This is a genomic window from Pseudomonas azotoformans, assembly GCF_900103345.1.
GTDB classification, from domain to species: Bacteria; Pseudomonadota; Gammaproteobacteria; order Pseudomonadales; family Pseudomonadaceae; genus Aquipseudomonas; species Aquipseudomonas azotoformans.
In genome coordinates this window covers 4,155,683-4,211,586 of record NZ_LT629702.1, presented here as the reverse complement: position 1 = coordinate 4,211,586, position 55,904 = coordinate 4,155,683, and the positions used below count along the sequence as shown (strand labels likewise).

Annotated in this window: 54 protein-coding genes (2 of these 54 running past the window's edge); 23 read left to right on the top strand and 31 right to left on the bottom strand. The window is 61.5% G+C overall.

From position 1 onward, the window contains the following. From dgcA to etfB, 4 genes are all read left to right on the top strand, one after another. Positions 1–799, top strand: partial view of a dimethylglycine demethylation protein DgcA gene (dgcA, locus tag BLR69_RS19130; RefSeq protein WP_071494401.1) — the final stretch only. The gene continues 1,262 nt to the left of window position 1, outside the view; the window shows 799 of its 2,061 coding nt (coding positions 1,263–2,061); the start codon falls outside the window, past its left edge; it ends in the stop codon at positions 797–799. Between the two features lie 156 nt (positions 800–955). Beyond that, positions 956–2,899 (top strand): dimethylglycine demethylation protein DgcB, encoded by a 1,944-nt coding sequence (dgcB, locus tag BLR69_RS19125; protein ID WP_071494400.1) that lies wholly within the window; start codon positions 956–958, stop codon positions 2,897–2,899. Further along, positions 2,899–4,119: an electron transfer flavoprotein subunit alpha gene (etfA, locus tag BLR69_RS19120; protein WP_071494399.1), complete on the top strand. Its 1,221-nt coding sequence runs from the start codon at positions 2,899–2,901 to the stop codon at positions 4,117–4,119. The genes dgcB and etfA overlap by 1 nt, the downstream gene beginning before the upstream one ends. A 10-nt stretch (positions 4,120–4,129) precedes the next feature. Further along, positions 4,130–4,900: an electron transfer flavoprotein subunit beta gene (gene etfB / locus BLR69_RS19115; protein ID WP_071494398.1), complete on the top strand. Its 771-nt coding sequence runs from the start codon at positions 4,130–4,132 to the stop codon at positions 4,898–4,900. Here etfB and BLR69_RS19110 read toward each other — a convergent pair. The 13 genes from BLR69_RS19110 to BLR69_RS19050 form a co-directional block, all read right to left on the bottom strand. Next, entirely contained in the window at positions 4,897–6,849 is a 1,953-nt protein-coding gene (locus BLR69_RS19110) for a secretin N-terminal domain-containing protein (protein ID WP_071494397.1), read from the bottom strand. The genes etfB and BLR69_RS19110 overlap by 4 nt on opposite strands. Before the next feature lie 18 nt (positions 6,850–6,867). Further along, a complete protein-coding gene (locus BLR69_RS19105; RefSeq protein ID WP_071494396.1) occupies positions 6,868–7,356 on the bottom strand; it encodes a hypothetical protein in 489 nt (162 codons plus the stop codon). Next, complete coding sequence (locus tag BLR69_RS19100; RefSeq protein WP_071494395.1) at positions 7,353–7,889, bottom strand: hypothetical protein; 537 nt, start codon at positions 7,887–7,889, stop codon at positions 7,353–7,355. Before BLR69_RS19100 ends, BLR69_RS19105 begins: the two co-directional genes overlap by 4 nt. A 6-nt stretch (positions 7,890–7,895) precedes the next feature. Beyond that, entirely contained in the window at positions 7,896–8,450 is a 555-nt protein-coding gene (locus tag BLR69_RS19095) for a hypothetical protein (RefSeq protein WP_071494394.1), read from the bottom strand. Further along, complete coding sequence (locus tag BLR69_RS19090) at positions 8,447–9,175, bottom strand: hypothetical protein (RefSeq protein ID WP_232000925.1); 729 nt, start codon at positions 9,173–9,175, stop codon at positions 8,447–8,449. Before BLR69_RS19090 ends, BLR69_RS19095 begins: the two co-directional genes overlap by 4 nt. Further along, positions 9,156–10,793, bottom strand: a complete 1,638-nt coding sequence (locus BLR69_RS19085) for a GspE/PulE family protein (RefSeq protein ID WP_071494392.1) — start codon at positions 10,791–10,793, stop codon at positions 9,156–9,158. The genes BLR69_RS19090 and BLR69_RS19085 overlap by 20 nt, the downstream gene beginning before the upstream one ends. Positions 10,794–10,797: 4 nt before the next feature. Further along, on the bottom strand, positions 10,798–11,982 hold the full coding sequence (locus BLR69_RS19080) for a type II secretion system F family protein (RefSeq protein ID WP_071494391.1): 1,185 nt from the start codon (positions 11,980–11,982) through the stop codon (positions 10,798–10,800). Beyond that, positions 11,979–12,443 carry a transglycosylase SLT domain-containing protein gene (locus BLR69_RS19075; RefSeq protein ID WP_071494390.1) on the bottom strand — a complete coding sequence of 155 codons (465 nt, stop codon included), beginning with the start codon at positions 12,441–12,443 and terminating at the stop codon, positions 11,979–11,981. The genes BLR69_RS19080 and BLR69_RS19075 overlap by 4 nt, the downstream gene beginning before the upstream one ends. A 1-nt stretch (position 12,444) precedes the next feature. After that, positions 12,445–12,876 carry a type II secretion system major pseudopilin GspG gene (gspG, locus tag BLR69_RS19070; protein ID WP_071494389.1) on the bottom strand — a complete coding sequence of 144 codons (432 nt, stop codon included), beginning with the start codon at positions 12,874–12,876 and terminating at the stop codon, positions 12,445–12,447. A 261-nt stretch (positions 12,877–13,137) separates the two neighbouring features. After that, positions 13,138–14,625, bottom strand: coding sequence for a lytic polysaccharide monooxygenase (locus BLR69_RS19065; RefSeq protein ID WP_071494386.1), 1,488 nt, complete (start codon positions 14,623–14,625; stop codon positions 13,138–13,140). Positions 14,626–14,699: 74 nt separating this feature from the next. Then, positions 14,700–15,206 (bottom strand): type II secretion system protein, encoded by a 507-nt coding sequence (locus tag BLR69_RS19060; RefSeq protein WP_172832134.1) that lies wholly within the window; start codon positions 15,204–15,206, stop codon positions 14,700–14,702. Continuing rightward, on the bottom strand, positions 15,193–15,573 hold the full coding sequence (locus BLR69_RS19055) for a type II secretion system protein (RefSeq protein WP_071494385.1): 381 nt from the start codon (positions 15,571–15,573) through the stop codon (positions 15,193–15,195). Before BLR69_RS19055 ends, BLR69_RS19060 begins: the two co-directional genes overlap by 14 nt. After that, positions 15,548–16,042, bottom strand: a complete 495-nt coding sequence (locus BLR69_RS19050; protein ID WP_071494384.1) for a type II secretion system protein — start codon at positions 16,040–16,042, stop codon at positions 15,548–15,550. Before BLR69_RS19050 ends, BLR69_RS19055 begins: the two co-directional genes overlap by 26 nt. A gap of 1,082 nt (positions 16,043–17,124) precedes the next feature. On the opposite strand from BLR69_RS19050, the gene BLR69_RS19045 reads away from it, so the two are divergent. After that, a complete protein-coding gene (locus BLR69_RS19045) occupies positions 17,125–17,907 on the top strand; it encodes a hypothetical protein (RefSeq protein WP_071494383.1) in 783 nt (260 codons plus the stop codon). Between the two features lie 60 nt (positions 17,908–17,967). After that, positions 17,968–18,747, top strand: coding sequence for a hypothetical protein (locus tag BLR69_RS19040; RefSeq protein ID WP_071494382.1), 780 nt, complete (start codon positions 17,968–17,970; stop codon positions 18,745–18,747). 125 nt (positions 18,748–18,872) lie between these two features. On the opposite strand, the gene gbcA is transcribed toward BLR69_RS19040, so the two are convergent. Beyond that, positions 18,873–20,168, bottom strand: a complete 1,296-nt coding sequence (gene gbcA, locus BLR69_RS19035; RefSeq protein WP_071494381.1) for a glycine-betaine demethylase subunit GbcA — start codon at positions 20,166–20,168, stop codon at positions 18,873–18,875. A gap of 281 nt (positions 20,169–20,449) precedes the next feature. Here gbcA and gbcB point away from each other — a divergent pair, with 281 nt between their 5' ends. Continuing rightward, positions 20,450–21,550, top strand: a complete 1,101-nt coding sequence (gene gbcB / locus BLR69_RS19025) for a glycine-betaine demethylase subunit GbcB (protein ID WP_071494380.1) — start codon at positions 20,450–20,452, stop codon at positions 21,548–21,550. Between the two features lie 119 nt (positions 21,551–21,669). Here the strand turns inward: gbcB and BLR69_RS19020 are convergent, their stop codons facing one another. The 3 genes from BLR69_RS19020 to BLR69_RS19010 all read right to left on the bottom strand — a co-directional run bounded on the left by BLR69_RS19020 (position 21,670) and on the right by BLR69_RS19010 (position 23,718). Then, a complete protein-coding gene (locus BLR69_RS19020) occupies positions 21,670–22,203 on the bottom strand; it encodes an REP-associated tyrosine transposase (protein WP_071494379.1) in 534 nt (177 codons plus the stop codon). A 100-nt stretch (positions 22,204–22,303) separates the two neighbouring features. After that, positions 22,304–22,501, bottom strand: coding sequence for a hypothetical protein (locus BLR69_RS19015; RefSeq protein ID WP_071494378.1), 198 nt, complete (start codon positions 22,499–22,501; stop codon positions 22,304–22,306). A 176-nt stretch (positions 22,502–22,677) separates the two neighbouring features. Then, entirely contained in the window at positions 22,678–23,718 is a 1,041-nt protein-coding gene (locus tag BLR69_RS19010; RefSeq protein WP_071494377.1) for a threonine aldolase family protein, read from the bottom strand. Between the two features lie 90 nt (positions 23,719–23,808). Here BLR69_RS19010 and BLR69_RS19005 point away from each other — a divergent pair, with 90 nt between their 5' ends. The 8 genes from BLR69_RS19005 (at position 23,809) to fdhA (ending at position 33,759) form a co-directional block, all read left to right on the top strand. Next, a complete protein-coding gene (locus tag BLR69_RS19005) occupies positions 23,809–24,537 on the top strand; it encodes a TraX family protein (protein WP_071494376.1) in 729 nt (242 codons plus the stop codon). 237 nt (positions 24,538–24,774) lie between these two features. Continuing rightward, entirely contained in the window at positions 24,775–26,028 is a 1,254-nt protein-coding gene (gene glyA, locus BLR69_RS19000; RefSeq protein WP_071494375.1) for a serine hydroxymethyltransferase, read from the top strand. A 22-nt stretch (positions 26,029–26,050) separates the two neighbouring features. Next, positions 26,051–27,301, top strand: a complete 1,251-nt coding sequence (locus BLR69_RS18995; RefSeq protein ID WP_010207084.1) for a sarcosine oxidase subunit beta — start codon at positions 26,051–26,053, stop codon at positions 27,299–27,301. Between the two features lie 15 nt (positions 27,302–27,316). Further along, positions 27,317–27,619, top strand: coding sequence for a sarcosine oxidase subunit delta (locus BLR69_RS18990; RefSeq protein ID WP_017738445.1), 303 nt, complete (start codon positions 27,317–27,319; stop codon positions 27,617–27,619). Next, entirely contained in the window at positions 27,616–30,633 is a 3,018-nt protein-coding gene (locus BLR69_RS18985; RefSeq protein WP_071494374.1) for a sarcosine oxidase subunit alpha, read from the top strand. Before BLR69_RS18990 ends, BLR69_RS18985 begins: the two co-directional genes overlap by 4 nt. A gap of 131 nt (positions 30,634–30,764) precedes the next feature. Next, positions 30,765–31,397, top strand: a complete 633-nt coding sequence (locus tag BLR69_RS18980) for a sarcosine oxidase subunit gamma (RefSeq protein ID WP_071494373.1) — start codon at positions 30,765–30,767, stop codon at positions 31,395–31,397. Between the two features lie 123 nt (positions 31,398–31,520). Then, entirely contained in the window at positions 31,521–32,378 is an 858-nt protein-coding gene (purU, locus tag BLR69_RS18970) for a formyltetrahydrofolate deformylase (protein ID WP_005792124.1), read from the top strand. Between the two features lie 181 nt (positions 32,379–32,559). After that, entirely contained in the window at positions 32,560–33,759 is a 1,200-nt protein-coding gene (gene fdhA / locus BLR69_RS18965; RefSeq protein ID WP_016972852.1) for a formaldehyde dehydrogenase, glutathione-independent, read from the top strand. Positions 33,760–33,850: 91 nt separating this feature from the next. On the opposite strand, the gene BLR69_RS18960 is transcribed toward fdhA, so the two are convergent. After that, complete coding sequence (locus BLR69_RS18960; protein ID WP_071494372.1) at positions 33,851–34,528, bottom strand: anti-sigma factor; 678 nt, start codon at positions 34,526–34,528, stop codon at positions 33,851–33,853. After that, positions 34,525–35,151: a sigma-70 family RNA polymerase sigma factor gene (locus BLR69_RS18955; protein WP_083365816.1), complete on the bottom strand. Its 627-nt coding sequence runs from the start codon at positions 35,149–35,151 to the stop codon at positions 34,525–34,527. The genes BLR69_RS18960 and BLR69_RS18955 overlap by 4 nt, the downstream gene beginning before the upstream one ends. 151 nt (positions 35,152–35,302) lie before the next feature. Here BLR69_RS18955 and BLR69_RS18950 point away from each other — a divergent pair, with 151 nt between their 5' ends. Next, positions 35,303–35,875: a DUF2780 domain-containing protein gene (locus BLR69_RS18950; RefSeq protein WP_071494371.1), complete on the top strand. Its 573-nt coding sequence runs from the start codon at positions 35,303–35,305 to the stop codon at positions 35,873–35,875. A gap of 169 nt (positions 35,876–36,044) precedes the next feature. After that, positions 36,045–36,557, top strand: a complete 513-nt coding sequence (locus BLR69_RS18945) for a hypothetical protein (RefSeq protein ID WP_071494370.1) — start codon at positions 36,045–36,047, stop codon at positions 36,555–36,557. On the opposite strand, the gene BLR69_RS18940 is transcribed toward BLR69_RS18945, so the two are convergent. Further along, positions 36,539–37,417 carry an acyltransferase gene (locus tag BLR69_RS18940; RefSeq protein WP_071494369.1) on the bottom strand — a complete coding sequence of 293 codons (879 nt, stop codon included), beginning with the start codon at positions 37,415–37,417 and terminating at the stop codon, positions 36,539–36,541. The genes BLR69_RS18945 and BLR69_RS18940 overlap by 19 nt on opposite strands. Before the next feature lie 173 nt (positions 37,418–37,590). Here BLR69_RS18940 and rloA2 point away from each other — a divergent pair, with 173 nt between their 5' ends. Genes rloA2 through creD form a run of 4 tightly spaced genes read left to right on the top strand, consistent with a single transcriptional unit; the run spans position 37,591 to position 41,634 of the window. Continuing rightward, on the top strand, positions 37,591–38,091 hold the full coding sequence (rloA2, locus tag BLR69_RS18935; RefSeq protein ID WP_071494368.1) for a retropepsin-like aspartic peptidase RloA2: 501 nt from the start codon (positions 37,591–37,593) through the stop codon (positions 38,089–38,091). Positions 38,092–38,100: 9 nt separating this feature from the next. Then, on the top strand, positions 38,101–38,769 hold the full coding sequence (gene creB / locus BLR69_RS18930) for a two-component system response regulator CreB (protein WP_071494367.1): 669 nt from the start codon (positions 38,101–38,103) through the stop codon (positions 38,767–38,769). Further along, the gene (gene creC, locus BLR69_RS18925) at positions 38,769–40,208 is read left to right on the top strand and encodes a two-component system sensor histidine kinase CreC (protein WP_071494366.1); all 1,440 of its coding nucleotides are present in this window, start codon (positions 38,769–38,771) and stop codon (positions 40,206–40,208) included. Before creB ends, creC begins: the two co-directional genes overlap by 1 nt. A gap of 52 nt (positions 40,209–40,260) precedes the next feature. Next, the gene (gene creD / locus BLR69_RS18920; protein ID WP_071494365.1) at positions 40,261–41,634 is read left to right on the top strand and encodes a cell envelope integrity protein CreD; all 1,374 of its coding nucleotides are present in this window, start codon (positions 40,261–40,263) and stop codon (positions 41,632–41,634) included. A gap of 174 nt (positions 41,635–41,808) precedes the next feature. On the opposite strand, the gene BLR69_RS18915 is transcribed toward creD, so the two are convergent. From BLR69_RS18915 to BLR69_RS18885, 8 genes are all read right to left on the bottom strand, one after another. Continuing rightward, positions 41,809–42,438, bottom strand: coding sequence for a glutathione S-transferase family protein (locus tag BLR69_RS18915; RefSeq protein ID WP_071494364.1), 630 nt, complete (start codon positions 42,436–42,438; stop codon positions 41,809–41,811). 34 nt (positions 42,439–42,472) lie between these two features. After that, positions 42,473–42,649, bottom strand: a complete 177-nt coding sequence (locus tag BLR69_RS30965) for a DUF4175 domain-containing protein (RefSeq protein ID WP_139222450.1) — start codon at positions 42,647–42,649, stop codon at positions 42,473–42,475. Continuing rightward, positions 42,646–43,740 (bottom strand): PepSY-associated TM helix domain-containing protein, encoded by a 1,095-nt coding sequence (locus tag BLR69_RS18910; RefSeq protein ID WP_071494363.1) that lies wholly within the window; start codon positions 43,738–43,740, stop codon positions 42,646–42,648. The genes BLR69_RS30965 and BLR69_RS18910 overlap by 4 nt, the downstream gene beginning before the upstream one ends. A gap of 63 nt (positions 43,741–43,803) precedes the next feature. Beyond that, positions 43,804–46,233: a TonB-dependent siderophore receptor gene (locus BLR69_RS18905; protein ID WP_071494362.1), complete on the bottom strand. Its 2,430-nt coding sequence runs from the start codon at positions 46,231–46,233 to the stop codon at positions 43,804–43,806. Between the two features lie 227 nt (positions 46,234–46,460). Beyond that, positions 46,461–47,429, bottom strand: coding sequence for a FecR domain-containing protein (locus tag BLR69_RS18900; RefSeq protein WP_071494361.1), 969 nt, complete (start codon positions 47,427–47,429; stop codon positions 46,461–46,463). Then, on the bottom strand, positions 47,426–47,944 hold the full coding sequence (locus BLR69_RS18895; protein ID WP_071494360.1) for an RNA polymerase sigma factor: 519 nt from the start codon (positions 47,942–47,944) through the stop codon (positions 47,426–47,428). The genes BLR69_RS18900 and BLR69_RS18895 overlap by 4 nt, the downstream gene beginning before the upstream one ends. A gap of 144 nt (positions 47,945–48,088) precedes the next feature. Then, positions 48,089–48,796: a 3'-5' exonuclease gene (locus BLR69_RS18890; RefSeq protein WP_071494359.1), complete on the bottom strand. Its 708-nt coding sequence runs from the start codon at positions 48,794–48,796 to the stop codon at positions 48,089–48,091. Then, the gene (locus tag BLR69_RS18885) at positions 48,793–50,715 is read right to left on the bottom strand and encodes a putative nucleotidyltransferase substrate binding domain-containing protein (protein ID WP_172832133.1); all 1,923 of its coding nucleotides are present in this window, start codon (positions 50,713–50,715) and stop codon (positions 48,793–48,795) included. Before BLR69_RS18885 ends, BLR69_RS18890 begins: the two co-directional genes overlap by 4 nt. 246 nt (positions 50,716–50,961) lie before the next feature. Between BLR69_RS18885 and BLR69_RS18880 the strand changes: the two genes are divergently transcribed. Then, a complete protein-coding gene (locus tag BLR69_RS18880) occupies positions 50,962–51,408 on the top strand; it encodes a response regulator (RefSeq protein WP_058426679.1) in 447 nt (148 codons plus the stop codon). A gap of 160 nt (positions 51,409–51,568) precedes the next feature. On the opposite strand, the gene BLR69_RS18875 is transcribed toward BLR69_RS18880, so the two are convergent. Further along, positions 51,569–53,746 carry a malate synthase G gene (locus BLR69_RS18875; RefSeq protein ID WP_071494357.1) on the bottom strand — a complete coding sequence of 726 codons (2,178 nt, stop codon included), beginning with the start codon at positions 53,744–53,746 and terminating at the stop codon, positions 51,569–51,571. A 364-nt stretch (positions 53,747–54,110) separates the two neighbouring features. Between BLR69_RS18875 and BLR69_RS18870 the strand changes: the two genes are divergently transcribed. Further along, on the top strand, positions 54,111–54,623 hold the full coding sequence (locus BLR69_RS18870; RefSeq protein ID WP_071494356.1) for a glycine cleavage system protein R: 513 nt from the start codon (positions 54,111–54,113) through the stop codon (positions 54,621–54,623). Positions 54,624–54,846: 223 nt separating this feature from the next. On the opposite strand, the gene rarD is transcribed toward BLR69_RS18870, so the two are convergent. Both rarD and BLR69_RS18860 read right to left on the bottom strand, forming a co-directional pair. After that, positions 54,847–55,731: an EamA family transporter RarD gene (gene rarD / locus BLR69_RS18865; RefSeq protein WP_071494355.1), complete on the bottom strand. Its 885-nt coding sequence runs from the start codon at positions 55,729–55,731 to the stop codon at positions 54,847–54,849. Positions 55,732–55,786: 55 nt separating this feature from the next. Further along, positions 55,787–55,904: the 3' portion of a serine/threonine protein kinase gene (locus BLR69_RS18860; RefSeq protein ID WP_071494354.1), read on the bottom strand. The gene runs 857 nt beyond the window's last position; only the last 118 of its 975 coding nucleotides appear in the window; its start codon lies off the right edge, out of view — the gene reads right to left on this strand; it ends in the stop codon at positions 55,787–55,789.

Genomic DNA, 55,904 nt, shown 5'->3' with positions numbered 1-55,904 from the left:
GAAAGAATTTATCGGTGGGCAGATCACCACCGCTTCGAAAGCGCCACAGCGCGACCAGATCGCCGGCATTACGCGCTGGTTCCAGTTGGAACTGGCACGCCTGAAAGTCGACCTGCGCCTGGGCGTGGCGGCGGATGCCGACACCATCCTGGACCTGCGTCCCGATGTGGTGGTGCTGGCGGTGGGCGGGCACCCGAATGTGGAGCAGAACGAACACTGGGGCGCCGCTGAAGGCTTGGTGGTGAGCAGCTGGGACGTGCTCGACGGCAAGGTGGCACCCGGCAAAAACGTGCTGGTGTACGACACCATCTGCGAATTCACCGGTATGTCGGTGGCGGATTTCCTGGCGGACAAAGGCAGCCAGGTCGAGATCGTCACCGACGACATCAAGCCGGGCGTGGCCATCGGCGGTACGTCGTTCCCGACCTACTACCGCAGCATGTACCCCAAGGAAGTGATCATGACCGGCGACATGATGCTGGAAAAGGTCTACCGCGAGGGCGACAAGCTGGTGGCGGTGCTGGAGAACGAATACACCGGCGCCAAAGAGGAGCGGGTGGTCGATCAGGTGGTGGTAGAGAACGGCGTGCGTCCGGACGAAGCCATCTACTACGCGCTCAAGGAAGGCTCGCGCAACAAGGGCCAGATCGACGTCGAAGCCTTGTTCGCGATCAAGCCGCAGCCGTGCCTGAGCGAATCGGGCGATGGGTACTTGCTGTTCCGCATCGGTGACTGTGTGGCGCAGCGTAATACCCACGCTGCGATCTACGACGCCCTGCGCCTCTGCAAAGACTTTTGATGAGGTGAACGCGGTCAAATGTGGGAGGGGGCTTGCCCCCGATGGCTTGGTGTCAGTTGATACAGCTGTAGCTGACCCACTGCCATCGGGGGCAAGCCCCCTCCCACATTAAGGCCGGTTTCACAGTAGACCTGTGCGGTCTGTGGGAGCTTCACCATGTTGAACACCTTGCTGCCTATTCTCTTGTTTACCGCCCTGGGCCTAGCCGTCCTCGGCGCCCTGCGCCGGGTGAACATGTGGCGCCGTGGCCGCGCGTCCAAGGTCGACCTGCTGGGCGGCCTGCTGGCCATGCCCAAGCGCTACATGGTCGACCTGCACCACGTGGTCGCCCGTGACAAGTACATCGCCAATACCCACGTCGCCACCGCGCTGGGCTTTGTGCTGTCGGCCTTGCTGGCGATCCTGGTCCACGGTTTCGGCCTGCACAACCGTATCCTCGGCTACGCCTTGCTGCTGGCCTCGGTGCTGATGTTTGTTGGTGCCACCTTCGTCTATCTGCGTCGGCGCAACCCGCCGTCGCGCCTGTCGAAAGGCCCGTGGATGCGCCTGCCGAAAAGCCTGATGGCGTTCTCGGTGAGTTTCTTTCTGGTGACGCTGCCGGTGGCCGGGATCCTGCCGGCGGACTTCGGCGGCTGGCTGCTCGCTGCGTTGCTCGGCGTGGGTGTGTTGTGGGGTGTGTCCGAAATGTTCTTCGGCATGACCTGGGGCGGCCCGATGAAACACGCCTTCGCCGGTGCCCTGCACCTGGCCTGGCACCGCCGCGCCGAACGTTTTGGCGGTGGCCGTTCCACCGGTTTGAAACCCCTGGACCTCAGCGACAAAACCGCGCCGCTGGGTGTGGAAAAGCCCAAGGATTTCACCTGGAACCAACTGCTCGGTTTCGATGCCTGCGTGCAATGCGGCAAGTGCGAAGCCGCGTGCCCGGCGTTCGCCGCCGGCCAGCCGCTGAACCCGAAAAAGCTGATCCAGGACATGGTGGTCGGCCTGGCCGGCGGCACCGATGCCAAGTTCGCCGGCAGCCCGTATCCGGGCAAACCCGTGGGCGAACACAGCGGCAACCCGCACCAGCCGATCGTCAACGGCCTGGTGGACGCCGAGACCCTGTGGTCGTGCACCACCTGCCGCGCCTGCGTGGAGGAGTGCCCGATGATGATCGAACACGTAGACGCGATCGTCGACATGCGTCGCCACCTCACCCTGGAAAAGGGCGCCACGCCGAACAAGGGCGCCGAAGTCCTGGAAAACCTGATCGCCACCGACAACCCTGGCGGCTTCGCGCCGGGTGGTCGCCTGAACTGGGCGGCGGATTTGAACCTGCCTTTGCTCAGCGAAAAAGGCAGTGCCGAGGTGCTGTTCTGGGTCGGTGATGGCGCGTTCGACATGCGCAACCAACGCACCTTGCGCGCCTTCGTCAAAGTGCTGAAAGCGGCCAAGGTCGACTTCGCTGTGCTCGGCCTGGAGGAGCGCGACAGCGGCGACGTCGCCCGGCGCCTGGGCGATGAAGCGACCTTCCAACTGCTGGCCTCGCGCAATATCCAGACCCTGGCCAAGTACAGCTTCAAGCGCATCGTCACCTGCGACCCGCACAGCTTCCATGTGCTGAAAAACGAGTACGGCGCCTTCAACGGCAACTACCTGGTGCAGCACCACAGCACCTTCATGGCGGAGTTGATCGGTGAGGGCGCGTTGAACCTGGGGCAGCACAAAGGTAACAGCGTGACCTATCACGACCCTTGTTATCTCGGCCGCTACAACGGCGAATACGAGGCGCCGCGCCAAGTGCTGCGTGCGCTGGGTATCGAGGTCAAGGAGATGCAACGCTCGGGCTTCCGTTCACGCTGCTGCGGTGGTGGTGGCGGGGCGCCGATCACTGACATTCCCGGCAAGCAACGTATCCCCGATATGCGCATGGAGGACATCCGCGAAACCGGGGCCGAACTGGTGGCCGTGGGTTGCCCGCAATGCACCGCGATGCTGGAGGGCGTGGTCGAGCCGCGCCCACTGATCAAGGACATCGCCGAGCTGGTGGCCGACGCATTGCTGGAAGACGCTGCACCGGCCAAAGCCCCACTCAAGCGTGAACCTGCGGAGGTGCACTGATGAGCGACATTATCCGCCGCGACCCACGGGCCGAATGGATCGCCCGCAACCGCCTGCATCCGCTGCATGCGGCAATGCAACCGGTGCAGCACAGCTGGATGGGGCCCAACGGCGTCATCCGCAAGAACGTGCACGGCGTCGGTTTTATCGGCCCCAACGGCATCAAGCGTATCGACCGCAGCGGCGCCCAGCAGGGCGGCGCGGCCAAGCGTACGGCCGCGGTGGAAGTGCAATTGCCGCTGCATCAGATTGCAGCCCCCGCGTTCTACATCAACGTGGTGCCGGACATGGTCGGCGGCCGCCTGAGCAGTCACGACCGCGACCTGCTCGGCCTGGCCCGGCAACTGGCCGGCAGCGACGGCGCGGTGCTGGCGGTGGTGTTCGGTGAGCACAAGGAAAGTGCGTTCGCCACCGCTGGCGTCGACCGTTTGCTGGTGCTGGAAGGCCACGCATTCGACGGTTATTCACCGGAGCAACGCGTCCAGGGCCTGAGGGCTGTGGATAACCAGTTCAACCCGCGGCACTGGCTGCTGCCGGACAGCCGCAGCGGCGGTGGCGAGTTGGGTCGGCGTTTTGCCGCCAGCCTCAAGGAGCGCCCGGCCACGCGGGTGTGGCAGATCAAGGGCGACGAGTGCATCGGCCGCGCCGGTGCCGGCCAGGAGGACTTGGCCCGGCCACTGCCGCGCCTGATCCTGGCGGCTGCCGAATGTGCCGACCCGGTCAGTGAGACCCGTCACGAAGTGTTGCCCGTGGAGTTATCCACAGCTCTGGCGCGCAGCCTGCCACGCATCGAAGACCTTGGCGCGGTGGCGGTGGACCCGGCGGCGATTCCGATGGCCGAGGCGGAGTTCATTTTCTCCGGCGGCAACGGCGTGAAGGACTGGGCGCTGTTCCACCAGACCGCCGCCGCCCTGGGCGCCACCGAAGGCGCCTCGCGGGTGGCGGTGGACGATGGATTCATGGCGCGCGATCGCCAGGTCGGCGCCAGCGGCACCTGGGTCACGGCGCGGGTCTACGTGGCCGTGGGTATTTCCGGGGCGATCCAGCACCTGCAAGGCATCGGTGCCTGCGACAAGGTGGTGGCGATCAACCTCGACCCGGGTTGCGACATGATCAAGCGTGCCGACCTGTCGGTGATCGGCGAAAGCGCCGCGATTCTGCAAGCCTTGATCGTTGCGGTCGAGGCCTACCGTAACGGCGCCAAGCGCGATGCAGCTTAAGGATATGGCCATGAACACAAATGTAATCAGCCTGGTGTCCATCGGCGCCCACCCTACCTCCGGGCGCCCGCGCCGTGCCGAGCAGGATGCGCGTGCCGTGGAACTGGGCCTGCAAATGGCGGGGGATAAGTTGCAGGTGCTGCACGCCGGCAACATCGCCGAACCGACCTTGCGCAGCTACCTGGGCATGGGCCTGCCGCAATTGCATGTGCTGGAGCAACCGGCGGGCAGCGATGCGTTGCCGGTGCTCAGTGAGTACCTGCGCGATGCGGGCGCCCAAGTGGTACTCGCCGGCAGCCAGGCCGAAACCGGTGAAGGCTCGGGCATGCTGCCGTTCCTGCTGGCCGAGCAACTGGGCTGGCCGCTGATCGTCGGGCTGGCGCAGGTGGAGTCCATCGACGGTGGCGTGGCCCATGTGCTACAAGCCTTGCCCCGTGGTCAGCGGCGGCGCTTGAAGGTGCGCTTGCCGTTCCTGGCGACGGTGGATAACGCTGCGCCCAAGCCACGGCAAAGCGCCTACGGCCCGGCGCAGCGCGGGGAGTTGGCGGCACATGAAGTTCAGATTGAAGAGGATGAGCTGTTCAACGCGGCGGTGTTGCAGCCGGCCAAGCCACGGCCCAAGCGCCTCAAGGTGATCAAGGCCAAGAGCGGCGCCGACCGCATGAAAGCCGCCACGGCCAAGGCCAGCGGTGGCGGTGGGCAAGTGCTCAAGGGCCTGAGCGCCGAAGAGGGCGCCCTGGCCATTCTCAAATTGCTGGTTGAGGAAGGCGTGGTGCGCTAACTGCCCGTTGGCGGGGTTGCCTGCGCGGGGGGCTGAACGGGTTTGGGGACCAGCTCCGGCAACGTCAACGGCGGCGGCAAGGGTTGCCAGGTCGCATCCGGTTGTTGCATCGGCGGTGGTAAGGGTGGAATCGCGTCGCCGCTGCCGGTGGACTTGAGCACCATGTTGCTCGTGGTATCGCGCAGGATCATGCCCTCGGTCGAACTGCGTGCCTCGGTGCCACTGTGGAAGGTGCTGATCTGTGAGATTGGCAGATCCAGGTTGCGTTCGATCCGGGGCGTCAGCAGCAGGATGATCTCGGTTTTCTGCTGGGTGTTCTGGTTGGTGCCGAACAGTTTGTTGCCGAGCCATGGGATTTTGCTGAGCAACGGCAAACCCGAGCCTTCGTCGATGTCAGCCGTACGGATCAACCCCGAGACCACCTGGGTTTCGTTGTTGCGTGCGGTGAGCAGGGTTTTGGTGGAGCGTGAGCCGAGCTCGAACATCGGCGGCGTGGAGTCAGTGCCGGGGATGCGCTTGGTGATATGGCTCATCTCCACATTCAGTTCCAGGTTCACCTCTTCGCTGAGGCTGATGATGGGTTTGACGGTGATCAGCAACCCCACGTCCTGGTAGGACACCGAGGCAGTGGTGATGGTGTTGGCGGTGGTGGATGTCACGATGGGAACCTTGTCACCAATCTTGACCTCGGCTTCCTCACGGTTGCGCACCCGGACCCTGGGGTTGGCCAGGGTGACCGTGTTGCCGCTGCGCTGCAGCATGTTGATGCGTGCCGAGGTGCTGGCGGAATCGAGCAGGATGTTATCGCCGTTGATCCCGCGTAGTGCGCTGATGGGGGTACCCACCAGGCCGGCAGGGACGTTGCTCAGGTTACCTACCGACAGGCCGATGCCCTCAGGGTACTGGATACCCAGGTTCAGCTCGTCCGCCAGGCTGACCTCCAGCACCTGAATGTCGATGGTCACCTCCGACTGCGCGATATCAATGGCTTCCACCAGTTTTTCCACCGCGCTCAGGGTGTCCAGCCCATCGCGCACAATCACCGCATTCAGCCGTTCATCCACCAGCACCTCCTTGGGCTTGAGGGTCTGTTTGATCTCGGCGGCGACCACCTTGGCGTCGCCATGGCTGAGATAGAACGTGCGTACGGCCAGCTCGCGGTATTCGCGCTCTTTGTCCGGCCGCCGGGGGTAGACGAGGATGGTGTTGTTGTTGAGGATTTTCTTTTCCAGCCCCTGGGTCGTCAGCAGCAGGTTCAGTGCATCTTCGGCGGTGGTGCGGCTGGCGGTCATGCTGGCCGAGGCACTGGGGTTGACGTCCTTGTCGATGACAAAGTTGACCCCCGACAAGCGTGCGATGGTTTCGAAAATCGTCGTCAGGCTTTGTGAGCTGAACTCCAGGCTCAAGGGCTTGCGCATGGCATCCGACAGGTTGGCGCTCAAATAGTCGGCGCTGACCAGTTCGCGGGTCAGCGCGTTGCGAAAGTCCAGGGCTTCTCGGTAATTGGGTTTCTGGGCGATGATCTGACGCACCAGGTTCAGCGCTTCCACCGGGTTGCTGCGCTTCATTTCGTAGGCCCGCGCCAGTTGCGGGCGCAGGTGTTTCATGGCCTGGATGCTCTGGATTTCCTGGCGTGCGCCCAGGTTGCTGGGGTCATATTTGAGGATGGTTTCCAGGGCGCGGATGGCGGCGGCGTCATCACCGCGCATCAATGCGGTGCTGGCTTCGCGGCTGTATTGGGCGACCAGCAGTTCCAGCTTGCTGAACTGGGCGGTACGCAGTTGGATATCGTCGGGATCTTCCTTGGCTTCGGCTTGCAGTACCTCCACCGAACGCACGATATCGCCTTTCTGGCGCAGTTCATCACTCTCCTTGATCGCCCGCTGGGTTTCGCAGCCGCTTGTCAGCAGTAGCACCAGGCCCAGGGGAATCAGCGTACGCGTGGTCATGGTCCTGCCCTTCCCGAGTCAGTGTTTGTCCAGGCGCAAGGTGCTGGCCTGTTTGAGCGGCATGTAGGTCAGCACCACGGTGGTGTCGGTGAGTCTGTCCAGGCGGTAGTGGGCGTCGAGCATCTTGCCCGGCACGATCCGCCCTGGCACCGAGCAGCGGTTGCACAGGGTGTACTGGCGGCCATTGCCGCTGAGCACGACGATTTTCGCCTGGTGCTCGTAGCGCCATTGCGCACTGACGGTGAAGGGCAGCGGCGGCGCCTTGGGGGGCGAGGTGTCCACCGGTGTCGGCGGCGGTGTTGGGGTCCATGTCTGGTTGGGGAATAAGTCCACCGTCTCGACCGACACCTCTGTGGCGGGCACCGGTAGCGGCTCTGTGACGGCCGGTCTGGGGCTCGCAGGCGCTGGGGTGTGCCCGGTACTCTCGGGTGTGTCCTGCCAGAACAGCCAGGCGCAACCGATCAGGGTCAGCAACAGCAATGCACGCAAATACAGCGGCAGCTTCATTCCTCCACCCCCAGCAAGCTCAGTTTGAGGCTGATGGTCAGCAGGCCGCTGGTGATTTCCTTGCGCTCCAGAGTCAGGTTTTCAATGCGCACCGCCGGTTCGCGGGCCACCTGCGCCAACGTATCGCGCAGCAGTTGGTAGGGGCCGGTGAGGGGGATCTCGACGTCCAGGCGTTGCAGCCCGGTGTCGCCCGGCGCGGAATAGGCCAGGGTGGTTTGCGCGATGATGAAGCCGCGTTGAGTGAACAGGCCCAGCAGGTGTTCCAGGCGTGGCGCGAAGTCTTCGGCGCTGGGCATTTTTTCGACCACCGCCGGCTCGGTCACTTGAACGTCCTGGGGCTGTTCGGCAATACCGGCTTGCAGTTCAGCGCGTCGCTGGTTGTCGGCGACGTTTGCCGGATGAATCACCGCCCCTTCGATCAGCAACGCCGCCGCCATCATCCCCAGTGCCAACAGCCCCCAGAAACCCAGCTGCTGCTGCCATTGCATCAGGTGCCAGCGCAGGCGTGGCAGGTGGCGGGTGAGGGTGTCCATCGGCGCTTACCCTCCGCTCACGGTGAGTTTGACCTGAACCGGATGCTGCGGGTCGTTGGCCTTGAGTGCGCTTTGTTGCAGGCTCACGTGCACCCCAGGTTGGGCCTGGAGGCGTTCGGCAAAGCGAAAGGCATCCCCCAGTTGCCGGGTTTCCAGATCCAGGTGCAGCACGTTGGCCTGGGTGTTGACCTCCACGCGTGTCAGGGCGATTTCAGCGGACCAGGCCCGCGCCACGGCGTCCATCAAGGGGAATGGGGTGGACGTTTGCCGGGCGAAGGCCGCCACCTGTTGTTTTTGTCGGGGTGACAGGCGAATGGCCGCCTGGATCAATTGTTCCTGGCGGCGGGTCAGCTGGATGAATTGCTGTTCCAATGCGTCGGTCTGCTGTTGCTGGTGCTCCATGCGCTGCCAGTGCTGCCAGGTGCCGACCACGAGCACCGCAGTAACCAGCCACAACAGTGCCACCAGGGGGCGGTGAGCAGCGTTGGGGTGCTGGAAATCAACCCTGGGCGCCTGGGGCCTGCGCCTGTGCTGCCAGGTGGCGGCGAGTCTGGCTTTCATGGGGGACTTGCCTCCAGCCATGGATGCAGGGGGCCCAAGCGGTTTTCCGTCAAGGTGTTGGCCGCCACCACCACCGTAGCGGGGGCATGCTGTTCAACCAGCAGGTCTGCGGTGAACAGGTTGTCCCTCAAGGCGCTGTCGGGGTGGGTGGGGATGACGCACACCTGGTCGATCACGCCGTGTTGGCGGTAGAGGCAACTCAGGCTGTCTGCTTCGGGAACTGCCAATACGCAATCGTCGGGCAAGCGCTGCCAATACTGCTGGGCGACCGAGGTCAGCAAGGGCGTGCAGTTGACCAGAGGCAAGCGGTGCAGCTTGAACAGCTCGCGCACGTCGTGCAGCAATTCCCGTGAGGTCGCCACCGCCAGGCGTCGCTGGCCGAACCGGCTGCTGGCGACCTGGATGTGCCAGTGTTCGGCGTCCAGGCCTGCCTGTTGGCTGAACGTGGCTTCGGCGAAACCCTGCCAGTCGGCCTGGCTGTACAGGCCGTCTTGCCACGCCAGCACCAGGTAGTGCACGTGGGAAAATCCGAGGAGCACCGTGGCGCGGTCCAAGAAACGCAAACGGCCACGGGGTGCTTGCTCCAGCAAGGCCGCGCAGGCACTCAATGGCTCGCCCGCTTGCTCGGCACGCCACACAGTTGCACCGCGCCAACGTGGGCGGGCAGCCCAGACGGCACCGCTGCTGTGCAGCCACACCACATGCTCAATAAAGGGAAATGACACGGTGGATCTCCTTGAGCGTGGTGTCGCCTTGTGCGGCGTGGGCCAGTGCGATCTCGCGGATGAACACGTGGCCGGCTTCGCGCGCCAGTTCGCGCAGGGTGGACGCCGAGCTGCGCTGGAGCAGGCCTTCCTTGATGCTGTCGGTCAGGGTCAGCACTTCCGCCAGGGCGAGCCGGCCGCGATAGCCGGTATAGCGACAGGCCTCACAGCCTTTACCCACACGGTAGTGGCCCTGCTTGAGTTGCGTGTCGGGCAGGTGGGCGAGCCTGGCGATCTGCGGGTCGGGCTGGGTGTCCTCGCCGCAATCCGCGCAGACACGCCGCACCAAGCGTTGGGCGACCACCCCGTTGAGCGCTTCGACAACGCTGTGGGTGTCCACCTCCATGTGCCTGAAACGTTCCAGGACACTGAAGGGGTCGTTGGCGTGCAGCGACGTGAACACGCGGTGCCCGGTCAACGCCGCTTGTACGGCAATACTCGCCGTTTCACCGTCGCGGATTTCCCCGACCAGAATCGTGTCCGGGTCATGGCGCAAAATGGAACGCAGGCCGCGGGCGAACGTCAGGCCTTTTTTGTCGTTGACCGGTATTTGTGTCACCCCGGCCAACTCATATTCCACCGGGTCTTCGATCGTGATGATTTTCTGCTCCCCGGTGTTGAGCTCTGACAGGGCGGCGTACAGGGTGGTGGATTTGCCGCTGCCCGTCGGCCCGGTGACGACCAGCATCCCGTAGGGCTCACTGGCCAGGTCGCGAATGCGTGCGATGGTGTCGGGGGCCAGCCCGAGGTTGACCAGGCTCAGGGAGTCGCCCCGCTGGGACTTGTCGAGGATGCGCAGTACCGCATTTTCGCCATGGATGCTGGGCATGATCGATACGCGAAAATCTACCTCGCGCCCCTGGATCTTCATCTTGAATCGCCCGTCCTGGGGCACGCGGCGTTCGCCGATGTCCAGTTCCGACAAGACCTTGATCCGCGACAGCGCCTGCTCGGCCTGGTCCAGCCCAGTCGCCTGGCCCACCTGCTGCAGCACACCGTCGATGCGGTACTTGATCACCAGCCCTTGGGGGGTGGTTTCCACATGGATATCGCTGGCACGGCTTTGCAGGGCGTCGAACAGCATGGAGTTGACCAGCCGCACCACCGGGTTGTCGTCGCGGGCGATGCTGCTCAGGGATATTTCCTGGGCGGTCTGGCTGACGCGGGCGTTTTCGTCGTCCTCGCCAAACGGTTGCATCACCCGTTGGCTGGCTTCGGCCAGGGCCAGTTGGGCCTTGACCGCGCCGGGCAGGCTCATGGCCAGGGGCAGCTGGCGCAAGGTCCTGGACGATTGCAGCCAGTACCGGCTGGCCAAGGTGAACGGGTCCCCCAGTACCAGATACGCCTGGCCTTGGTAGTCCATCGGCAGCACGTTGCGGGTCAACGCCTGGGGCAGTGCGAGCAGGTCGAAGCGCCAGTGTTCAATGAGGTTGTCTGGCGCTATTGCCTGCAGGCCCAGGGGGTGGGCGATGATGCTCAACTGGTCGGGCGCCTTGTCCAGCAGGTCCTGCAGGTAATCGGCCAGGGGCATGCCGCGTTTGGCTACCAGCGCTTGCCATTTCTGTGTCAGCTCGCTCATCGCATTACCCCTGGATAGAACCCGCCAACTCGAAAATCGGCATGTACAACATGAACACGATCAGCCCGATCAACCCGCCCACTACCAGCATCAGCAGCGGTTCGAAGACCTTGCTGAACAGCTCGATGGCGCGCTCCAGCGCTTCATCGTGAAACTGCGCGATGCGCTCGCACATGGCGGCCAGCTCGCCGCTCTGCTCGCCGACCCGCAGCAGGCGTTCGGCCACGGCGGTGGTCAGCTGATGGCGGGCCAGTGAGGTGGACAGCGGCTGGCCCGCCTGGATATCGGTCATGGCATGGCGCAAGTCCGCTTGACGCTCGGGCGGCAGCAGGGCACCGGACAATTCCACCGCCGTGACCACCGGCATCCCGCCCATCAGCAACATCCCGGCGGTGCGATAGAACCGCGCGAGGATGAACAGGGTGCGCTGGGCGCCCAGGCTGGGGATTTTCCAGAACAGGTTGGCGGCGCGGCGCTTGAACCCGGCACTGCGAAACAGCAGGATCAGCGCGACGATCGCCAGTACCAGGCCAATCAGCAGCTCCATGCCGCGCGTGTCCACCAGTGCCCCCCACCACACCATGAACCGCGCCGTGGCCGGTAAATCGGCGACCGCATCGAACACCGAGGCGAAACGCGGTATCACGAAAAACAGCAGGAACAACAGGATGATCGCACCGACGCTGAGCACCACCAGCGGGTACATCAGGGCGCCGCTGACACGCTTTTTCACCGTCTCCAGATGCGCTTCGAAATGGTGATAACGGCGCAAGGCCACGGCCAATTGGCCGCTGTGTTCCGAGGACGCCACGGTGGCGATCAGCAGTGCAGGAAAGGTCTGCGGCTTGAGCTGCATGGCCTTGGACAATGAGTTGCCTTCGTACATCGAGGCGAGCAGGTCGCTCATGACCTGGCGGTTGATGCCAGGTGGCGCCTTGTCCCGCAGGGTTTCCACGGCTTCCACCAGCACCAGGCCGGCGTCCAGCAGCACCACCAGTTCCTGGATAAACAGGCCCAGGGCGAATCTGGCGCGGCGGCCGGGTAACCTGAGTTGGCGCCGCGCCTTGAGCGAGATGACCTGGGCGCCGTCGGCCAGCAGTTGCTGGCGTGCCTGGGCGAGATCCAGCGCTTGCACGCGCAGGGTCTGCAAATGGCCGTCGCGGAGGATGCGGGCGTCAATGTCGATCATGGCGTCTGCCTTGCCAGTTGCTGGCGCTGTTGCAGCAACTCGCCGTAGTAGCGCCAGACCGCCAGCGCATAACGGGCGCGGCGCTGGTCCCGGCTGGGTTTTGCTCCCGCGTTGTAGGCGCCCACCGCTTGCCAGCCGTAGCCCTTTTCTTGAATGAACCCGGCCAGAATCCACGCGCCCACCATCACGCTGGTGCAGGGCTGGGTCATCAGGTGCTGTTCGGTGATGCCGAATCGGGCGAGGGCGGGCAAGTGGCGGCTGTTGATCTGCATCAGGCCGATGTCCTGGCTGCCGTCGTCGTTGATATTGCGTGCGCGGGGGTTGAGGTTGGATTCGACCTTGGCGATGGCGTACAGCAACAGCGGATCGACGTGATAACGGCTGGCCGCCAACTGCCAACAGTCGGCCTGGGCGGTGCCCACGAGGCACAGCAAGGTCAGGGCGATCCGCAGCGTGTACATGTCAGAGTCCATAGACGATGTCAGCGTAGGTGTTTACACCGCCGGCCTTGCCATCGCGGCCCAGCGAGATGATCTCGGCATCGTTGGGCGGGGTGCCGGGGTTCTTGAAAATGTACGGGTTGCCCCAGGGGTCTGGCGGCAGCGTTTTCATATACGGCCCCTGCCAGTTCGCTGCGTTGGCGGGGCGGGTAGTGAGGGCGTTGAGGCCGAGGGCTTCGTCGGGGTAGTTGCCGTTATCCAGGCGGTACTGGTTCAAGGCATCCGCGATGGACTTCATCTGGCCCTGGGCGGTCTGGACTTTGGCCAGTTCCAGGCGGTCGAACATCTTGGGGCCGACGTAGCCGGCGAGCAGGGCGATGATCAGCAGGACGACGAGCAGCTCCAGCAGGGTGAAGCCGCGTTGGGGACTGTGGATAAGTATGGGCGCGCGCATGGGGATACCCTGTTGGGAGTGCCAAGGTACGGCGGTTGTGTATGACTCTCCCGGCCCGCTGGTTGAGCGGGCACCGCCGGTAGGACTTCGTAGTGTGTTTGCCTGATGGTTTTGGAACTATCGAATTGAATTAACTATAGCGTTGGCAACTAACAGGTGCTCAATAGGCGTTATAACGTTTAGCTCTTGTGTTTAATCGGTATTTGAATAGTGTCTGATAAAAGAGCGCCGCATTACTGCAGCGCTCATCAGGTCAACGGTCTACAGCTTGTTCCAGGCATTCACCCAATTACCATTGGCATGGCCGGGTTCATAGGCTGGCAGAGAACACCAGCCGGTTGCCGGCCAGGGCTTGCACTCATAGTTTGAGCCATTGTGCGAAACCTTATCGCCGGCCTGGTAGGCTGTTCCAGGTTGGTAGGGTGGGTAACCCCCACTATTGGCCGGCTCCACCGTGATGGCGTAAGTGGCTTGGTAGGTCGGTCCGGTATTTCCGTCGCGGGCGTTCAAGCGAACCGTGTAATTGGTCGGTTGCACGATTCTCGGTGCAGTCCCGGTTACATCGGCTTGATTAACGACAGTCGTGTCCACAACGGGCGCCCAGGTATATTGAGGCGTGTTCTGCGCATTGTTGAGCTTGCCGTGGAACGTGTAGGTTTGTCCCGCAATCAGGCGGGTCGGCCCGGTAATCTGCGCCGTTGGCGTCGGCGCAGGACCACCACCCGGGATAATAGCCATGGCCTTGGAATAACCTTTGGCCAATGCGAATACCGAGTTTGCTCTGGGGTTGGTTGAGTTGAAGACGATGTTATTGCCTTGTTTCTCACCCACCCGGGCAATGGACGGATTGATCTGGTTAGCCAACTGCGCGCCCCAGATCTTCGGATCCAGATTGGCAGTCGTGATGGGGAGAGTAATATCCACAGCCTCTTTGGCAGCTGGCGTGTTATCCAAAATACGGAAATGCACGGAGTCGCCCGCCTTGAGGGTATCCATAATGGGCTCGATGAATTGGCCGAGGTCGAAGAACGCTCCTGGGATGGCGGCATCTACAAGGTTGATGTCACTGCAGTTGTAGAACCCTTCACCGGCCGGATCAATACGCTGCCATTGCACAAACAATGTTGCCGGGCCGACCTGGCCTGCAGGAACAGGCACCTTGAACTTGAAGAAACCCGAGGCGCTTATAGCAGGCGGCTCATTGCCCCAGTTGGTCTGTGCAACAGTCAGTTGTTCAGTGTGCAACAGGACAAGGTCGTTCCAAGTCAGTGGCGACGCCGCTGGATTGAAGCCAGGTTTAGTGAGGTAAACCTTGGCGAAACTTGGAACATGTGGCGCAGTCCCGATGATCCGCACATCCATCATACCGTTGACGGGTGTTACATCGATCCGATACCAATAGGGCAGTACCAGGTTCAGGCCATCTTTTTTGCTGTCGGCCGCCGAACAGAGTTGGCCGTCGGGGACCTCCCTTTTGACGATGTCCGGGTCGTTGTAGCCAGGTGCCGCAATCAACTTCGCCACTTCGTTCCATTGTTGGCCTGGGTATGGCCCGCTCTTGGCATCTACAGCGGCACATCCCGCATCACTGGGGCTGCCCGACCAAAAGTCCGGGAGCGTTTTGCAATGCACTTGTTTGGCTATAGGTATATCCACGGCACCATGAGCGAATACCAGGGCGGGGCCTATAAAGGCTGCCGCCAGCATCCATTTAATTAACGCGTTCGCATATCGCTGTAAGTGATTCATGCTCTAGTCCACCTTCAATTCAGATAAACAAGTTCCGAACTGCTGGAACGATCAGTGTGTTTGTTCAATTGGCATCATCGGTTCAGCTGATCTCCCATGGGAGCGGTGCCGGTTGTAGGATTACTCTGCACAGAGCCATGCAGAAACACCCACCCTTGATAACTACCTTGCCCTGTAAAACCTTGGTTAATGACTGCAAAGTTGCCTTGTTTGAAGGGCGTGCCCTTGGCCTTGCTGAACACGCCCATGATGGTTTCACCCGGCCCCTCGACCACGCCCCAGTCCTGGTCGCCGGTGAGCGGGTCAGCGTAGGCTTTACGCAGGTAGCGCTGGGTGGTCGGTTGGCGGCGGTCGAGCACCAGGTCGTCGAGGGACTTGGGGTAGGTGTTGCCCGCGGCGTAGTACAGGCCGATGGCCCGGCGGATTTCATTGCCGCGTGCCAGCAATTCCATCTCACGCTCGCGCTGCAGCACGCTGGACCACAGGGTGCCCACTTCCATCAGCATCACGGCCACGATTGCCACCGTTACCAACATCCCCATGAACACCGAGCCATGCTGGCGCTGTTTACCAGTCTGCATAGGGGCTCCCGTCTTTCGCGTTGCCGGGGGCGCCGCTGCGCACGTCGCCCACGCCTTGTTCGTCGGAAGGTTGCAACTGCCAGGTGTCGCGTTTGCCGGTGACTGGGTCCAGCGGGATTTCGCGCAGGTAGCGGCGGTCCACCAGGGCCTGCAGGGATTCGGGGTTGCTGCCGTGGTCTTCGCGGTATTGGTCCAGCGCCTGGCGGAGGGTGGAGAGGTTGTGGCGCAGCACGGTCTCCTGCGCCTTGGCGTGCTGACGGAAGTATTGGGGGGTGACCAGGGTCATGAGGGTCGCGATGATGGCCATGACCACCAGCAACTCGATCAGGGTGAAACCCCGATCACCATTGGTTGTATGACGTTCCATTCAAACTCTCCCGGGTACTGCGGGATGAAACGTCAAATACATCTTCTCCCTCTTGTGGGTTGTCGGCAGTGCTCTTGTAGCTGCGCAGTTGCCACGTCTTGTCTGCCGTCAGTTCAGGGCACTCGCACAGCGGGTCGCGGGGAATGCGGCGTAGAAAGTAGAGTTTTTTACCCTTGAGGTCGGTCCTGTCTGTTACGCCTTCGACCAGTACTTGCAGGGAGGAGGGATAGCCGCTGTCGCTGACGCTCTTTTCGATGCGGCCGTCGTCGGCCGCTTCCTTGTAGGAATCGATGGCGCGGCGTATTTCCCGCAACGAACGTTGCAGGTCCAGTTCCCGATCGCGTTTACCCATCAATGCTGTCAGCGGATAAGCCACTGTCGCGAGTGTGGCCAGCAAGGCCAGCGTCAGTAGCAATTCAATCAGCGTAAAACCTTTGGCGCAGTGATGGCTGGGCGTGCCCTGCCACATCACCGGTTTACCTCCTCGTTATCCCGCCAAGGACTTCCGCGTTAACCCAGGCATGTGAAATTGACTGCACAGGTGAGTGTAGATGTTGACTGTTTTTTGTACAGGCTCTGGGTTACTCACAATGGCTGTGCACCTGGCTGTGGATAAGGTGTTCGTGGTTGTCCGCAGGCCATGCAGATCAAGGGCTGTAGGGGGTTGTATGAAAAATGACCAGGCTAAGTCACGGTTTTTACGGTGTTTTTCAGGTCATCCGGCGCAGCAACACACCATGACTTGCCCCCAAAGTCTGTTGGCGCTTCTGTGGATAAGATGTTCGCTGTCAGCTGTAGCCCTTATAAATAAAGGCTTTGGTGGGGGTGGTTAAAATATGACCAGAATGGCGCATTTGGCATGAAAATGTCAGTGGAAGCCTTGATTTTCATGGTCTTTATTGGGTTTTCCACAAAGGATTAAAAGTTGCCCCCAAAGTCTGTTGGCGGTTATGTGGATAACATGTTCGCTATCCGATGAAAGGCCCGTAAACAAAGGGTTTGATCGGTATGGTCAAAAAATGATCGATTGTGCCCATTCTCGAATTACCTGGGGCCACAGCGAGTTTTCCACAGTGCGCGGCACAGTTGCCCACAAAGTCTGTGCGCGGTTCTGTGGATAAGATGTTGGTGCAGCTTCACAGGCCATGTAATACGTGGCCTACAAGGAGTTGGTCAAAAAGCATCCAGCTCCCGAGAGAAACAGATTATTTCGATAGGGAATAGAGCCAAGTGCATTTGGATCTAAGTTGACGATTTGACAGTGAGGTTATCCACATCTTCAATGTTGATCCATAACACGCCTCGCAAGGATGCTGGTGCGAACCCGTCATATCCAAGGAGCCTGGATAATGCGCCACAGCCCTTCTGCCGAACTGATTTCACCCCCGCCTGTTACCCCTTTGAAAGCGCACTCGCCATTGAATTAGTGGCGGTTGTCGTGCCGTTCAAACCGACAAGAGCTTGTGTCTATCCGAGAAGGATCTCTGGATAAAGCTCGCCCGTGCAACACCCAACGTTGTCTTTAACCTATGAAAAACAAGGAGTTCCCTCATGGGGTCTATTACTGATCATGGAAAACTGTTGGCTTGGGTCGAGTCGCTGGATGTACCCAAGTCGACCGGCAATGCCAACCTCAAGCGCGCTTCGTCTGCACTGCGCAGTGCGGCGCAGAACAGCGACGAAGATGGCGCTGCTGTCGTGCGTGGCAGCATTACGTCGTTCGTGACCGGCCTGACGTCCCAGGCACGCGACGATGTGCAAAACAGTACGCTGCTGATGCAATTGGCGGCGGACAAGAAGTACAACCCGGATACCCAGCGCGAAGAGTGGTTCAAGTTCTACACCGATGGCCTGGCCAACCTGGGGTGGGGGCGCGTGTCTTCGGCCTATCAGAAATACAAACCGAGCAACACCAATGCCACCATGGACCAGGTCGTGCTGGAAATCATCAGCAGCGTGGTCAGTCCGGAAAGTGCGCTGTACAAGGTGACCGAGAAGACCTTCCTGGCGCTGAAAAACAACCCGAACAACAAAGATGCGCTGAAGCTGTTCGACGTCAGCAGCACCCGCAACGACCTGGGCACCTTCCAGATCCTGCCGGTGATGCAGGACAAGGACGGCAATGTGGTCACGGTGTTGACGTGTATCAACGCCCACACCGAAGTGCAGAAGGGCAGCTTCCTGTTCTGGCACTGGAGCAACACCAGCGCCGAGATGTATCGCGCTGCGCAACAGGTGGTGCTCAACCAGAACGTGTACGCCACCGTGCGCCAGTCGGTGCTGAAAAAGCTGGGCAAGAATGCCGAAGACTTCATTGATGGTCTGGACATTTAACCAAGGCTGACGGATGCCCGGCGCGGTTGGCCGGGCATTTTCTATCAAAGGAGCAAGGCCATGAGTTTTACTGCCTCTCAAGTTCATGTGGTGTCAGGCAACCTGATAGCGGCGATGCCTTCGGTCACCAGCCCGCAAGTGCTCGACGATATTCTGGAGTCCAATCTGCTGTGCCAGATGGCAGCGGATAAAAGCCTGGGGTCGCGATTCAACAACCCGGCCGCCTGGTTGGATTTTTACCGCAATTCCCTGGGCAAGCTGTTCTGGAAAATCACCAACTTCAACACCGTCAGTTATCCCGTGCCGTCACCCACGCGCTCGGTGAGTGTCATGGGGATACTCGAGCACACGTTTTTCAAAGTGTTGGCCCAACCGCTGCGGCATCAGCTGGAGGCGGATATTGAACTGCTGATGGAACTGCCGTTGACGAGTCCGGCATCGCAGCTGTACACCTCGAAGACGCATGTGGAGCTGAGCACACGTGCGCGCTCAAGTTTCGACGGGCGCTCCGAATCGGTGATCAGCCTGCAGATCAGCGTCGTCCACAGCGGGTCGCTCGTGTCGGTATGCAGTGTCTACTTCAAGACTGCCGAGCCGGTGGCGGCGGATGTGTTCAGCCAGAAGTTCAAGGTGCGGGACCTGCTGGGCAACATCAGCGTCAACTCGTTCGAGGCTGACCTGCTGGAGGCCAGTTATGACGGTGTTCGCCAGCAGATCAAGACGAAATTGGGCGAAACCAATATCCGCGAAAATATCCTGTTGATCACTGAAAGCCCCATCCCTGCGGGCGAATTGCCCCACGCCAATGCCCAACAGTTTCTCAAAGGCTTGGATATCTGAACCGGTAACACTCAGCCCTGTAGGAGCGAGCTTGCTCGCGAAAAACGTCAATGATTACGCGCGCACCCAGGATGCACGCGTGCCTGTGAGTTCTTCGCGAGCAAGCTCGCTCCTACAGAAGGGCTTCAGCCTTGAACCGGTACGCCTTTGAGGTACGGTGCCGGTGCTGCACCCAGGTTGTTCAGCATGCGCTCGCTGTACCAATCCACGAAGTTCACCACACCGAACTCATAGGTCTTGGAGTACGGGCCGGGCTGGTAGGCGGTGGAGTTGATGCCGCGCTGGTTCTCCTCGGCCAGGCGACGGTCCTGGTCGTTGGTGGCGTCCCACACTTCGCGCATGCGCGCTACGTCGTAGTCCACGCCTTCGACGGCGTCCTTGTGCACGATCCACTTGGTGGTGACCATGGTTTCCTGGGCGCTGATCGGCCACACGGTGAACACGATGATGTGGTCGCCCATGCAGTGGTTCCAGGAGTGGGGCAGGTGCAGGATGCGCATCGAACCCAGGTCCGGGTTCTTGATGCGGCCCATGAGTTTGGCGCAGCCCTGCTTGCCGTCCATGGTCATCGACACGGTGCCCTTGAGCAGCGGCATGCGCACGATGCGGTTACGCAGGCCGAAGCTGGCGTGGGCGTAAGGGATCTTCTCGGCATCCCAGGCGGCGGCGGAGGCGGCCACATGGTCCTTGAACGCCTGGTCGGCGCGTGGGTCGGTGACGTCGTCCCACTCCAGCAGGGTTTTCAGCAGTTCCGGGTGCGACGCGTTGCAGTGGTAGCACTCGCGGTTGTTTTCCAGCACCAGCTTCCAGTTGGCTTTTTCCATCAAGGTGGTTTGCACCGCCACCTTGGTGTTCTCCATGTCGTAGGGTTCCATGTAGTGGTTCAGCGTCGACAGGAAGTCATCGATGGCCGGCGGGTTCTCGGCCAGGCTGATGAAGATGTAGCCACCGGCAGTCTTCACGTTGACCGGCTTGAGGCCGTACTGCTTCATGTCGAAATCGGCGCCCATCTCGGTGCCGGCGAACAACAGGCGACCATCCAGCTCGTAGGTCCACTGGTGGTAGTGGCACACGAGCTTGGCGACCTTGCCCTTGTCGCTGGTGCACAAGCGCGAACCTCGGTGGCGGCACACGTTGTGGAACGCATGCACCACGCCTTCGGCGCCACGGATCACGATGATCGGGTTCTTGCCCACTTGCAGGGTCAGGTAGTTGCCCTTGGTGGGGATTTCGCAGGTCATGCCGGCGATCAACCACTCTTTCTGGAAGATCTCCTGCATATCGATATCAAACAGCCGCTCATCAGAGTAGAACGGCTGCGGCAGCGAGAAAGTGCGCTCGCGCTCTTGCAGCATCTGCGCGGTGGCCTTGCGTGCGGGTTCCAGCGGATCGCCCAAGCTTAAGGTTGCGGTGACGTCCATCGTGTGTGTCCTCATGGCCATTCTGTGTGGCCGGCGAATAGTGGCTACGGTTGTACTACGCAAGGCATAAAGAAAGCGTCGTTGTTGGGAGCGAGTGTGGGGCCGCGCAACGTCAGAACCTTATCCATGGGCGACATGGCCCAATCTGTTCCCGACGCGCAACCCTAGGTCGTTGGGGGCTGGTCGCGATAAGTATGTGAATGTCGCAGATAGGTAAATGGGTGGTTCCGGCGTTACGCAGAATCGCCACCATAAGGCCGACGTCGGCGGTGGAGAACAACATGTCCAATAATTTCCTGAATCCGGTAACCACCCAGACCTGGGCCAATGGTCGGCACATCGTCCGGTGCGTCAAAGTCATCCAGGAAACCTGGGACGTGCGCACCTTCTGTTTCATGGCCGACCAGCCGATTCTGTTCTTCTTCAAGCCAGGGCAATTTGTCACCCTGGAGCTGGAGGTCGAAGGGCAGCCGATCATGCGTTCCTACACTATTTCCAGCTCGCCCTCTGTGCCGTATAGCTTCTCGGTGACCATCAAGCGCGTGCCGGGCGGCAAGGTCTCCAACTGGCTGCATGACACCCTGCACGAAGGCCAGGAGCTGGCGGTGCACGGGCCCGTGGGCTTGTTCAACGCCATCGACTTCCCGAGCCCGAAGGTGCTGTACCTCAGCGGCGGCGTCGGGATCACGCCGGTGATGTCCATGGCCCGTTGGTTCTACGACACCAACGCCAACGTCGACATGACGTTTATCCACAGCGCCCGCTCGCCCAAAGACATCATTTACCACCGCGAGCTGGAGCACATGGCGTCGCGGATCGACAACTTCAGCCTGCACCTGATCTGCGAGAAGCATGGCCTGGGCGAGCCATGGGCCGGTTATCGTGGTTACCTGAACCACAAGATGCTTGAACTGATGGTGCCGGACTTTCTCGAGCGCGAAGTGTTCTGCTGTGGGCCTACGCCGTACATGAACGCGGTGAAGCGTCTACTGGAGGCGGCCGGTTTCGACATGGCGCGGTATCACGAGGAGTCGTTCGGGGCCACGCCGCCGGAGGCTCGTGCGGATGCGGTGGAGCAAGCCGAGCAGGCCGCCGACGCACCGGAAATCGACCTGGCGGATCTGCATCAGGTGGAGTTCATTGCGTCGGGCAAGAGCATTCGTGTGGCGCCAGGGGAAACTGTCCACGCCGCTGCTGCGAAGCTTGGTCTGCTGATCCCGAAAGCCTGTGGCATGGGCATCTGTGGTACGTGCAAGGTGATGAAGCTGGGCGGGGAGGTCGCGATGGACCATAACGGCGGGATTACCGAGGAAGACGAAGCCGAGGGTTATATCCTGTCGTGCTGCAGCGTGCCGAAAGGGGACGTGCGCATCGAGTTCTGACGACTGATCGTTCCCACGCTCCGCGTGGGAACGCCTCTTGGGACGCTCCGCGTCCCGCGTATACATTGTGACGCGGAGCGTCACGGGCTGCATTCCCACGCGGAGCGTGGGAATGATCTTCAGAACCAGCGTTGTATATCGATCAGCCCTTTCATTCCCGCAAAGTTGCGAGCACTGGAATATCGCCAGTGTTCAGCCAAGTCTACGTAGCCCCGTTTAACCGGGTTGTGATGGATATAATCAAGCTTCTGGCGCATTACTGCCTCGCTGTATACCAGCTCTGCATGTGAGCCCTCTTGCCACAGTTGGTAAACCCTATCGGTCTTGTGTGCACGTTTGCTGAAACGCAGCCGTTGTAGTACACGCTCGGAGCCTTTGTTTTGCAGGTCGTCGATTATGGTGCGGGCGGTAAAGGATTTGAATTGGCTGACACACTTACCCAAGTCAGGAGCCTGTGCGACAAAGTGCAGGTGGTTTTCGAGGATGACATAACCATAAAGGTTCAGGGCCTCATGGTTCTGTTGGTAGCGCCAACAATCTAAAAGGTGCTTCACGAGATAATCACGGGTAAACAAAGGCAGCCATTCCATAACGGTGCAGGTCAGGAAGTGTGGCTTTTCGGGTTCGGTGATGAGGTAGCGGCTTCTGCCCATGGACTCGTCCTTGAATTCTGGTGTGGGCGGGGGCGGGACGCGGAGCGTCCTGGGAGGCGTTCCCACGCAGAGCGTGGGAACGATCATTGCGGGAGCTGGGTTAGCGGACGAACAGGTTGATGATGTATGCGCCGGATGCTGTCATTTCGAACTCTTTTCCGGTGACGGTAAAGAGCCTTGAAGGCTCGATGATAGTGTCACCGACGTTCGCCAGTTTCCTCAGGTCGTCCAGGCCGACGAGGGTGGCGTTGGTGTCGGACCGGAGCTGCGAATCAGTCGTGTAGCATTGAATTTCCATGATGTTGCCCTCTGTGGGATTTCCATTTCCAGCCGACTATGCGGCAGGCAGTCAGCCCCGAAACAACGCGTCCGTTGGTTCGGGGTGACGAGATCTTATCCAGGGCAGGGGCTAGATAGATACTGTCAGAAATACGTACAAACAGTCTCTGGAAAAGGGCTGAAGCGCCCGTCGCATCAGGCTTCCATCACTTTCCGAATATCCGCCGCCAGTTCTCTTACACGCTCTTCCTCGGTATCCCACGCACACATGAAGCGCGCGCCGCCTTTGCCGATGAAGGTGTAGAAACGCCAACCCTTGGCCGTCAGCGCTGCGATGGCCGGCTCCGAGAGTTGCAGGAACACGCCGTTGGCCTGCACCGGGAACATCAACTCCACGCCGGGAATATCCGCCACCAGGCTGCTCAGCAATTGAGCGCAGTGGTTGGCGTGGCGTGCGTGCTTGAGCCAGGCGTCGTTTTCCAGCAGGCCCACCCAGGGCGCGGAGAGGAAGCGCATTTTCGAGGCCAATTGGCCTGCCTGTTTGCAGCGGTAGTCGAAGTCCTCGGCGAGCTTGTGGTTGAAGAACAGGATCGCTTCACCCACGGCCATGCCGTTCTTGGTGCCGCCAAAACACAGCACGTCCACGCCGGCTTTCCAGGTCAGGTCGGCGGGCGAGCAGCCGAGGAATGCGCAGGCATTGGAGAAGCGTGCGCCGTCCATGTGCAGGTTCAGGCCCAGCTCCTTGCAGGTGACGCTGATCGCGCGGATTTCTTCCGGGGTGTACACGCTGCCGACTTCGGTGGCTTGGGTCAGGGTGACCACGCGTGGTTTCGGGTAGTGGATGTCCTGGCGCTTGAGGGCGATTTCGCGGATCGACTCCGGGGTCAGCTTGCCGTTTTCGGTGCGGGCGGTGAGCAGCTTGGAGCCGTTGGAGAAAAACTCCGGCGCGCCGCATTCGTCGGTTTCGACGTGGGCGGTTTCCGAGCAAATCACGCTATGGTAGCTCTGGCACAGCGAAGACAGCGCGAGCGAGTTGGCGGCGGTGCCGTTGAAGGCGAAGAACACTTCGCAATCGGTTTCGAAAAGGTTGCGGAAACCGTCGGCGGCGCGGTGGGTCCATTCATCATCGCCGTAGGCGCGCTGATGGCCGTGGTTGGCTTGTTCCATGGCGGCCCAGGCTTCCGGGCAGATGCCGGAATAGTTGTCACTGGCGAATTGTTGGCTCTTGTCGGTCATGGCCCATTCCTGTGGTCGATGTTGGTGCGCACTGTAACCAAGATTGTCGCGGGTGCGCACGCTCTGTAAATGCAAAGTCACTGGGGAATTATGCACGGTACTGGAACGATGCCTGTCGGACGCGTCCGCGATGGCGCCTTGGATCTGCTCAAGTGGCTGGCGCTGCTGAGCATGGTGCTGGACCACCTGCGCTATGTCGGTTTAAGCCTGGATGCCTTGTATGTGCCAGGGCGTCTGGCGTTTCCGTGGTTTTGCCTGGCGATTGCGGCGAACCTGCATCGGGTCGGGAATGCGCCTGTGACCGGCCAATGGCGCTATCTGGGCTGGCTGTTGCTGTTCAGCGTGATCAGCGAGGTGCCGTATCGAATGTTTATCGACGATGCCGATACGTTGAATGTGTTGCCAACCCTGGCGCTGGGTTTGCTGGTTGCCCGAGGATGGCAGCAGAAGGCGCTTTTTGATCGAGGATTGGCGCTAATTGCCGTCACGATTGCGGCCGTGTTTTCCGCGCAGTTGATGTTCGGTTTGTTTGGGGTCTTGCTGCCTCTGGCTATGCTGTTGGTGTTCAGTCGCCCATGGTATTTCAGCGTATTGCCAGGTTTGGTCTGTGTCGCCGCCAATCAATGGCAAATCCTGCTCGATAGCGGCACGCCTGTGGCGCTGTTGGGGTTGGCTGCGTGCCTGATTGCGCCATTGGCAGGCTTGGTCTTATTGCGACATGGGCAAAACATTTCGCCACCCGCCATGCGCCGCTGGGCCTACACCCTCTATCCCCTGCATTTCCTGCTGCTGCTACTCATCCGCCAGATCATCGCGTAATCCCCTGTGGGAGGGGGCTTGCCCCCGATAGCGGTGGGCCAGCTTGCAGATGCAGTGGCTGACACTCCGCAATCGGGGGCAAGCCCCCTCCCACATTTTTTCCGCGTTGTTCCCGCTATGTCGTAAACGCACCTTTGCGTGGCGTGCGTAGGCATTTGACCTGTCTGCGCCAGCCCTACCATCGCATCAAAGGGCCCTGCACGGGCCTCAACAATACGAAAGGCTGGGAGAGACGCGATGTTCAGCAAACAAGACCAGATCCAGGGATATGACGACGCACTGCTGGCGGCCATGAATGCCGAGGAGCAGCGCCAGGAAGATCATATCGAGCTGATCGCGTCGGAGAACTACACCAGCAAACGCGTGATGGAAGCCCAAGGCAGCGGCCTCACCAACAAATACGCCGAAGGCTACCCGGGCAAGCGCTACTACGGTGGCTGCGAGCACGTGGACAAAGTCGAAGCCCTGGCCATCGAACGCGCCAAACAACTGTTCGGCGCCGATTACGCCAACGTGCAGCCGCACTCCGGTTCGTCCGCCAACAGCGCGGTGTACCTGGCGCTGATCAATGCCGGCGACACCATCCTGGGCATGAGCCTGGCCCACGGCGGTCACTTGACCCACGGCGCCAAGGTTTCGTCCTCGGGCAAGCTGTACAACGCGGTGCAGTACGGCATCAACACCGACACCGGCCTGATCGATTACGACGAAGTCGAGCGCCTGGCCGTCGAACACAAGCCGAAAATGGTCGTGGCCGGTTTCTCCGCCTACTCCAAGACCCTGGATTTCCCACGCTTCCGTCAGATCGCGGACAAAGTGGGCGCGCTGCTGTTCGTCGACATGGCCCACGTCGCCGGCCTGGTTGCCGCCGGCCTGTACCCGAACCCGCTGCCCTACGCCGATGTGGTCACCACCACGACCCACAAGACCCTGCGCGGTCCTCGCGGCGGCCTGATCCTGGCCAAGGCCAACGAAGCCATCGAAAAGAAACTCAACGCCGCCGTATTCCCCGGCGCCCAGGGCGGCCCGCTGATGCACGTCATCGCCGGCAAGGCCGTGTGCTTCAAGGAAGCGCTGGAGCCAGGCTTCAAGGCCTATCAGCAACAAGTGATCGACAACGCCCAGGCCATGGCCAGCGTGTTTATCAAACGCGGCTACGATGTAGTGTCCGGCGGCACCGATAACCACCTGTTCCTGGTCAGCCTGATCCGTCAGGGCCTTACCGGCAAAGAGGCGGACGCCGCCCTCGGTCGCGCCCACATCACCGTCAACAAGAACGCCGTGCCGAATGACCCGCAGTCGCCGTTCGTGACCTCGGGCCTGCGCATCGGCACCCCGGCGGTGACCACGCGTGGTTTCAAAGTGCCGCAGTGCATCGAACTGGCCGGCTGGATCTGCGACATCCTCGACAACCTCGGCGACGCCGATGTCGAGGCCAACGTAGCCAAGCACGTGTCTGCCCTGTGCGCTGATTTCCCGGTTTATCGCTGAGCGCGGTTTTGGAGTAATGACTATGCAACGCTACTCGGGCTTCGGCCTCTTCAAGCACTCCCTCAGCCACCACGAAAACTGGCAGAAGATGTGGCGCACGCCGACCCCCAAGAAGGTCTACGACGTGGTCATCGTCGGCGGCGGCGGGCATGGTCTGGCGACCGCTTACTACCTGGCCAAAGAGCACGGCATCACCAACGTGGCCGTGGTCGAGAAAGGCTGGCTGGGCGGCGGTAACACCGCGCGCAACACCACCATTGTGCGTTCCAACTACCTGTGGGACGAGTCGGCGCACCTGTATGAGCACGCGATGAAACTGTGGGAGGGCCTGTCCCAGGACCTCAACTACAACGTGATGTTTTCCCAGCGTGGCGTGTACAACCTGTGCCACACCTTGCAGGACATCCGTGATTCCGAGCGCCGCGTGAGTGCCAACCGCCTCAACGGCGTGGACGGCGAACTGCTCAACGCCAAGCAAGTGGCCGACGAGATTCCGTACCTCGACTGCTCCAAGAACACCCGCTATCCAGTACTCGGCGCCACCGTGCAACGGCGTGGCGGCGTGGCCCGTCACGATGCCGTGGCCTGGGGCTTTGCCCGTGCGGCTGACGCCCTCGGCGTGGATTTGATCCAGCAAACCGAAGTGATCGGCTTCCGCAAGGAAAACGGCGTGTGCATCGGCGTGGAAACCAACAAGGGCTTCATCGGCGCCAAGCGCGTCGGTGTGGTCACTGCCGGTAACTCCGGGCACATGGCCTCGCTGGCCGGCTTCCGCCTGCCGATCGAATCCCACCCGCTGCAAGCGTTGGTGTCGGAGCCGATCAAGCCGATTATCGACAGCGTGATCATGTCCAACGCCGTGCACGGCTACATCAGCCAGTCCGACAAGGGCGACCTGGTGATCGGCGCCGGTATCGACGGCTACAACGGCTACGGCCAGCGCGGTTCGTACCCGGTGATCGAACACACCATCCAGGCCATCGTCGAGATGTTCCCGGTACTGTCCCGCGTGCGCATGAACCGCCAGTGGGGCGGCATCGTCGACACCACGCCGGATGCCTGCCCGATCATCTCCAAGACCCCGGTGCCAAACATGTTCTTCAACTGCGGTTGGGGCACCGGTGGCTTCAAGGCCACGCCGGGCTCAGGCAACGTGTTTGCCGCCAGCCTGGCCAAGGGTGAAATGCACCCGTTGGCAGCACCTTTTTCCATCGACCGTTTTCACAACGGTGCGTTGATCGACGAACACGGCGCTGCGGCCGTCGCCCACTAACAGGAGAAATTCCCTATGTTGCATATCTTCTGTCCTCACTGTGGCGAACTGCGCTCCGAAGAGGAATTCCACGCATCCGGCCAAGCGCACATCCCGCGCCCGCTGGACCCGAATACCTGCACCGATGAGCAGTGGGGCGACTACATGTTCTTCCGCGACAACCCGCGTGGCCTGCACCACGAGCTGTGGATTCATGCCGCCGGTTGCCGCCAGTACTTCAACGCGACCCGCGACACCCTGACTTACGAAATTCTTGAAACCTACAAGATCGGTGAGAAGCCACAATTCACCGCCAAGGCCTCTGGAGAGAAGGTATGAGCCAGACCAATCGCCTGTCCAACGGTGGCCGGATCGACCGTAATAAAGTCCTGACGTTTACGTTCAACGGCCAGACCTACAAAGGCTTTGAAGGCGACACATTGGCCGCAGCCCTGTTGGCCAACGGCGTCGATATCATTGGCCGCAGCTTCAAGTACTCGCGCCCGCGTGGCATCTTTGCCGCCGGCGCCGAAGAGCCGAACGCGGTGCTGCAGATCGGTGCCACCGAAGCCACCCAGATTCCCAACGTGCGCGCCACGCAACAGGCGCTGTACCAGGGCCTGGTCGCCACCAGCACCAACGGCTGGCCGAACGTCAACAATGACGTGATGGGCATCCTCGGCAAGGTCGGCGGCAAGCTGATGCCGCCGGGTTTCTACTACAAAACCTTCATGTACCCGCAATCGTTCTGGATGACGTACGAGAAGTACATTCGTAAGGCCGCCGGTCTTGGCCGCTCGCCGACCGAGAATGATCCGGACACCTACGACAACTTCAACCGTCACTGTGACGTGCTGGTCGTCGGCGCCGGCCCTGCTGGCCTGGCTGCCGCACTGGCTGCCGCCCGCAGCGGTGCCCGCGTGATCATTGCCGATGAGCAGGAAGAGTTCGGCGGCTCGCTGCTAGACTCCCGTGAAAGCCTCGACGGCAAGCCGGCTGCCGAATGGGTTGCCAGCGTCATCGCTGAATTGAAAGCGCTGCCAGACGTGGTGCTGCTGCCACGCGCCACCGTCAACGGCTACCACGACCATAACTTCCTGACCATTCACGAACGCCTCACCGACCACCTCGGTGACCGTGCGCCGATTGGCGTGGTGCGCCAGCGTATCCACCGTGTGCGTGCCAAGCGTGTGGTACTGGCGACCGGTGCGTGCGAGCGTCCACTGGTGTACGGCAACAACGATGTGCCGGGCAACATGCTCGCGGGTGCGGTTTCCACCTACGTACGTCGCTACGGCGTGGCACCTGGCAAGAAGCTGGTGCTGTCGACCAACAACGACCACGCCTACCGCGTTGCGCTGGATTGGTTGGACGCCGGCCTGCAAGTGGTCGCCGTGGCCGATGTGCGCCACAACCCACGCGGCGCGCTGGTGGAAGAGGCCCGCGCCAAAGGCATTCGTATCCTCACCGGCAGCGCCGTGATCGAAGCCCGTGGCAGCAAGCACGTGACCGCCGCCCGCGTGGCCGCGATCGATGTGAAAGCGCATAAAGTCACCAGCCCAGGCGAATGGCTGGAGTGCGACCTGGTCGCCAGCTCCGGCGGCTACAGCCCGGTGGTCCACCTGGCTTCGCACCTGGGCGGCAAGCCGACCTGGCGTGAAGACATCCTCGGTTTCGTACCGGGTGAAGCGCCGCAGAAACGTGTGTGCGTCGGTGGCATCAACGGTGTCTACGGCCTTGGCGACTCCCTGGCAGATGGCTTTGAAGGCGGTGTGCGCGCTGCCAGCGAAGCCGGTTTTGCGCCAGTGGAAGGTACCTTGCCAAAAGCCTTGAGCCGCCTGGAAGAGCCGACTTTGGCTATTTACCAAGTGCCACACGACAAGCCCACTGCACGAGCGCCGAAGCAATTTGTCGACCTGCAGAACGACGTGACCGCCGCCGCCATCGAACTGGCGACCCGCGAAGGTTTCGAGTCGGTCGAGCACGTCAAGCGCTACACCGCGCTGGGCTTCGGCACCGACCAGGGCAAGCTGGGCAACGTCAACGGCCTGGCTATTGCCGCCCGTTCGCTGAACGTGACCATCCCGCAGATGGGCACCACCATGTTCCGTCCCAACTACACGCCGGTCACCTTCGGCGCTGTCGCGGGCCGTCACTGTGGGCACATCTTCGAACCGGTGCGCTACACCGCGCTGCAAGCCTGGCACGTGAAGAGCGGCGCCGAGTTTGAAGATGTCGGCCAGTGGAAGCGCCCGTGGTATTTCCCGCGCAACGGTGAAGACCTGCACGCCGCAGTCAAGCGCGAATGCCTGGCCGTGCGCGACAGCGTCGGCCTGCTGGACGCATCCACCCTCGGCAAGATCGACATCCAGGGCCCGGACGCGCGTGAGTTCCTCAACCGCATCTACACCAACGCCTGGACCAAGCTCGACGTGGGCAAGGCGCGCTACGGCCTGATGTGCAAGGAAGACGGCATGGTCTTCGACGACGGCGTCACCGCCTGCCTCGCCGACAACCACTTCCTGATGACCACCACCACCGGCGGCGCGGCACGCGTGCTGCAGTGGCTGGAAATCTACCAACAGACCGAATGGCCAGACCTCAAGGTGTATTTCACCTCGGTCACCGACCACTGGGCGACCATGACCCTGTCCGGCCCCAACAGCCGCAAGCTGCTGGCCGAAGTCACCGACATCGACCTGGACAAGGACGGCTTCCCGTTCATGACCTGGAAAGAAGGCTTGGTGGGCGGCGTACCGGCGCGGGTGTTCCGTATCTCGTTTACCGGTGAGCTGTCGTACGAAGTCAACGTGCAAGCCGACTACGCCATGGGCGTGCTGGAAAAAATCGTCGACGCCGGCAAGAAATACAACCTGACCCCGTATGGCACCGAGACCATGCACGTGCTGCGGGCCGAGAAGGGCTTCATCATTGTCGGCCAGGACACTGACGGCTCGATGACCCCGGACGACCTGAACATGGGCTGGTGCGTGGGCCGGACCAAGCCGTTCTCGTGGATCGGCTGGCGTGGCATGAACCGTGAAGACTGCGTGCGTGAAGAGCGTAAGCAACTGGTGGGCTTGAAGCCGGTCGATCCGAAGGTGTGGCTGCCGGAAGGCGCGCAACTGGTGTTTGATCCGAAGCAGTCGATCCCGATGAAGATGGTCGGTCACGTCACCTCAAGCTATGCGCACAACTCCCTCGGCTATTCGTTCGCGATGGCGGTGGTGAAGGGCGGCTTGAAGCGTATCGGCGAGCGGGTGTTCTCACCGCAGGCCGATGGCAGCGTGATCGAGGCGGAGATTGTTTCATCGGTGTTCTTCGACCCGAAAGGCGATCGCCAGAATATTTAACACCTGATCGTTCCCGCGCTCTGCGTGGGAATGCATCCCGGGACGCTCCGCGTCCCAAGAGCGGACGCAGAGCGTCCATGGCGGCATTCCCACGCAGAGCGTGGGAACGATCAATTCAGAACAGGTGCTTTATGACAGCAGCCAATGTTTACCAACAACGCCCCACCTCCGGCGCCAAGGCCGAGTCGTCGCTGCACCATGCCGACCTCGCCAGCCTGGTCGGCAAGGGTCGCAAGAACGCCGGTGTGACTGTGCGTGAAAAGAAACTCCTGGGCCACCTGACTATTCGTGGCGACGGCCACGATGCAGCCTTCGCCGCCGGTGTGCACAAAGCTGTGGGCATCGAGTTGCCCGGTGCCCTGCAAGTGATCGTAAAAGGCGAAACCAGCCTGCAATGGCTCGGCCCGGATGAGTGGTTGCTGATCGTGCCGAGCGGTGAAGAATTCGCCGCTGAACAAAACCTGCGCGCCACCCTGGGCGACTTGCATATCCAGGTCGTCAATGTCAGCGGCGGCCAGCAGATCCTCGAACTCAGCGGCCCGAACGTGCGCGATGTGCTGATGAAGTCCACCAGCTACGACGTGCACCCCAACAACTTCCCGGTGGGCAAGGCTGTGGGCACGGTGTTCGCCAAGTCGCAACTGGTGATCCGCCACACGGCTGAAGACACCTGGGAGCTGCTGATCCGTCGCAGCTTCTCGGACTACTGGTGGTTGTGGTTGCAGGATGCCTCGGCCGAGTTCGGCCTGAGCGTCCAGTCGTAATGATCGTTCCCACGCTCGGCGTGGGAATGCATCCCGGGACGCTCCGCGTCCCAAGAGCGGACGCAGAGCGTCCATGGCGGCATTCCCACGCAGAGCGGGGGAACGATCTAGGAGTCACGCACAATGAGCCGCGCACCCGATACATGGATTTTGACCGCCGACTGCCCCAGCGTGCTCGGCACGGTGGACGCGGTTACCCGCTATCTGTTCGAACAGGGTTGCTACGTCACTGAGCACCATTCGTTCGATGACCGGCTTTCGGGCCGGTTCTTTATCCGCGTGGAATTCCGCCAGCCCGACGGTTTTGACGAGCAGGCGTTCCGCGATGGCCTGGCCACGCGGGGTGAAGCCTTCGGCATGATCTTCGAGCTGACGGCGCCGAACTACCGGCCAAAAGTGGTGATCATGGTCTCCAAGGCTGATCACTGCCTCAACGACCTGCTGTACCGCCAGCGCATCGGCCAACTGTCGATGGACGTGGTCGCGGTGGTGTCCAATCACCCCGATCTGAAACCGTTGGCCGACTGGCACCAGATTCCCTACTACCATTTCCCCCTCGACCCCAACGACAAACCGTCCCAGGAGCGTCAGGTGTGGCAAGTGGTGGAAGACACCGGTGCCGAATTGGTGATCCTTGCGCGCTACATGCAGGTGCTGTCGCCGGAGCTGTGCCGCAAGCTGGATGGCAAGGCCATCAACATCCACCACTCGTTGCTGCCGGGGTTCAAGGGCGCCAAGCCGTATCACCAGGCGTACAACAAGGGCGTGAAACTGGTGGGCGCCACGGCGCATTACATCAACAACGACCTGGACGAAGGCCCGATCATCGCCCAGGGCGTGGAGGTGGTGGATCACAGCCACTACCCCGAGGACTTGATTGCCAAGGGGCGGGATATCGAAGGGCTGACGTTGGCCCGCGCGGTGGGGTATCACATTGAGCGGCGGGTGTTTTTGAACGCCAATCGGACGGTGGTGCTCTGACTGGCGCCAATCGGGGGCAAGCCCCCTCCCACCTTTGGAATGCGGTCGAATGTGGGAGGGGGCTTGCCCCCGATGAGGCCCTCACAAACAACGCAAGAACAGCATCTGTACCCGAGCACTTAAACGCGCTGCCCACCCAACGGGCAACGCAGTTCCATAAAAACAACAGCGAGGTGAAAGCATGTCTGGTAATCGTGGTGTCGTGTATCTCGGCAACGGCAAGGTCGAAGTACAGAAAATCGACTATCCCAAAATGCAGGACCCCCGTGGCAGGAAGATCGAGCACGGCGTCATCCTGCGCGTGGTCTCCACCAACATCTGCGGCTCCGACCAACACATGGTGCGTGGCCGTACCACTGCCCAGACCGGCCTGGTGCTCGGTCATGAAATTACCGGTGAAGTGATCGAGAAGGGCAGCGACGTCGAGAACCTGAAAATCGGCGACCTGGTTTCCGTACCGTTCAACGTAGCCTGCGGCCGCTGCCGCTCATGCAAAGAGCAACACACTGGCGTGTGCCTGACCGTCAACCCGGCCCGTGCCGGTGGCGCCTACGGCTATGTCGACATGGGTGACTGGACCGGCGGCCAGGCCGAATACGTGCTGGTGCCGTACGCCGACTTCAACCTGCTCAAACTGCCGGATCGCGACAAGGCCATGGAGAAAATCCGCGACCTGACCTGCCTCTCCGACATCCTCCCGACCGGCTACCACGGCGCCGTCACTGCCGGCGTTGGCCCAGGCAGCACGGTCTACATCGCCGGTGCCGGTCCTGTGGGCCTGGCGGCTGCCGCTTCCGCCCGCCTGCTGGGCGCGGCGGTGGTGATCATCGGTGACGTCAACCCGGTGCGCCTGGCGCACGCCAAGGCCCAGGGCTTTGAAATTGCCGACCTGTCCAAGGACACCCCGCTGCACGAACAGATCGCCGCACTGCTGGGCGAACCGGAAGTGGACTGCGCCGTCGATGCCGTGGGCTTCGAAGCCCGTGGTCACGGTCATGAAGGGGTCAAGGCCGAAGCGCCGGCCACCGTACTCAACTCGCTGATGGGCGTGGTGCGCGTGGCGGGCAAGATCGGTATCCCTGGCCTGTACGTCACCGAAGATCCGGGTGCCGTGGACGCCGCCGCAAAAATGGGCAGCCTGAGCATTCGCTTTGGTTTGGGCTGGGCCAAGTCCCACAGCTTCCACACAGGGCAAACGCCCGTGATGAAGTACAACCGCCAGCTGATGCAGGCGATCATGTGGGACCGTATCAACATCGCCGAAATCGTCGGTGTGCAGGTGATCAGCCTGGATGATGCGCCGCGCGGGTATGGCGAGTTCGATGCGGGTGTGCCGAAGAAGTTTGTGATTGATCCGCACAAACTCTTCAGCGCGGCTTAAATCCCTGGGATACCGCGTTCCAGATGTGGGAGGGGCAAGCCCTCCCACAGATCTAACAGTCTGCGCGCCGGGTTCCTGGCGCCATCTCACCTCAAAGTGATGCCAATTGACCCTGATACAGCACCGGCCCGGTCGGTTGACCTGTCGGCGAGCCCCCTTGTGGCTCCAGGCTGACGGCGAGGGTCAGCGGTGTTTTCAGCAGCGCCTGCTGCGTTTTGTTCAACGCGATTCGACCTTTGCCCGCCACGGGCACCAGGCCCAGGGAGATCGGCTTGCCCCCGGCAGGAATGGCCCACAGTTCCAGGGCGCGTGTCGGCTCAATAGCGGCCAATGTCAGCGGCTCGACTTGCAGGTGGTCGGCAAACGTCTTGATCTGCAGCGCCGGTTGCTGGTTGGCGGCGACCAGCGTGGCGTTGTATTCCATTCCCAGGTCGCGCTGGTACAGCACGCCCACCAGCACGGCAATGACGATGCCAAACGCCGCCGCCAACAGGCGCAGGTTCATCCAGAACGGTTTCTTCGCCGGCACATGCAGCACCTGCGGCTCGATCCTCGCCTTGATGCCTTCCCACACATGCGCCGGCACCGCTCGCTCGGGCAAGGCACCGGTCAGGCTGGCGAGTGCGTCCTGCCAATGGCCGAGTTCCACACGTAGCGCGGCATCCTCCAGCAGCAGGGCATCAAAACGCCTGCGCGCGGTGGCGGGCATCAGGCCTATGGCATAGTCGGCGGCGAGGGCGCGGCGCAGGGCGATGGTCTGGTAGTTCATGATTCAAGGCACCTGCGCAGGCGTTCCATGCCGCGACGAATCCAGGATTTGACCGAGCCCAGGGGCGCGGCCAAGTGTTCGGCCAATTCCGAGCACGACAGGCCCTGGAAGTAAGCCACGCTGATGGACTGGCGTTGCATGCCGTCGAGGGTGTCCAGGCAACGGTTCAAGGTGCGGGCTTGGCGTTCGCTGTCGAGTTGGTCGTGGGCGCTGGGGGCCTCATCGAGCAAGGCGTCTTGCTGACCCTCTGCCAGCGGCTGTTCACGGTGCTTGCGCAATTGGTCGATAGCCAGGTTGCGGGTGATGTTGACCATCCAGGTCATCGGCGCAGACAGGTGCGCTTCGTAGCGGGAGGCGTTGTACCAGATACGCACGAAGGCTTCCTGCAACACCTCTTCGGCCAGGTCCGGGCGGCCCATGAAACGCAGGGCTACACCGTGCAGGCGCGGCGAAACGCTGCGGTAGAGGGTTTCGAACGCCCGGCGGTTACCCAGGGCACATTGGGCCAACAAAGGTCGCAATGGATCAGCGTTATCGTCAGTAATAGGGCTTCTCCAGGCCCTCCTTCGAGGGCGACGGGACTGCACGCGGTAAGCGGAGGGTAGTTCAGCCTGGGCATTCATTCCATCCAACTCCGAGTGGCGTATGCAGGCTATACGCGGGCCGAGGTGATTTGGATGCAGAGAAATCTGAACTAACCTTGGTGTGGGAACAATCGTTCCGGACTGTCAGTCAAACGCCTGCTTTTAGCTCCTACACCCAGAGGTTGTTTCGATGAAGATTTCACGCGGTTTCGCCCTTTCCTGCCTGATGACCCTGGCAGCCGGCCCGGTGCTTGCCGCGGGGTTCAGCCTTGGCGACGCGGCCAATGCCATTTCCGGCATGCAGGGTGGTAACAACAAGGCAGCCGCTGCTGCACCGTCGTCCGAGACGGCCGGCCTGTTGAGCGCCCTGACCTCGCAACTGAACATCACCCCCGAGCAAGCGGTCGGCGGTACGGGCGCCATGCTGGGCCTGGCCAAGAACAAATTGAGCGGCAACGACTATTCGCAACTGGGCAATAGCGTGCCGGGCCTCGACCAACTGTCGGGCAATAATGCGTTGGGCAGCCTCGGGGCCTTGAGCGGGATGCTCGGCCAGGCTGGCGGTAGCAAGACCAGCGGCCTCGACGGCCTGCTGGGCAATGTGAAGAACACCAACGACCTGAACACCGCGTTCAGCGCCCTGGGCATGGACAGTGGCATGGTCGGCCAGTTTGCGCCGGTGATCCTGCAATACTTGGGTGGCCAGGGTGCGAACCAGTCATTGCTGGGTAAATTGGCCTCGGCCTGGGGCACTGGCAACTAACTGACGTTCGGCGTGCCCTTTTCTCTCTGCCGGGTCACGTTCTGCGTAACACTCTGTGATAAACCGCGAGGAACCGTAGGACGTTAGTTGCCACCCAGTGAGACCTCTCTCATCAATCGCTATGAGCGATGTTTGAGAGGTTCTAAAACTAACCGAAAATGGTGCCCCAATGACACAGATTAATGCGCTGCCTCTAGTGAGTTTTACTAAATTTGCCGAACTGGCTCAAAACGTTCAGTCCGTCTCGAATGTCCGTAATCTCTGGGAAGGGGAAGAAAGCAGCCCAAAAAAAGGCGGGCAATTCAAGGACAATTACACGAACTTGGCACGTTCGCTGTTGCTCCATAAAGCTGCTGCTGGAGCCGACCCGAAGGACCTGGGGCTAACGTTTTTGACAGGCGATGGGGCCAAGAAGGTCAAGGAAGCCATTGATAAACTGGGCGCTGGAGTCACGCCGGAAGAGCTGGGGCTAAACGCGTTGACGGGCGATGCGGCCAAGAAGGTCAAGGAAGCCATTGATAAACTGGGCGCTGGAGTCACGCCGGAAGAGCTGGGGCTAAACGCGTTGACGGGCGATGAGAATGAGATGGCCAAGGCTGTCATCGAAATCGCCAAAGCATCAGGATCGGGATGGCCTGGCGTTCCGAACAACATCAGGCCGTATTACTTGAGCAATAGCTGAATGCGCTGATCCTTCTCCTGCCAGAGCTGGTTCACCCAGCTCTGGACAGTCTGGCGAAACGCCGGATCGTTCTCGTAGTCCCCTTGCCATAGCGCCGGGTCCAGTTCGCGGGTGCGGATATCAATGATCACCTTCGGTACCGAACCGCTGATCAAAGCCCAGAACCCCGGAATCTTTTGCTGCGGATACACCACCGTCACGTCCAGCACCGCATCCAGTTGCTCGCCCATCGCCGCCAGCACAAACGCCACGCCGCCCGCCTTGGGCTTGAGCAAGCGGTTGAAGGGTGAACCCTGCTGCCTGCGCTTGGCGTCGCTGAACCGCGTGCCTTCCAGATAATTGACCACCGTCACCGGCTGGCGCTTGAACAGCTCGCACGCCTGCTTGGTAATCTGCAAATCCTGCCCCGCCAGTTCCGGGTGCTTGGCCAGGAATGCCTTGGTGTAGCGCTTCATGAACGGGTAATCCAGCGCCCACCACGCCAGGCCCAGGAAGGGCACCCAGATCAGCTCTTTTTTCAGGAAGAATTTGAAGAACGGCGTGCGGCGGTTCAGGGCCTGAATCAGCGCCGGGATATCCACCCAGGATTGGTGGTTGCTGATCACCAGGTAGGACGTATCGCCCCGCAGGTCTTCACCGCCGCGAATATCCCATTGGGTCGGGATGCACAGCGCGAAGATCAACTTGTCGATCTCGGCCCAGGTCTCGGCGATCCACATTACCGCCCACGACATGTAGTCACGATAGTGGCCGGGAGCCACCAGCTTGAGCAGGGCAAACACCATCAACGGCCCGATCAGGATCAGGGTGTTGAGCAGCAGTAGCAATGAGACAAAACAGCCGGTGAGCAGGCGGCGCATAAGTAACTCTTGGAATCTTGTGGGCGGGCCATCATAAGCAAGGTGAGTCTAGAGGCCAAATCGCAAATCACCGTACGAATGTTTCACAATGTGCCGGGTATGCTGGGGGGAGCTAACTAACCGGCGCTTTTGCGGTCTAGAATCCGCCTACTTCTTTCCGAGGACATCACTTCGTGAAACTGTTTCTTGCCTCCCTCGCCCTGGTTGCCCTGCCGGTCATGGCCGCCGAGCCGACCCTCTACGGTCGCTACGAATACATCCAGTTGCCGGAGATCGGCGAAACCTTCAAGGCCAAGATGGACACTGGCGCGCTGACCGCCTCGCTGTCGGCCCGCGACATCCAGACCTTCACCCGTGACGGTGACGATTGGGTGCGTTTCCGCCTCGGCGGCAAGGACGCGTCCGATAAGGTCTACGAACACAAAGTCTCGCGCATCAGCAAGATCAAGAGCCGCGCCGACGAAGACGAGGACAAGGACGAAGCCACCGTGGCCAAGCGCCCGGTGATCGACCTGGAAATGTGCCTGGGCGACGTCAAGCGCACTGTTGAGGTCAACCTCACCGACCGCAGCAGCTTCAACTATCCGCTGCTGATCGGCGCCAAGGCTCTGCGCGAGTTCGGCGCTGCGGTCAACCCGGCGCGTCGCTACACTGCTGACAAACCGGACTGCTGACCGACCACCATGCCCCACATCCTGATTGTCGAAGACGAAGCGGCGATAGCCGACACGCTGATATTCGCCCTGCAAGGCGAGGGCTTCACCACCACCTGGCTGACACTCGGCCAGGCGGCGTTGGAGCATCAACGCCAGGCCCCGGCCGACCTGATCATCCTCGACATCGGCCTGCCGGACATCACCGGGTTTGAAACCTGCAAGCAACTGCGCCGGTTCAGCGAAGTGCCGGTGATGTTCCTCAGCGCGCGGGATGGCGAGATCGATCGGGTGGTGGGGCTGGAAATCGGTGCGGACGATTATGTGGTCAAGCCCTTCAGCCCTCGGGAAGTGACGGCGCGGGTCAGGGCGATCCTCAAGCGCATTGGCCCAGGAGCTGCGCCGGTGGTGTTCCAGGTAGACCTGGAGCGCATGCAGATCATGTATCGCGGCCAGCCGTTGAGCCTCACGCGTCACGAATTCCGCCTGCTGCAAAGCCTGCTGGAACAGCCTGAACGTGTATTCAGCCGCGAGCAGCTGTTGGACGCGGTCGGCGTGGCGGCGGATGCCGGTTACGAACGCAACATCGACAGCCATATCAAAAGCCTGCGCAGCAAGTTACGCAGCGTGGCTGCGGACGCCGAGCCGATCCAGACCCACCGCGGCCTCGGCTACAGCTACAGCCCGGGCAACAGCTGATGCGCCTGGGGCTGCGGATCTTCCTGGTATACGCGCTGTTTATCGGCCTGACCGGCTACTTCGTGCTCAGCACCGTGATGAAGGAAATCCGCCCCGGCGTGCGCCAGTCCACCGAAGAAACCCTGGTGGACACCGCCAACCTGCTGGCCGAGATCCTGCGCGATGACGTGAAGCACGGCACCCTCGGCCAAAGCCACTGGCCGGAACTGCTCAAGGCCTACGGCAATCGCCAGCCGGGCGCGACCATCTGGGGGTTGCCGAAGAACCAGGTCAACCACCGCATCTACGTGACCGACGCCAATGGCATTGTGTTGCTCGACTCCACGGGCGAAGCGGTGGGGCAGGACTATTCCAAATGGAACGACGTGTACCTGACCCTGCGCGGCGAGTACGGTGCGCGCTCCACCCGCAGCGAGCTGGATGACCCCACTTCCTCGGTGATGCACGTGGGCGCGCCGATCCGTGACAACGGCCAGATCATCGGCGTGGTCACCGTGGCCAAGCCGAACAGCTCGTTGCAGCCCTACGTCGACCGCACCGAGCGGCGCCTGCTGTGGTACGGCGCGGGCCTTGTGGTTCTCGGCCTGTTGCTCGGCGCGCTGCTGTCGTGGTGGCTGAGCGTTGCGCTGCGTCGCTTGACGGCTTACGCCGAGGCGGTCAGCGAGGGCCGGCGCGCCGAGTTGCCGCATTACCGTGGCGGCGAACTCAAACAGTTGTCCACCGCCGTCGAGCACATGCGCACGCAGTTGGAAGGCAAGGCCTACGTCGAACACTATGTGCACACCCTGACCCACGAGTTGAAGAGCCCGCTGGCCGCGATACGCGGCGCGGCAGAGCTGTTGCAGGGCGATATGACCCGTGAGCAACAGCAGCGCTTCGTCGGCAATATCGACAGCGAAAGCGCGCGCCTGCAGCAGTTGATCGAACGCCTGCTGAACCTGGCGCAGGTTGAGCAACGCCAGGGCCTGGAAGAGCAAATGAGTATCCCGCTGGCAGCCATGGTCGATGATGTGCTCAAGGCGCAATGTGCGCGGATCGAAGGCGCCGGGTTGCACGTCGAACAGACGATTGCAGCGGATGTGAAGGTGTACGGCGAACCCTTTCTGCTGCGCCAGGCCCTGGGCAACTTGCTGGATAACGCGCTGGATTTCACACCGCCTGGCGGCACCTTGAAATTCAGCGCGCAGACCCGGCACAACGACGTGCAGGTGAGCCTGTTCAACCAGGCCGCGCCGATTCCCGACTACGCCCTGCCGCGCTTGAGCGAACGGTTCTACTCGCTGCCACGCCCGGCCAGCGGGCGCAAAAGCACCGGCCTGGGCCTCAACTTTGTCGAGGAAGTGATGAAGCTGCACGGCGGCGCCTTGCAGATCGGTAACGTGCAAGGTGGCGTGCAAGTGGTGCTGCATCTCCATACAGTCTCCACATTGCCCACATAAATCTCCCACACAGGCTGCCCAGACTCTCCCCCATCAAAACAGGGAGAGACCCATGAACCGCAGCCTGCTTTTCAAACTTGGCGCGATTGCGCTGCTGATCCTGCTGTTGCTGATTCCGTTGCTGATGATCAACGGCATCATCAGCGACCGCCAGCAACTGCGCGACGGCGTCCTGATGGACATCGCCCGCAGCTCCAGCTACGCCCAGCGCCTCACCGGCCCGGTGATGGTGGTGCCGTATCGCAAGACCGTCCGCGAGTGGAAGCTCAATGAAAAGCTCAACAAACGCTACGAAGTCACCCGTGAAGAGCGTGGTCGTCTGTATTTCCTGCCGGACCGTTTTGAACTCGACGGCAAGGTGCAGACCGAACTGCGCGCACGCGGCATCTACCAGGCGCGGCTGTTCCATGCCGACAACCGCATCAGCGGGCGCTTCGAATTGCCTGCGCAGTTGGGTATCACCGAGAACTTTGCCGATTACCGCTTTGAGCCGGCGTTTCTGGCGGTGGGTATCAGCGATATTCGCGGCATCGAGAATGCGTTGAAGTTGGAGCTGGGCAGCCAGCAACTGGAGTTCGAGCCGGGCTCTCAGGTGGACTGGCTGGGTGAAGGCGTGCACGTGGCGCTGCCGGAGCAGGACAGCAAAAAGCCCTCTGTCGTGGAGTTTGCCTTCGACCTGCGCCTGCAAGGCACCGAACAATTGCAAGTGGTGCCGGTGGGCAAGACCAGCCAGGTGTCACTCGCCTCCAACTGGCCGCACCCCAGCTTTATCGGCAACTTCCTGCCGGCGCAACGCGAGGTCACCGACAAGGGGTTTACCGCCAACTGGCAGACCTCATTTTTTTCCACCAACCTCGAACAGGCCCTGCAAACCTGCCTGGACGGCCAGGGCTGCAATGACTTCAACAACCGCAGCTTCGGCGTGAACTTCATCGACCCGGTGGACCAGTACCTCAAGAGCGACCGTGCGATCAAATACGCGCTGCTGTTCATCGCCCTGACTTTTGCCGGTTTCTTCCTGTTCGAAGTGCTCAAGAGCCTGGCGGTGCACCCGGTGCAGTACGCCTTGGTGGGCTTTGCGCTGGCGTTCTTCTACCTGCTGTTGCTGTCGTTGTCCGAGCACATCGGATTTGCCCTGGCCTACCTGATCTCGGCCAGTGCGTGCGTGTTGTTGATCGGCTTCTATGTGTGTCACGTACTGCGCAGCGTGGCGCATGGCCTGGGCTTTTCGGCGGGGCTGGCGGCGCTGTATGGCTTGCTCTACGGGTTGTTGAGTGCCGAGGACTACGCGCTGCTGATGGGCTCGTTGCTGCTGTTCGGCCTGCTGGGCACGGTGATGGTGTTGACGCGCAAGTTGGACTGGTATGGCGTGGGCAAGCGCAAGGCGGCCGAGCCGTTGGCGTTTGACCTGGAGGCGGTGCAATGATCGGGTTGCGCGAGGATCAGCAAATGAAGGCGAGGATCATCGACTATCTCAACCTTGCCACCGGCCAATGTGGGAGGGGGCTTGCCCCCGATTGCAGTGTGACTGTTACTTCACCTGTCGCTGCCCCACCGCCATCGGGGGCAAGCCCCCTCCCACACCGGACTACAGTGACTGTCAAAGCGGTGGCTGGGTTTCCAGCATCGAAGGGCGCTGGCTGACCTGCGCGTACCAGGCGGCAAGCTGTGGGTTGTCCAGGCGCCATTGCATATCCGGGTGGCGGAAGTCGAGGTAACCCAGGGCGCAAGCCACACTGATGGCGGCGATATCGAAATGGCTGGCCAGTTCGGCAATCGCGTCGGCTTCCAGCTCGGCGAGGGTGCGACGGATCTTGTTGCGCTGTTCGTCGAGCCACTGGTCCCAGTGTTTTTCTGCCGGGCGCAGGGCGGTTTCGTAGCGCACCAGCACGGCGGCATCCATGATGCCATCGGCCATCGAGGCCAGGGTCAGGCGGCGCCAGCGGGCCGAGCCGTCGCGGGGGATGAGCGGGGTGCCGACGTGCTGGTGGTCGAAGTAATCGAGGATCACCCGGCTGTCGTGCAGTACTGAACCGTCGGCCAGGCGCAGGGCCGGGATCTTGCCCACGGGGTTGCCTTCTACCACCTGCGCATCCGGGTTGACCGGGGTCGGCATGCAGCCGTACAGGGCGACGCGATCCTGCTGGCCGGTTTCAGCCAGCAGCACGCGAACCTTACGAACAAACGGTGAAGCGGGGTTGTGGAACAAGGTCATGCTGGGAGCGGACATGGGCATTCCTCTGATTGGGCTGCGCTAATCTATCTCACCGTTTGAGCAAGGCCCAAGTGCCAATTGCAGCGGGAATGCCCAACCCGAGCCAACTGAGCGAATCCCACAGCCCATCCCCGAGCAGCGCTGCAAACAACCCGGCGGCGCTGAGCAGGCCGATCCCCAGCGGAACCCCGAAAACCTTCCAGAAACTCGACTGACGTGGCTTCATGTTCGGCGCCTTACGACCCACAGGTAAATCCCGCTCACCAGCACGATGATGGTCAGCACATCCAGCGCCGCCCACAGGATCTTCATCGGCATGCCGCCGTAATCGCCAAAATGCAGCGGTTGGGACATGCCCATGGCGTCCATGTACCACGGGCGTTCGGCGATGGCGGTGACGGCCAGGGTGCTGGCGTCGATCAGTACCGGCGTGAGCAAATGCGAGGTGAGGTGGGTACTGCCTTTCATGAACACGGCGTAATGGTGCTCGCTGGAAAAGCGCGTACCGGGGAAGGCGATGAAGTCCGGCGCCATGCCGGGTGCGGCCTTGGCGGCAATCGCCAACAGCTCGGTAGCCGGTGCGCGCTGGGTCAGGGGCGGGGCGTTTTTGTAGGGTTCGATCATGGCGCTGAGGCTGTCCTGGCGCCAGGCGGCGATGATCAGGTCGGCGCAGGCGCTGATCACCCCGGTCACACCCACCACCAGGGCCCAGGTCAGGGTGACCACGCCGATCAGGTTATGCAGGTCGAGCCAGCGCAGGCGGGTGGATTTGTCCTGGCGCACGGTGGCGAATTTCAGGCGGCGCATGAACGGCAGGTACAGCACCGTGCCGGAGATGATCGCCAGTACAAACAGAACCCCCATGAACGCCAGCAACAGCTTGCCCGGCAGGCCGGCGAACATGTCCACGTGCAAGCGCAGCAGGAACAGCGTGAACCCGCCGTTGGCCGCCGGGGTTTCCAGGGCTTCGCCGGTGCGCGCGTCGAGCATGAAGGTGTGCGACGAGTTGGGCTCGGTGCCGGCCGTGGCGGCCATGATCGCGATCACGCCGTTCTTGTCGTCTTCGTCCCAGGCCAGGTACTGCATGGCCTCGCCAGGGCGATGGGCCTGCGCCTTGGCTACAAGCTGCTCGAGGTTGAGCTGCGGCGTATCGGCGGGCATCTGCGCCAGTTCGGGCTCGTTGCCCAATAGATGGTCGATCTCGTGGTGAAACACCAGCGGCAGGCCGGTGAGGGCGAGCAGCAGCAGGAATACCGTGCAGATCAGGCTGGTCCAGGTGTGGATGAAGGACCAGCGGCGGATGGTTTGGCTTTTCATGTTTTCAACCTTCAGACACACCAAAGCCGCCCCTTGGGGCGGCCCGGTGGTTAACTCAGCCGATTACCACTGGTAGGTGGCGCTGGCGACGACGCTGCGTTGGTCGCCGAAGTAGCAGTAGTTGCCGTCACAGGTGGACAGGTAGTCCTTGTTGAACAGGTTGGTGGCGTTCAACTTGACCGATGCGCCCTTGAGGCTGTTGTCCAGGCGGCCGAGGTCGTAGTGCACCGCGCCGTCGAATACGGTGTAGGCGTTGGCCTTGCCCAGCCAGGTGTTGGCCTGGTCGCCGTAGGTGTTGCCGGTGTAGCGGGCGCCAAAGCCGATGCCGAAGCCGTCGAGCAGGCCGGTGTGCCAGGTGTAGTCGGTCCACAGGGAGGCTTGCTGGTTCGGCATCAAGGTCAGGCGGTTGCCTTTGTAGATGCCTTTTTGCACCTCGGATTTCGCCAGGGTGTAGGCGGCGATGACCTTGAGGTTCTCGGTCACATCAGACACGGCTTCCAGCTCCAGGCCCTTGACCTTCACTTCGCCGGTCTGGCTGTTGATTTGCTGGCCGCCGGCGCCGAGGGTGGTCACCTGCACATTCTTCTGGGTCAGGTCGTAGACCGCCGCACTCAGCAGCGTGTTGGAGCCGGGCGGCTGGTACTTGACGCCCATTTCCCACTGCTTGCCTTCGGTCGGCTTGAAGGTCTTGGTGGCATTGGTGTCGGCGTTGCTCGCCGGTTGGAAGGATTCGGCGTAGGACAAGTACGGCACGAAGCCCGAATCGAACACATAGCTCAGCGCCGCGTTGCCACTGAAGTGCTTGATGCGGTCGGTGTTGGTCGCATCGTTATCGTTGAAATACGTGGTGCCCTGGTGTACCCAGTCCTCACGCCCACCCATGGTCAGGCGCCATTGGTCCAGGGCCATCTGGTCCTGCACATAGAGGCCGGTTTGCACGGTCTTCTGGTTGTAGTCGTAAAAAGGGCGGACGCCGGTAGGGCGCACAGTCGGTTGGGTATTGACCGGGTTGAAGATGTTGATATTCGACGCTGTACCGTAGATCGCGCGATAGGTGGTATCGGTGCGCTGGTGATCCAGGCCGAGCAGCAAGGTGTGGGTGATGTCGCCGGTGGCGAAGTCCGCCTGGAAGTTGTTGTCCAGCGCGAACTGGCCGATGCTTTCATTCACGTTGGTGGTCGACCGGCTGATATTGCCCGCCGCATCCGCTGGGGAGAAGGCATAAGAGCCCACGGTCAGCTGTTGGAAGTCCAGCTCGGACTTGGTGTAGCGCAAGTTCTGCTTGAACTGCCAGGTGTCGTTGAAGCGATGCTCGAACGCATAGCCCAGCGCGTAGTAGGTACGGTCGTAGAACTCGTAGTCCGGGTCGCCCAGGTTCTTGTGGTGGGACACCTCGCCCAGCGGCGATTTGATCTTGGTGCCCTGGATCGGCATGAACTGGCTGGTGGTGCCCGTATCGTCGCGGGTGAACTGTGAAAGGAACGTCAGCTTGGTGTCCGGGTCGATGTTCCAGGTCAGGCTCGGCGCAAGGTTGTAGCGCTTGTTGTCGATATGATCGACCTGGGTGCCTGCGTCCCGCACCACGCCGCTGAGGCCGTAGAGGAACCGACCTTCATCATCGATCTTGCCGGTGCTGGCGAAGTTGATCTGGCGGTAGTTGTCGCTGCCGTATTGCACCTGTACGGCATTGCTCGACTCGGCACTGGGGCGGCGGCTGACCATGTCCAGCAGGCCGCCCGGTGGGGTCTGGCCGTAGATCGACGAGGCCGGGCCGCGCAGCAGGGCGAGGCGATCGAGGTTCCAGGTTTCGGCTTTCGGGTTGGCGTACACACCGCGTGGCAGCGGCAGGCCGTCGAGGAACTGGGTCGGTTCGAAGCCGCGCACGCGCATCCAGTCGTAGCGGGTGTCGCTGCCGTAGCTGGCGGAGACGATGCCGGGCATGTATTTGACCGCGTCATCCAGGTTCTGCACGTTGCGGTCCTGCATCTGCTGGCGCGTTGCAACCGAGATCGAGCGCGGCGCCTCGACCAGCGCGGTGTCAGTCTTGGTGCCGGCGGCGGTGCGCTTGGCCAGGTAGCCGTCGACCGGGCCCCAGGCGCTTTCATAACTGTCCTGCCCGGTGATATTGGTGGTCGGCAACGCCACGACGCCCTCCGGAACCGGCACCAGGGTATAAGTCCCCGCACTGCTTTGCTCCAACTGCAGGCCCGTCCCACGCAACGCCTCACGCAGCGCACCGGGTGCATCGAACTGGCCCTGGACCGGCGCCGAGGTCTTGCCCGATGCCAGTGCCGGGCTGAGGGTCAGTGCCAGGCCGCCCTGGCTGGCGATCTGGTTCAGGGTGCTCGCCAGTGGCGCCGCCGGCAAGTTGTAGGCGCGCACGCTGGACGCCTGTTCGGCGGCGATCAGCAAAGGGCTGACCAGCGGGGTGCCGAGGGCAATGGCCACGGCTAACAGGCTGGGGCGCAACAAGGTGTCTAGCGTGCGGGACATAGGGCGGCTCCTGAATGGAAGTAATTCGCAATTGCCTATGTGCCGAACGAGAATCAGAAAGTGATAGGGCAGGGTGAAAATATTTTTCCCCGGGGCGTAAGGTGTGCTTGCGGGCCTCTTCGCGGGCAAGCCCGGCTCCCACATTCGACCGTGTTTTTTCAGGTAGAACGCGGTCAAGTGTGGGAGCTGGCTTGCCTGCGAAAGCGATAGCCAAGGCACCGCTAAAACTAAGGCTTGCCCTTAACCGTCACCCACCACGGCGTGTGCTGCTCGATCTGCACCGGCAGGGTCGGCAGCAGCGCATTGAGCGCCAGCGTGGTGTCGCGCAATGGGAAGCTGCCAGTGATGCGCAAATCGGCCACGTTTTTATCCACACCCAGGTAACCGGTGCGGTAGCGGCTCAGTTCCTCGATCACATCGCCCAGGCGGGCGTTCTCCACCACCAGCATGCCGCGCGTCCAGGCGTCGGTGGCGGGGGTGACGGCCAGCAATGGGCCGAGGCCGTCGCTGCGCATCAGCACTTGCTGGCCGGCCTTGAAGATCTGCTCCTGATGCAGCGCCTCGGGCTGGGCAGCCACCGCCGATTGCAGCACGCTCAAGCGCGTGGCGTCGTCTTCGCGCTTGACGATAAACCGCGTACCCAGGGCCCGCAGGCTGCCGTCGCGGGTTTGCACATAGAACGGACGCGCATCGTTATGGCCGGTCTCGACCAGGATCTCACCTTCCTGCAACACGATCAGCCGGCGCTTCTCATCAAAACGCACGTCGATGGCGCTGTGGGTATTGAGGTTGATCAGCGTACCGTCTGCCAGCTTCAGCGTGCGCTGTTCACCCGTGGCAGTGCGTTGGTCGGCCAGCCAATAGTGGATCGGCACATAGCGTTCGCCGGCAAACAACGCCAGGCCGATCACCAGTGCGATGCTCGCCAGCCCACTGCCCAGCTTGCGCACGCGTTGGCGAATACCTTCGCGCGATTGCAACAAGGCCACCCGCGCCGGGCCCGAGGCCACGCTGAAACGCTGGTCGAGCATGCCCAGTTGGTGCCAGGCGCGGGCGTGCTCTCCATCGCTGGCCAGCCATTTATCGAACTCTTCGCGCTCAATGGCGCTGCCGTCGCCTGAATCAAGGGACAACTGCCAGGCAATCGCGGCATCCAGCACGCGGGCCGAGACCGGTTTGGAACTGATCACTGTCATGTTGGCTCGCCGTACAGTGCGATGTAGCACTGGCGAATGCCCTGGGCCAGGTACTGGCGCACCCGCGGCACCGAGACGCCGAGGCGCTGGGCGATTTCCGCGTGGCCCAGGCCGTCTAGGCGGTTATAGAGGAAGGCGGCGCGGGCCTTGCTCGACAGTTTGCCGAGCAGGCGGTCGATGGCCTTGAGGTCTTCGAGAATCAGGTGCTGTTCTTCCGGCGAGGGGTGTTCGCTCTCCGGGATCAGCATCAGTTCGGTGAGGTAGGCCTGTTCCAGGGCGGCGCGGCGGAAGTAGTCGAACAGCAAGCCCTTGGCGATTGCCACCAAAAAGGCCCGTGGCTCGCGGGGCTCACGCAACTCGTCACGGCCGAGCAGGCGCATGAAGGTGTCCTGGCTCAGGTCTTCGGCGCGGCTTGGGCAGGCCACGTTGCGTCGAAGCCAGGCCAACAGCCAACTGCGATGGTCGCGATACAACGCACCAACAAGCTCACTGCGTGGGTTCTGGATCGACGACAAGGCATCACCTGATAAACGCGATGTTTAAACTAACGAGAATTATTCGCGATTGTGTCAGAGCCGTCGAGTGTGCGCAATTGGCGTCTGTCGGTTGATCGTTCCCACGCTCAGCGTGGGAATGCCTCCCAGGACGCTCCGCGTCCGCTAGAAAGAGGGCGCTTGTTGACGCCGTTTCCATTGGCTCAAACGCTCTTGCAGCGCCTGTGGCGTGTCGATGTGTTGCGCCCGTGCGCGGCTGAACAGGATCAGCATCAGCTCCGCCGTGGCCAGGGCATCGGCGCTGGCGTGATGGCGCTCGCCCACGTGCAGGTTGAAATGGTTGATCCAGTTGTCCAGCCCGGCCTCGCGGATAGGCGCGTCGGGGCACAGCAGCGGGGCGATGTCGGCCACGTCCAGGAACGGGTGGGCCAGGCGGTAACCCAGGCTGTCCTTGAGCGCCCGGCACAGCATGTGTTGATCGAATGGCGCATGGAAGGCCAGCAAGGGGCAATCGCCAACGAATTCCATGAAGTCCAACAGCGCCTCCACCGGGTCGCTGCCGGCGGCAATGGCACTGGGGCCGAGGCCGTGGATCAGCACGCTGGGGCTGAGTCTGGTCTCGGCGCGTTGCAGGGTGCGTTCGAACATTTGGGAGAAATCCACCGCACCGTCCTCGATCACCACCGCGCCGATGGACAGCACCTGGTCGCGATTGAGGTTCAGGCCGCTGGTTTCCAGGTCCACCACCACCCAGCGTTGGCTGCGCAAAGGTTGGTTGCCTAGCGGCGAAGGTTTGCACAGTTGCTCCAGGCGCTGTTGTTGCGCGCTGTCGAGCCCCGGTTTTTTCGTACGCAGCCAGTTGAACAAGCTCACAGCTGATACCGCAACGTCAGGCTGCTTTGCAGGCGTTGGGCCTGGCGCAGGGATTCCCGCAGGATGCGCCGGTCCAGATGGTTGAGGCTGTCGGGGTCGACACGGTTGGAGTACGGCTGGTTCTCGCGGGTCTGCAACTGGTGCTGCTGCATGCGGGTTTGCTGGATAAAGTGGTAAGCCTCTTCATAGGCGGCGCCGTCCAGGGGCTCAATGACTTCCTTGACCACCAGTTGGCGCAGGCGCTCCAGGGTGTTGTTGGCATGGATACCATTGGCCAGGGCCAGCAGGCGCGCGCCGTCCACAAACGGCGTAAGGCCCTGCACCTTGAGGTCGAGGGTGGCTTTTTCGCCACCTTTACGGGTCAGCACAAACTCGCGGAAACGTCCTACAGGCGGGCGCTGACGCAACGCGTTCTCGGCCAGCATGCGTTGGAACAACCGGTTGTCCACGACCTGATCCAGAATGCCCTGGCGCAGTTGCTCGCAGCCACGTTCATCGCCCCACACCACGCGCAGATCGAAATAAATGCTGGAACCCAGCAGATTCTCCGGCGTGGCCTCGCGGATAAACGCCGCAAAACGCCGCGCCCATTCGGCCCGCGACAGGCACAGTTCCGGGTTGCCAGCCATGATATTGCCTTTGCACAGGCTGAACCCGCACAGTGCCAGGCTCTGGTTGATCTGCTGTGCCAGCGGCAGCAGTCGGCCCCGCATCTCGGCCGCTTCGGCGGCGTCCTTGGCGTCGAACAGGATGCCGTTGTCCTGGTCGGTGTACAGCGTCTGTTCGCGGCGGCCTTCGCTGCCAAAGCACAACCAGCTGAACGGCACCCCAGGGTCGCCTTTTTCGGCCAAGGTCAGTTCGATCACCCGGCACACGGTGTGGTCGTTGAGCAGGGTAATAATGTGGGTGATCTGGGTGGACGACGCGCCATGGGCCAGCATGCGCTCCACCAGTTGACCGATTTCACCGCGAATCGCCACCAGGTTATCCACCCGCGGTGCGTTGCGGATGGTGCGCGCCAGGTGCACCAGGTCCACGCGTTGCAGGGAAAACAGGTCGCGCTCGGACACCACACCGCACAGGCGCTGCTCCTTGACCAGGCACACATGGGCGATATGCCGTTCGGTCATGGCGATAGCGGCGTCGAAGGCGCTGTGGTCAGGGGTCAGGAAGAACGGTGCCTGGGTCATATGGGCTTCAATGGCCCGGCTAAAATCGCTGTTGCCATCGGCCACCACCTGGCGCAGGTCGCGCAGGGTGAAAATCCCCAGGGGCGCTTTGTGTTCATCGACGATCACGATACTGCCCACCTGCTGCTCATGCATCAGCGTAACGGCCTCGCGCAGCGGCGTGACTGGGCTGCACGTTACCGGGTGGCGCATGGCCAATTCACCCAGGCGAGTGTTCAGCGAGTATTGAGTGCCGAGGGTTTCCACCGCCTTTTGCTGCACTTGCTGGTTGACCTGGTCCAACAGGCTGCTGACGCCGCGCAGGGCAAAGTCGCGAAACGCGCTGGACAGCGCGAACAGCTTGATAAACGCCGGTTTGTTCAGTTGCAGGCAGAAGGTGTCTTCGGCGGCCTTGTGCTCGGTGCGGGTGGCCCGTTCACCGAGCAGGGCTGCCAGGGGGAAGCATTCGCCCGTAGTGATTTCAAAGGTGGTTTCGGCGCTGTCCGGCCGCTCGCCCACGACCCGGCCCTGCTTGACGATATAAAAATGCTCTACCGGCCCGCCCGACGGTTTGAGGATGCTGTCGCCGGGGCTGTAGAAGCGTAACTGGCACTGTTCCACCAAAAACGCCAGGTGCGCGTTTTCCATCTGGTTGAACGGCGGGAAACGTTGCAGGAATTGCAGGGTGCCGTGGATATTTTGCAATACAGCAGTTTTCCCCGCCTGGGCGTAGGCATCAGCTTTACTCATAACAGTGACCGCAGTTTTTTTGTCGTTATCGTCCCTCATGGTCGACTCCTGCGCAGCGGGTGCCCATTGGACGTAAGTCTAGGTCGATACAAACGGCACACACCTAGGGAAAAACCTTACATGACTATCGTCCAAACCCCGTAGAACACCCACTAGTCAAACTTTCCGACGAAGTGCACATTGATCGCCCTTCCGCAGATGTCTGACGAGTGTGCTGGGAGCTAGATGAGAATTGCTGAGAACCGTATGTCCGACCACGATATTTTGAGCGATGCCGAGCGTGAGGCGCTGAGCGCCGTGATGCTGGAGCCTGATTTACCGCCACAACGCGTGTTGATTGTTGACGATGACAAGGACGCGCGTGAACTGCTGGCGGAAATCCTGGGGCTGGACGGTATTCGCTGCATGACTGCCGACAGTGGTGAAGCGGCGTGGGATTTGTTGAAGTCCAGTAGCTCCATTGGTTTGCTGATCACCGACCTGCGCATGGCGCCCAGCAATGGCCTGGAACTGATCCGACAAGTGCGTGAGTCCACCCGGGCGGCGTTGCCGATCATCATCATGTCGGGGGACGCGGAAGCGCCGGACGTGATCGACGCGATGCATTTGAGCGTGGTGGACTTCTTGCTCAAGCCGATTGATAGCGTGAAGTTGGCGAAGATGGTCAAGCGCGAGTTGGGGATGGCGTCCTGATTCTGCGGTGTAGATAACGGCCTCATCGGGGGCAAGCCCCCTCCCACATGTTTGCTGCGCCGCCTATTAGTTGTGGGAGGGGCTTGCCCCCGATAGCGCCAGTTCAGCCACCACAACCCCAAAAGAAAAAGCCCCGATCTCTCGATCAGGGCTTTTTCATTTACAGGCCGTTCTTAGCCTTGAACTCCCGACGCCGACGGTGCAATACCGGCTCGGTGTACCCGTTTGGCTGCTGGGTCCCTTCAATCACCAACTCCACCGCTGCCTGGAACGCGATGTTGCTGTCGAAATCCGGTGCCAGCGGGCGATACAGTTTGTCCCCGGCATTCTGACGGTCGACCACCGGCGCCATGCGCTTGAGGCTTTCCATCACCTGGGCTTCGTTGACGATGCCATGGCGCAGCCAGTTGGCGATGTGCTGGCTGGAGATACGCAGGGTGGCGCGGTCTTCCATCAGGCCCACATCGTTGATGTCCGGCACTTTCGAACAGCCGACGCCTTGGTCGATCCAGCGCACCACATAGCCCAGGATGCCTTGGGCGTTGTTGTCCAGCTCGTTGCGGATCTCTTCGTCAGACCAATCGGTGTTGGTTGCCAGGGGAATGGTCAGGATGTCGTCCACCGACGCGCGTTCGCGCTTGGCCAATTCGGCCTGGCGGGCGAATACGTCGACCTTGTGGTAGTGCAACACGTGCAGCGCAGCCGCCGTAGGCGACGGTACCCACGCGGTGTTGGCGCCGGCCAGTGGGTGGGCGATTTTCTGTTCGAGCATCGCCTCCATCAGGTCGGGCATCGCCCACATGCCTTTACCGATCTGCGCACGGCCTTGCAGCCCGGTGCTCAAGCCGATATCGACGTTCCAGTTTTCATAGGCGCCGATCCATTTTTCTGCCTTCATTGCCGCCTTGCGCACCATCGCGCCGGCTTCCATGGAGGTGTGGATCTCGTCGCCGGTACGGTCGAGGAAACCGGTGTTGATAAACACCACACGCTCGCTGGCGGCCTTGATGCAGGCCTTGAGGTTGACCGTGGTGCGGCGTTCCTCGTCCATGATCCCGACTTTCAGGGTATTGCGCGGCAGGTTCAGCACGTCTTCGATGCGGCCGAACAGCTCGTTGGTGAACGCGGCTTCTTCCGGGCCGTGCATCTTCGGTTTCACGATGTACACGGAACCGGTGCGGCTGTTCTTGCGGCTGCTGTTGCCATTGAGGCTGTGAATCGCCGCCAGGCTGGTGATCAGCCCGTCGAGAATGCCTTCGGGCACTTCGTTGCCGTCTTTGTCGAGGATCGCGTCGATGGTCATCAGATGACCCACGTTGCGCACGAACAACAGCGAACGGCCATGCAGCGTCACGTCCTGGCCATTTACGCCGGTGTACACGCGGTCGGCGTTCATGGTGCGGGTGAAGGTCTTGCCGCCCTTGGCCACTTCTTCGGCCAGGTCGCCCTTCATCAGGCCGAGCCAGTTGCGGTAGATCACCACTTTGTCGTCGGCATCCACGGCGGCGACGGAGTCTTCGCAGTCCATGATGGTGGTCAGCGCGGCTTCCACCAGCACGTCTTTGACGCCGGCGGCGTCGGTCTGGCCGACCGGGGTGCTGGCGTCGATCTGGATTTCGAAGTGCAGGCCGTTGTGTTTCAGCAGGATCGCAATCGGTTGGGCGCTGTCACCCTGGAAGCCGATCAGTTGCGAGTCGTCGCGCAGGCCGCTATTGCTGCCGCCCTTGAGGCTGACGATCAGCGTGCCATCAACGATCTTGTAGCCGGTCGACTCCACATGGCTGCCGGCGCTGAGCGGGGCGGCCTCATCGAGGAAGGCGCGGGCGAAGGCGATCACCTTGTCGCCACGGACCTTGTTGTAGCCCTGGCCCTTTTCGGCGCCGTCGGCTTCGCTGATGGCGTCGGTGCCGTACAGCGCGTCATACAGCGAGCCCCAGCGCGCATTCGAGGCGTTGAGGGCAAAGCGCGCGTTCATCACCGGCACCACCAGCTGCGGGCCGGCCATGCGGGCGATTTCGTCATCGACGTTTTGGGTCGTGGCCTGGAAATCCGCGGCTTCTGGCAGCAGGTATCCAATGTCTTGCAGGAAGGCCTTGTAGGCCACCGGGTCGTGCGCCTGGCCTGCGTGAGTCTGGTGCCAGGTATCGATCCGCGCTTGGAAATCGTCGCGTTTGGCGAGTAGGGCTTTGTTCTTCGGTGCCAGGTCGTGGATGACCTTGTCGGCACCGGCCCAGAACTGGTCGGCAGTGATGCCGGTGCCGGGAATGGCTTCGTTGTTCACGAAGTCGAACAGGACTTTGGCGACCTGCAGGCCACCGACTTGAACGTGTTCAGTCATTGCTTGCCTCACTCTGCGGAGCTTATGCGCTTTTTCAGATTTTCATTATGTAGTGCACGGTTGGGCATACTACATGATGACTTGCGGTTGTGAAAATTAGACTAAATACGTCGTTTAGCGACCCACTTTGGTCGTACGGTCACAGCGGAGAACCGGATGTTCTCAAAAAACTATTGGATTGTTCCAGATAAATATAAAAATGGTACACGATTTGTTTTCGGGCGGCCGCACGTCCACCTTGTAGGAGCGAGCTTGCTCGCGAAAAACGAGTGGGCGACGCGAGCTGTCTGAACACGCTGCGTTATCGTTGACGTTTTTCGCGAGCAAGCTCGCTCCTACAGGTCATGCACCAGAGGGCTTCGCCATGGACCATCTTGTACTCACAATTATCGCCGCCGACAAACCCGGTCTGGTGGAGCGCATTGCGCAGAACATCGCCGCCCAGGGTGGCAACTGGCTGGAAAGCCGTATGGCGCACATGGCCGGGCAATTTGCCGGGATCCTGCGGGTCAGCGTTCCCACAGAGAACCGTCAGGCGTTGGTCGGCGCGCTGGAGGACTTATCCACACACGGCATTCGCGTGCTGGTGGGCGAGGGCAGTAGCGGGCAGGCCTCGGCCTCCAAGTCGATCATGATGACGCTGGTGGGCAATGACCGTGCGGGCATTGTGCGCGAGATCACGGCGCTGCTGAGCAAGCAGGGCGTGAACCTGGAGAGCCTGAGCACGGACGTGCGCCCGGCGCCCATGAGCGGTGATCCGTTGTTTACCGCCGAGGCCCTGTTGCAGGTGCCGGCAGCGTTATCCCTGGATACCTTGCAGTTGTCCCTGGAAACCCTGGCCGATGATCTGATGGTGGAGCTGCACCACGAGGAATAATCTGCCCACAGGGTTATGCAGGGAAATCTTGCATGGGCCTGTGGATAACCTGTAGAGACACGACGCCAGGCCACGTGGGCCGGGCTTCTTCGCTATTTGAGCAAAAAACGAGCAGTTTCAAGGGCTTGTGCACAAATGGCGGGGATCAGGTTGTGGATAACCTTGGGGTGGATGCCTGCAAGCCACGCAGATCATGGCTTGCAGATGTTTGTACGTTATTTGATCAGCGTTTGCGTGCGCTGAGCCAGATATCCACGCTGTACACCACCAGGCCTGCCCAGATGAAGGCGAAGGCGGTCAAGGTGCTCGGCGCCAGGTGTTCGCCGAAAAGCAACACAGCCTCCAGCAACACCAGCGTCGGCGCGACATACTGCAAAAAGCCCAGGGCGGTATAGGGCAAATGCCGTGCGGCGGCGTTGAAACACACCAGCGGGATCAGCGTCACCGGGCCGGCGGCCACCAGCCACCAGGCTTCGGAGGTGCTCCAGAATTCCATCTGCGCACTGTGGGCGGTCGGGTTGAACAGCAGCCATGCCACCGCAATCGGCACCAGCATCCAGGTTTCCACCACCAGCCCCGGCAGCGCCTTCACCGGTGCCTGCTTGCGGATCAGCCCGTAGAAACCAAAGGTCAACGCCAGTACCAGCGATACCCACGGCAAGCTGCCCACCTGCCACACCTGCTGCGCCACACCCACCGCAGCCAGCCCAACGGCGACCCACTGCAAACGGCGCAGGCGTTCACCCAGGATCAACATGCCCAGCACCACATTCACCAACGGGTTGATGTAGTAACCCAGGCTCGCTTCCAGCATGCGCCCGGTGTTCACCGACCACACGTAGGTCAGCCAGTTACCCGCGATCAACGAACCACTGAGGGCCAGGATCGCCAGGCGCTTGGGGTTGTCACGCAGTTCGCGGAACCAGCCGGGATGTTTCCACACCATCAACAGCAAACCGCCGAACAGCGCCGACCACAGCACGCGGTGCACGATGATTTCGGCGGCGGGTACGCTGGCGATGGCTTTGAAGTAGAGCGGGAACAGACCCCAGATGACATAGGCGCTCAGGCCCAGGATGTACCCCTTGCGGGGGTTGGCGGCTTGCATTGCAGAGTCCTTGCTTAGGCAGCTAACAAAGCGCGATTGTAAGGATATTTGTCAGTCAAAACAGCTTCAGTGGCTCTTCATTCAACGCCGAGAGCTGTTCGCGCAAGGCCAACACCTGATCGCCCCAATAACGCTCACTGCCAAACCACGGAAAGCTATGGGGGAACGCCGGG

What these genes read in the sequence shown, in the direction of transcription:
- etfA (WP_071494399.1), top strand. Translation starts at nt 2,899, where the DNA reads ATGAGCGACATTATCCGCCGCGACCCACGGGCCGAATGGATCGCCCGC.
- BLR69_RS18945 (WP_071494370.1), top strand. Translation starts at nt 36,045, where the DNA reads ATGACACAGATTAATGCGCTGCCTCTAGTGAGTTTTACTAAATTTGCC.
- etfB (WP_071494398.1), top strand. Translation starts at nt 4,130, where the DNA reads ATGAACACAAATGTAATCAGCCTGGTGTCCATCGGCGCCCACCCTACC.
- BLR69_RS19050 (WP_071494384.1), bottom strand. Translation starts at nt 16,042, where the DNA reads ATGTGGCAGGGCACGCCCAGCCATCACTGCGCCAAAGGTTTTACGCTG.
- BLR69_RS19110 (WP_071494397.1), bottom strand. Translation starts at nt 6,849, where the DNA reads ATGACCACGCGTACGCTGATTCCCCTGGGCCTGGTGCTACTGCTGACA.
- BLR69_RS19010 (WP_071494377.1), bottom strand. Translation starts at nt 23,718, where the DNA reads ATGACCGACAAGAGCCAACAATTCGCCAGTGACAACTATTCCGGCATC.
- gbcA (WP_071494381.1), bottom strand. Translation starts at nt 20,168, where the DNA reads ATGGACGTCACCGCAACCTTAAGCTTGGGCGATCCGCTGGAACCCGCA.
- BLR69_RS19020 (WP_071494379.1), bottom strand. Translation starts at nt 22,203, where the DNA reads ATGGGCAGAAGCCGCTACCTCATCACCGAACCCGAAAAGCCACACTTC.
- creD (WP_071494365.1), top strand. Translation starts at nt 40,261, where the DNA reads ATGAACCGCAGCCTGCTTTTCAAACTTGGCGCGATTGCGCTGCTGATC.
- BLR69_RS18980 (WP_071494373.1), top strand. Translation starts at nt 30,765, where the DNA reads ATGACAGCAGCCAATGTTTACCAACAACGCCCCACCTCCGGCGCCAAG.
- BLR69_RS19095 (WP_071494394.1), bottom strand. Translation starts at nt 8,450, where the DNA reads ATGAAAGCCAGACTCGCCGCCACCTGGCAGCACAGGCGCAGGCCCCAG.
- creC (WP_071494366.1), top strand. Translation starts at nt 38,769, where the DNA reads ATGCGCCTGGGGCTGCGGATCTTCCTGGTATACGCGCTGTTTATCGGC.
- BLR69_RS19040 (WP_071494382.1), top strand. Translation starts at nt 17,968, where the DNA reads ATGAGTTTTACTGCCTCTCAAGTTCATGTGGTGTCAGGCAACCTGATA.
- BLR69_RS19105 (WP_071494396.1), bottom strand. Translation starts at nt 7,356, where the DNA reads ATGAAGCTGCCGCTGTATTTGCGTGCATTGCTGTTGCTGACCCTGATC.
- BLR69_RS19060 (WP_172832134.1), bottom strand. Translation starts at nt 15,206, where the DNA reads ATGCAGACTGGTAAACAGCGCCAGCATGGCTCGGTGTTCATGGGGATG.
- BLR69_RS18880 (WP_058426679.1), top strand. Translation starts at nt 50,962, where the DNA reads ATGTCCGACCACGATATTTTGAGCGATGCCGAGCGTGAGGCGCTGAGC.
- BLR69_RS18940 (WP_071494369.1), bottom strand. Translation starts at nt 37,417, where the DNA reads ATGCGCCGCCTGCTCACCGGCTGTTTTGTCTCATTGCTACTGCTGCTC.
- BLR69_RS30965 (WP_139222450.1), bottom strand. Translation starts at nt 42,649, where the DNA reads ATGAAGCCACGTCAGTCGAGTTTCTGGAAGGTTTTCGGGGTTCCGCTG.
- BLR69_RS18995 (WP_010207084.1), top strand. Translation starts at nt 26,051, where the DNA reads ATGCAACGCTACTCGGGCTTCGGCCTCTTCAAGCACTCCCTCAGCCAC.
- BLR69_RS19075 (WP_071494390.1), bottom strand. Translation starts at nt 12,443, where the DNA reads ATGTACACGCTGCGGATCGCCCTGACCTTGCTGTGCCTCGTGGGCACC.
- BLR69_RS18900 (WP_071494361.1), bottom strand. Translation starts at nt 47,429, where the DNA reads ATGACAGTGATCAGTTCCAAACCGGTCTCGGCCCGCGTGCTGGATGCC.
- BLR69_RS18910 (WP_071494363.1), bottom strand. Translation starts at nt 43,740, where the DNA reads ATGAAAAGCCAAACCATCCGCCGCTGGTCCTTCATCCACACCTGGACC.
- BLR69_RS18915 (WP_071494364.1), bottom strand. Translation starts at nt 42,438, where the DNA reads ATGTCCGCTCCCAGCATGACCTTGTTCCACAACCCCGCTTCACCGTTT.
- glyA (WP_071494375.1), top strand. Translation starts at nt 24,775, where the DNA reads ATGTTCAGCAAACAAGACCAGATCCAGGGATATGACGACGCACTGCTG.
- BLR69_RS18905 (WP_071494362.1), bottom strand. Translation starts at nt 46,233, where the DNA reads ATGTCCCGCACGCTAGACACCTTGTTGCGCCCCAGCCTGTTAGCCGTG.
- BLR69_RS19005 (WP_071494376.1), top strand. Translation starts at nt 23,809, where the DNA reads ATGCACGGTACTGGAACGATGCCTGTCGGACGCGTCCGCGATGGCGCC.
- BLR69_RS18985 (WP_071494374.1), top strand. Translation starts at nt 27,616, where the DNA reads ATGAGCCAGACCAATCGCCTGTCCAACGGTGGCCGGATCGACCGTAAT.
- BLR69_RS19085 (WP_071494392.1), bottom strand. Translation starts at nt 10,793, where the DNA reads ATGAGCGAGCTGACACAGAAATGGCAAGCGCTGGTAGCCAAACGCGGC.
- BLR69_RS19045 (WP_071494383.1), top strand. Translation starts at nt 17,125, where the DNA reads ATGGGGTCTATTACTGATCATGGAAAACTGTTGGCTTGGGTCGAGTCG.
- BLR69_RS19100 (WP_071494395.1), bottom strand. Translation starts at nt 7,889, where the DNA reads ATGGACACCCTCACCCGCCACCTGCCACGCCTGCGCTGGCACCTGATG.
- creB (WP_071494367.1), top strand. Translation starts at nt 38,101, where the DNA reads ATGCCCCACATCCTGATTGTCGAAGACGAAGCGGCGATAGCCGACACG.
- fdhA (WP_016972852.1), top strand. Translation starts at nt 32,560, where the DNA reads ATGTCTGGTAATCGTGGTGTCGTGTATCTCGGCAACGGCAAGGTCGAA.
- rarD (WP_071494355.1), bottom strand. Translation starts at nt 55,731, where the DNA reads ATGCAAGCCGCCAACCCCCGCAAGGGGTACATCCTGGGCCTGAGCGCC.
- BLR69_RS18950 (WP_071494371.1), top strand. Translation starts at nt 35,303, where the DNA reads ATGAAGATTTCACGCGGTTTCGCCCTTTCCTGCCTGATGACCCTGGCA.
- gspG (WP_071494389.1), bottom strand. Translation starts at nt 12,876, where the DNA reads ATGCGCGCGCCCATACTTATCCACAGTCCCCAACGCGGCTTCACCCTG.
- BLR69_RS19065 (WP_071494386.1), bottom strand. Translation starts at nt 14,625, where the DNA reads ATGAATCACTTACAGCGATATGCGAACGCGTTAATTAAATGGATGCTG.
- BLR69_RS18885 (WP_172832133.1), bottom strand. Translation starts at nt 50,715, where the DNA reads ATGAGTAAAGCTGATGCCTACGCCCAGGCGGGGAAAACTGCTGTATTG.
- BLR69_RS18955 (WP_083365816.1), bottom strand. Translation starts at nt 35,151, where the DNA reads ATGAATGCCCAGGCTGAACTACCCTCCGCTTACCGCGTGCAGTCCCGT.
- BLR69_RS18960 (WP_071494372.1), bottom strand. Translation starts at nt 34,528, where the DNA reads ATGAACTACCAGACCATCGCCCTGCGCCGCGCCCTCGCCGCCGACTAT.
- BLR69_RS19055 (WP_071494385.1), bottom strand. Translation starts at nt 15,573, where the DNA reads ATGGAACGTCATACAACCAATGGTGATCGGGGTTTCACCCTGATCGAG.
- purU (WP_005792124.1), top strand. Translation starts at nt 31,521, where the DNA reads ATGAGCCGCGCACCCGATACATGGATTTTGACCGCCGACTGCCCCAGC.
- BLR69_RS19015 (WP_071494378.1), bottom strand. Translation starts at nt 22,501, where the DNA reads ATGGAAATTCAATGCTACACGACTGATTCGCAGCTCCGGTCCGACACC.
- dgcB (WP_071494400.1), top strand. Translation starts at nt 956, where the DNA reads ATGTTGAACACCTTGCTGCCTATTCTCTTGTTTACCGCCCTGGGCCTA.
- BLR69_RS18875 (WP_071494357.1), bottom strand. Translation starts at nt 53,746, where the DNA reads ATGACTGAACACGTTCAAGTCGGTGGCCTGCAGGTCGCCAAAGTCCTG.
- BLR69_RS18870 (WP_071494356.1), top strand. Translation starts at nt 54,111, where the DNA reads ATGGACCATCTTGTACTCACAATTATCGCCGCCGACAAACCCGGTCTG.
- gbcB (WP_071494380.1), top strand. Translation starts at nt 20,450, where the DNA reads ATGTCCAATAATTTCCTGAATCCGGTAACCACCCAGACCTGGGCCAAT.
- BLR69_RS18990 (WP_017738445.1), top strand. Translation starts at nt 27,317, where the DNA reads ATGTTGCATATCTTCTGTCCTCACTGTGGCGAACTGCGCTCCGAAGAG.
- BLR69_RS19080 (WP_071494391.1), bottom strand. Translation starts at nt 11,982, where the DNA reads ATGATCGACATTGACGCCCGCATCCTCCGCGACGGCCATTTGCAGACC.